This is a genomic window from Geobacillus sp. Manikaran-105 (assembly GCF_002809955.1).
Taxonomy (GTDB): Bacteria; Bacillota; Bacilli; order Bacillales; family Anoxybacillaceae; genus Geobacillus; species Geobacillus thermophilus.
In genome coordinates this window covers 1-42,966 of sequence record NZ_PIJG01000024.1, presented here as the reverse complement: position 1 = coordinate 42,966, position 42,966 = coordinate 1, and the positions used below count along the sequence as shown (strand labels likewise).

49 protein-coding genes, 1 pseudogene and 1 riboswitch are annotated in these 42,966 nt (G+C 54.8%); of the genes and pseudogenes, 45 read left to right on the top strand and 5 right to left on the bottom strand.

The window, feature by feature from the left end:
- Positions 1 to 94: 94 nt before the first annotated feature.
- Positions 95 to 1,015, bottom strand: coding sequence for an aldo/keto reductase (locus CV945_RS08920; RefSeq protein ID WP_100659598.1), 921 nt, complete (start codon positions 1,013 to 1,015; stop codon positions 95 to 97).
- Positions 1,016 to 1,132: 117 nt separating this feature from the next.
- Between CV945_RS08920 and CV945_RS08915 the strand changes: the two genes are divergently transcribed.
- The 22 genes from CV945_RS08915 (at position 1,133) to lysA (ending at position 18,918) form a co-directional block, all read left to right on the top strand.
- A complete protein-coding gene (locus tag CV945_RS08915) occupies positions 1,133 to 1,690 on the top strand; it encodes an NUDIX domain-containing protein (RefSeq protein ID WP_100659597.1) in 558 nt (185 codons plus the stop codon).
- Positions 1,683 to 2,873 carry an endonuclease Q family protein gene (locus tag CV945_RS08910; RefSeq protein ID WP_100659596.1) on the top strand — a complete coding sequence of 397 codons (1,191 nt, stop codon included), beginning with the start codon at positions 1,683 to 1,685 and terminating at the stop codon, positions 2,871 to 2,873. The genes CV945_RS08915 and CV945_RS08910 overlap by 8 nt, the downstream gene beginning before the upstream one ends.
- A 151-nt stretch (positions 2,874 to 3,024) precedes the next feature.
- Complete coding sequence (spoIIM, locus tag CV945_RS08905; RefSeq protein WP_033009057.1) at positions 3,025 to 3,687, top strand: stage II sporulation protein M; 663 nt, start codon at positions 3,025 to 3,027, stop codon at positions 3,685 to 3,687.
- A gap of 97 nt (positions 3,688 to 3,784) precedes the next feature.
- Positions 3,785 to 4,240 carry a ferric iron uptake transcriptional regulator gene (gene fur / locus CV945_RS08900; RefSeq protein WP_033009058.1) on the top strand — a complete coding sequence of 152 codons (456 nt, stop codon included), beginning with the start codon at positions 3,785 to 3,787 and terminating at the stop codon, positions 4,238 to 4,240.
- A 109-nt stretch (positions 4,241 to 4,349) separates the two neighbouring features.
- A complete protein-coding gene (locus CV945_RS08895; RefSeq protein ID WP_033009060.1) occupies positions 4,350 to 4,562 on the top strand; it encodes a YqzK family protein in 213 nt (70 codons plus the stop codon).
- 6 nt (positions 4,563 to 4,568) lie between these two features.
- Positions 4,569 to 5,465: a site-specific tyrosine recombinase XerD gene (gene xerD, locus CV945_RS08890; protein ID WP_100659595.1), complete on the top strand. Its 897-nt coding sequence runs from the start codon at positions 4,569 to 4,571 to the stop codon at positions 5,463 to 5,465.
- Positions 5,466 to 5,600: 135 nt separating this feature from the next.
- Positions 5,601 to 6,788 (top strand): phosphopentomutase, encoded by a 1,188-nt coding sequence (gene deoB / locus CV945_RS08885; protein ID WP_033009064.1) that lies wholly within the window; start codon positions 5,601 to 5,603, stop codon positions 6,786 to 6,788.
- 54 nt (positions 6,789 to 6,842) lie between these two features.
- The gene (locus CV945_RS08880; protein ID WP_044744978.1) at positions 6,843 to 7,670 is read left to right on the top strand and encodes a purine-nucleoside phosphorylase; all 828 of its coding nucleotides are present in this window, start codon (positions 6,843 to 6,845) and stop codon (positions 7,668 to 7,670) included.
- 14 nt (positions 7,671 to 7,684) lie between these two features.
- Positions 7,685 to 8,986: a pyrimidine-nucleoside phosphorylase gene (locus CV945_RS08875; protein ID WP_044744977.1), complete on the top strand. Its 1,302-nt coding sequence runs from the start codon at positions 7,685 to 7,687 to the stop codon at positions 8,984 to 8,986.
- Between the two features lie 141 nt (positions 8,987 to 9,127).
- Positions 9,128 to 10,303, top strand: a complete 1,176-nt coding sequence (locus tag CV945_RS08870; protein ID WP_033009067.1) for a D-alanyl-D-alanine carboxypeptidase family protein — start codon at positions 9,128 to 9,130, stop codon at positions 10,301 to 10,303.
- A 125-nt stretch (positions 10,304 to 10,428) separates the two neighbouring features.
- A complete protein-coding gene (gene spoIIAA / locus CV945_RS08865) occupies positions 10,429 to 10,779 on the top strand; it encodes an anti-sigma F factor antagonist (protein WP_033009068.1) in 351 nt (116 codons plus the stop codon).
- A complete protein-coding gene (gene spoIIAB / locus CV945_RS08860; protein WP_011231791.1) occupies positions 10,780 to 11,220 on the top strand; it encodes an anti-sigma F factor in 441 nt (146 codons plus the stop codon).
- A gap of 13 nt (positions 11,221 to 11,233) precedes the next feature.
- Positions 11,234 to 11,986, top strand: a complete 753-nt coding sequence (gene sigF, locus CV945_RS08855) for an RNA polymerase sporulation sigma factor SigF (protein WP_033009069.1) — start codon at positions 11,234 to 11,236, stop codon at positions 11,984 to 11,986.
- Positions 11,987 to 12,008: 22 nt separating this feature from the next.
- A complete protein-coding gene (locus tag CV945_RS08850; protein ID WP_100659594.1) occupies positions 12,009 to 12,263 on the top strand; it encodes a hypothetical protein in 255 nt (84 codons plus the stop codon).
- Positions 12,264 to 12,297: 34 nt separating this feature from the next.
- On the top strand, positions 12,298 to 12,921 hold the full coding sequence (locus CV945_RS08845; protein WP_033009072.1) for a stage V sporulation protein AA: 624 nt from the start codon (positions 12,298 to 12,300) through the stop codon (positions 12,919 to 12,921).
- Entirely contained in the window at positions 12,908 to 13,339 is a 432-nt protein-coding gene (locus CV945_RS08840) for a stage V sporulation protein AB (RefSeq protein ID WP_094238916.1), read from the top strand. The genes CV945_RS08845 and CV945_RS08840 overlap by 14 nt, the downstream gene beginning before the upstream one ends.
- 16 nt (positions 13,340 to 13,355) lie before the next feature.
- Entirely contained in the window at positions 13,356 to 13,790 is a 435-nt protein-coding gene (locus tag CV945_RS08835; protein ID WP_100659593.1) for a SpoVA/SpoVAEb family sporulation membrane protein, read from the top strand.
- Between the two features lie 15 nt (positions 13,791 to 13,805).
- Positions 13,806 to 14,834, top strand: a complete 1,029-nt coding sequence (spoVAD, locus tag CV945_RS08830; RefSeq protein ID WP_033009077.1) for a stage V sporulation protein AD — start codon at positions 13,806 to 13,808, stop codon at positions 14,832 to 14,834.
- 39 nt (positions 14,835 to 14,873) lie between these two features.
- Positions 14,874 to 15,224, top strand: a complete 351-nt coding sequence (locus tag CV945_RS08825; RefSeq protein WP_033009078.1) for a SpoVA/SpoVAEb family sporulation membrane protein — start codon at positions 14,874 to 14,876, stop codon at positions 15,222 to 15,224.
- 5 nt (positions 15,225 to 15,229) lie between these two features.
- The gene (gene spoVAEA, locus CV945_RS08820; protein WP_100659592.1) at positions 15,230 to 15,844 is read left to right on the top strand and encodes a stage V sporulation protein SpoVABEA; all 615 of its coding nucleotides are present in this window, start codon (positions 15,230 to 15,232) and stop codon (positions 15,842 to 15,844) included.
- Positions 15,789 to 17,270 carry a spore germination protein gene (locus CV945_RS08815; protein WP_100659591.1) on the top strand — a complete coding sequence of 494 codons (1,482 nt, stop codon included), beginning with the start codon at positions 15,789 to 15,791 and terminating at the stop codon, positions 17,268 to 17,270. The genes spoVAEA and CV945_RS08815 overlap by 56 nt, the downstream gene beginning before the upstream one ends.
- A 328-nt stretch (positions 17,271 to 17,598) precedes the next feature.
- Positions 17,599 to 18,918 (top strand): diaminopimelate decarboxylase, encoded by a 1,320-nt coding sequence (lysA, locus tag CV945_RS08810; RefSeq protein WP_100659590.1) that lies wholly within the window; start codon positions 17,599 to 17,601, stop codon positions 18,916 to 18,918.
- Positions 18,919 to 18,987: 69 nt separating this feature from the next.
- Here lysA and CV945_RS08805 read toward each other — a convergent pair whose 3' ends face one another.
- Both CV945_RS08805 and CV945_RS08800 read right to left on the bottom strand, forming a co-directional pair.
- Positions 18,988 to 19,866, bottom strand: coding sequence for a DUF1002 domain-containing protein (locus CV945_RS08805; RefSeq protein ID WP_033009085.1), 879 nt, complete (start codon positions 19,864 to 19,866; stop codon positions 18,988 to 18,990).
- A 168-nt stretch (positions 19,867 to 20,034) separates the two neighbouring features.
- The gene (locus tag CV945_RS08800; RefSeq protein WP_100659589.1) at positions 20,035 to 20,259 is read right to left on the bottom strand and encodes a hypothetical protein; all 225 of its coding nucleotides are present in this window, start codon (positions 20,257 to 20,259) and stop codon (positions 20,035 to 20,037) included.
- Positions 20,260 to 20,585: 326 nt separating this feature from the next.
- On the opposite strand from CV945_RS08800, the gene CV945_RS08795 reads away from it, so the two are divergent.
- The 7 genes from CV945_RS08795 to CV945_RS08770 all read left to right on the top strand — a co-directional run bounded on the left by CV945_RS08795 (position 20,586) and on the right by CV945_RS08770 (position 25,433).
- Positions 20,586 to 21,026, top strand: coding sequence for a peptidylprolyl isomerase (locus CV945_RS08795; RefSeq protein ID WP_033027805.1), 441 nt, complete (start codon positions 20,586 to 20,588; stop codon positions 21,024 to 21,026).
- Positions 21,013 to 21,141, top strand: coding sequence for a hypothetical protein (locus CV945_RS17770; protein ID WP_255350139.1), 129 nt, complete (start codon positions 21,013 to 21,015; stop codon positions 21,139 to 21,141). Before CV945_RS08795 ends, CV945_RS17770 begins: the two co-directional genes overlap by 14 nt.
- 47 nt (positions 21,142 to 21,188) lie before the next feature.
- Positions 21,189 to 21,322: riboswitch (FMN riboswitch) on the top strand.
- A 204-nt stretch (positions 21,323 to 21,526) separates the two neighbouring features.
- On the top strand, positions 21,527 to 22,624 hold the full coding sequence (gene ribD / locus CV945_RS08790; protein WP_100659588.1) for a bifunctional diaminohydroxyphosphoribosylaminopyrimidine deaminase/5-amino-6-(5-phosphoribosylamino)uracil reductase RibD: 1,098 nt from the start codon (positions 21,527 to 21,529) through the stop codon (positions 22,622 to 22,624).
- A gap of 2 nt (positions 22,625 to 22,626) precedes the next feature.
- The gene (gene ribE / locus CV945_RS08785) at positions 22,627 to 23,271 is read left to right on the top strand and encodes a riboflavin synthase (RefSeq protein ID WP_033008263.1); all 645 of its coding nucleotides are present in this window, start codon (positions 22,627 to 22,629) and stop codon (positions 23,269 to 23,271) included.
- A gap of 22 nt (positions 23,272 to 23,293) precedes the next feature.
- Positions 23,294 to 24,487, top strand: coding sequence for a bifunctional 3,4-dihydroxy-2-butanone-4-phosphate synthase/GTP cyclohydrolase II (locus CV945_RS08780; protein ID WP_100659587.1), 1,194 nt, complete (start codon positions 23,294 to 23,296; stop codon positions 24,485 to 24,487).
- A gap of 19 nt (positions 24,488 to 24,506) precedes the next feature.
- Complete coding sequence (gene ribH / locus CV945_RS08775) at positions 24,507 to 24,971, top strand: 6,7-dimethyl-8-ribityllumazine synthase (protein WP_033008265.1); 465 nt, start codon at positions 24,507 to 24,509, stop codon at positions 24,969 to 24,971.
- A 111-nt stretch (positions 24,972 to 25,082) separates the two neighbouring features.
- Positions 25,083 to 25,433: a GNAT family N-acetyltransferase gene (locus CV945_RS08770; protein ID WP_033008266.1), complete on the top strand. Its 351-nt coding sequence runs from the start codon at positions 25,083 to 25,085 to the stop codon at positions 25,431 to 25,433.
- A 51-nt stretch (positions 25,434 to 25,484) separates the two neighbouring features.
- Here the strand turns inward: CV945_RS08770 and CV945_RS08765 are convergent, their stop codons facing one another.
- Complete coding sequence (locus CV945_RS08765; protein ID WP_044744968.1) at positions 25,485 to 25,997, bottom strand: DUF309 domain-containing protein; 513 nt, start codon at positions 25,995 to 25,997, stop codon at positions 25,485 to 25,487.
- Between the two features lie 243 nt (positions 25,998 to 26,240).
- Here CV945_RS08765 and CV945_RS08760 point away from each other — a divergent pair, with 243 nt between their 5' ends.
- The 3 genes from CV945_RS08760 (at position 26,241) to CV945_RS08750 (ending at position 28,394) form a co-directional block, all read left to right on the top strand.
- A complete protein-coding gene (locus CV945_RS08760) occupies positions 26,241 to 27,002 on the top strand; it encodes a segregation/condensation protein A (protein WP_033008270.1) in 762 nt (253 codons plus the stop codon).
- Positions 27,003 to 27,313: 311 nt separating this feature from the next.
- On the top strand, positions 27,314 to 27,943 hold the full coding sequence (gene scpB / locus CV945_RS08755; protein ID WP_047818634.1) for an SMC-Scp complex subunit ScpB: 630 nt from the start codon (positions 27,314 to 27,316) through the stop codon (positions 27,941 to 27,943).
- A gap of 46 nt (positions 27,944 to 27,989) precedes the next feature.
- Entirely contained in the window at positions 27,990 to 28,394 is a 405-nt protein-coding gene (locus CV945_RS08750; RefSeq protein ID WP_033008272.1) for a hypothetical protein, read from the top strand.
- Positions 28,395 to 28,493: 99 nt separating this feature from the next.
- Here CV945_RS08750 and CV945_RS08745 read toward each other — a convergent pair.
- Positions 28,494 to 28,751, bottom strand: a pseudogene (locus CV945_RS08745) (DUF2935 domain-containing protein); the annotation flags it as partial.
- A gap of 296 nt (positions 28,752 to 29,047) precedes the next feature.
- Here CV945_RS08745 and CV945_RS08740 point away from each other — a divergent pair.
- From CV945_RS08740 to CV945_RS08680, 13 genes are all read left to right on the top strand, one after another.
- On the top strand, positions 29,048 to 30,352 hold the full coding sequence (locus CV945_RS08740) for a superoxide dismutase (RefSeq protein ID WP_100659586.1): 1,305 nt from the start codon (positions 29,048 to 29,050) through the stop codon (positions 30,350 to 30,352).
- A gap of 349 nt (positions 30,353 to 30,701) precedes the next feature.
- Positions 30,702 to 31,850 carry a D-alanyl-D-alanine carboxypeptidase family protein gene (locus tag CV945_RS08735; protein ID WP_100659585.1) on the top strand — a complete coding sequence of 383 codons (1,149 nt, stop codon included), beginning with the start codon at positions 30,702 to 30,704 and terminating at the stop codon, positions 31,848 to 31,850.
- Positions 31,843 to 32,439: a nucleoside recognition domain-containing protein gene (locus CV945_RS08730; RefSeq protein ID WP_011231767.1), complete on the top strand. Its 597-nt coding sequence runs from the start codon at positions 31,843 to 31,845 to the stop codon at positions 32,437 to 32,439. Before CV945_RS08735 ends, CV945_RS08730 begins: the two co-directional genes overlap by 8 nt.
- On the top strand, positions 32,439 to 32,972 hold the full coding sequence (locus tag CV945_RS08725; protein WP_011231766.1) for a spore maturation protein: 534 nt from the start codon (positions 32,439 to 32,441) through the stop codon (positions 32,970 to 32,972). The genes CV945_RS08730 and CV945_RS08725 overlap by 1 nt, the downstream gene beginning before the upstream one ends.
- 132 nt (positions 32,973 to 33,104) lie before the next feature.
- Complete coding sequence (locus tag CV945_RS08720) at positions 33,105 to 33,836, top strand: pseudouridine synthase (RefSeq protein WP_063330668.1); 732 nt, start codon at positions 33,105 to 33,107, stop codon at positions 33,834 to 33,836.
- 142 nt (positions 33,837 to 33,978) lie between these two features.
- Complete coding sequence (resA, locus tag CV945_RS08715) at positions 33,979 to 34,503, top strand: thiol-disulfide oxidoreductase ResA (protein WP_063330669.1); 525 nt, start codon at positions 33,979 to 33,981, stop codon at positions 34,501 to 34,503.
- 13 nt (positions 34,504 to 34,516) lie between these two features.
- Positions 34,517 to 36,175: a cytochrome c biogenesis ResB family protein gene (locus tag CV945_RS08710; RefSeq protein ID WP_063165408.1), complete on the top strand. Its 1,659-nt coding sequence runs from the start codon at positions 34,517 to 34,519 to the stop codon at positions 36,173 to 36,175.
- Positions 36,162 to 37,349, top strand: coding sequence for a c-type cytochrome biogenesis protein CcsB (gene ccsB, locus CV945_RS08705; RefSeq protein ID WP_063330670.1), 1,188 nt, complete (start codon positions 36,162 to 36,164; stop codon positions 37,347 to 37,349). The genes CV945_RS08710 and ccsB overlap by 14 nt, the downstream gene beginning before the upstream one ends.
- Before the next feature lie 96 nt (positions 37,350 to 37,445).
- Positions 37,446 to 38,171 (top strand): response regulator transcription factor, encoded by a 726-nt coding sequence (locus CV945_RS08700; protein ID WP_304441583.1) that lies wholly within the window; start codon positions 37,446 to 37,448, stop codon positions 38,169 to 38,171.
- The gene (locus tag CV945_RS08695; protein WP_100659583.1) at positions 38,171 to 39,964 is read left to right on the top strand and encodes an ATP-binding protein; all 1,794 of its coding nucleotides are present in this window, start codon (positions 38,171 to 38,173) and stop codon (positions 39,962 to 39,964) included. Before CV945_RS08700 ends, CV945_RS08695 begins: the two co-directional genes overlap by 1 nt.
- Before the next feature lie 123 nt (positions 39,965 to 40,087).
- Positions 40,088 to 41,290 (top strand): N-acetylglucosamine-6-phosphate deacetylase, encoded by a 1,203-nt coding sequence (gene nagA / locus CV945_RS08690; protein ID WP_100659582.1) that lies wholly within the window; start codon positions 40,088 to 40,090, stop codon positions 41,288 to 41,290.
- A complete protein-coding gene (nagB, locus tag CV945_RS08685) occupies positions 41,281 to 42,042 on the top strand; it encodes a glucosamine-6-phosphate deaminase (protein ID WP_100659581.1) in 762 nt (253 codons plus the stop codon). Before nagA ends, nagB begins: the two co-directional genes overlap by 10 nt.
- Positions 42,039 to 42,770: a GntR family transcriptional regulator gene (locus CV945_RS08680; RefSeq protein ID WP_100659580.1), complete on the top strand. Its 732-nt coding sequence runs from the start codon at positions 42,039 to 42,041 to the stop codon at positions 42,768 to 42,770. Before nagB ends, CV945_RS08680 begins: the two co-directional genes overlap by 4 nt.
- Positions 42,771 to 42,966: the final 196 nt, after the last annotated feature.

Below are 42,966 nucleotides of genomic sequence, written 5' to 3'. Positions count from 1 at the left end.
GACACGCCTCAAAGAATAAGGATTGCTTGAAGCAGTCAAACTTCTTTGGAAGCCCCCACTTCAAATTTTCGCTAGAAAATTAAGTGGGGGTAGTTCACCGATGCACGTCGTACACCGAGCGTTTCGTCGCTTGTTTCAGCCATTCGTATTCAGTGCGGTCAAGCGGCGGGGCTGACGCAGCGGCGACGTTTTCCTCAAGCTGTTCAAGGCGGCTGGCGCCCGGGATGACGGCGGCAACGACCGGGTCATACAAGCAAAATTGCAGCGCGGTCGCGGTCAAGGACCGGCGTCCGGCCGTTTTTTCCTTCAGCTTCGGGATGAGCGCCTGCAGTTCTTCATACGAATAATCGAGGTAGCCGTGTTGTTTCACCGCGCTGCCCGCCTGCTCAAGCGGGCGGCTCGTGAGCAAGCCTTTTGCGACCGGGCCGCGGGCGATCACGCTGATGTTGTGTTCGCGAAGAGGCGGGAACCATTCTTCCGGGCGGCGATCAAGCAAGCTGTATTGCATCATGACGCTGACGATGTTCGAGCGCTTCACATATTCGCGAATGACGTTTGGGCGGATCGAGGAGATGCCGTACCAACGGATGACGCCTTCTTGCTTCAACTCTTCGAACGCTTCAATCGTCTCATCGATCGGGTCGTCGATCGTGCCGCCGTGGAGCTGGTATAAGTCAATGTAGTCCGTTTGCAGACGGCGCAGGCTCTCTTTGACCGCTTGTTTGATATAGGCTTTTGACGGATCCCAGTCCCAGCCGCTGCCATCCGGCCGCCAACGGTTGCCGACTTTTGTCGCGATAATGACTTGGCCGCGTTTTCCTTTCACCGCTTTGCCGACAAACTCCTCATTTAAGCCGCGGTCGTATAAATCGGCTGTATCCAAGTAGTTGATGCCGCGCTCCAACGCTTCATGGATGAGATAGATGGCATGGCGCTCATCCGTGCCGAGCGACATGCAGCCGAGGCCGATTTCGCTCACATACAAATCCGATGTGCCGATGCGGCGTTTGTTCATTTTTTGCGCCTCCTTTCGCGATCAATGACACGTCCATTGTACAACGGAAGCGAAAAAATGGCCAAACATGTAGTACAATGGAAAAGAATCGATCCAATTTGATAGGGGAGAATGAACATGGAGCTGTATGAAAAAACGATCCGCAAAGAGAAGCTGTTCAGCGGCTGCATTATTGAGTTGTATGTGGAGGAAGTGGAGCTGCCAAACGGGCAGAAAAGCCGGCGCGAGGTGATCAAGCACCCGGGCGCGGTGGCGGTGCTGCCGCTGTTGCCGGATGGGAAAATCGTTCTTGTCCGCCAGTATCGAAAAGCGCTCGAGCGCGCATTAGTCGAGATTCCGGCGGGCAAGCTAGAACATGGGGAAGAGCCGCTCGCTTCCGCACACCGCGAGCTGGAAGAGGAAACGGGCTACCGCGCCCAATCGATGCGCCATCTGATTTCTTTTTATACGTCCCCGGGGTTTGCCGATGAGCTCATTCATTTGTATGTCGCCGAGGGGCTGGAAAAAGCGGAGGACGGCGCCGATTTGGATGAAGATGAGTTTGTCGAGCTGTTGGAAGTGACATTGGAGGAGGCGCTTCATATGCTGGAACGACGCGAAATTTATGACGCCAAAACGGCGTACGCTTTGCAATATTTGCAGTTGCGCCGCGCGTTGGGGGAGCAAAATGCCTGATCAAACACACGCGGGCGGCCTCGGCCGTTATTACGCTGATTTACATATTCACATCGGCCGCACCGCCTCGGGCCGCCCGGTGAAAATTACCGGGGCGCGGACGTTGACGCTTGAGAACATCTTGCATGAGGCGGCTGAGGTGAAAGGGATCGACCTCGTCGGTGTTATTGACAGCCATGTGCCCGAAGTGCTGGACGAGCTCGAGCGGGCAATGGAGAAGCACGGTTGGCGCGAACATGAGGGGGGCGGCGTCAGCGCCGGAAAGGTGACGCTTTTGCTAGGCAGTGAAATCGAAGTATATGACGACCATTGCCATGGACCGATCCATGTGCTCGCCTTTTTGCCGACCGTTTCCGCCATGCGCGCGTTTTCTGTCTGGCTTGGGGAGCGGGTGAAAAACGTATCGCTCAGCACGCAGCGCCTTCACGCCTCAGGGCGCGAATTGCAACAGACAGTGAAAGAGCGAGGCGGCTGGTTCATCCCTGCGCATGCATTCACCCCGTTTAAAAGTTTGTACGGAAGAGGCGTCGAACGCAGCTTGACGGAGGTGTTCGACCCGGATCTCATTGATGCTGTAGAACTTGGGCTGAGCGCCGACACGGCGATGGCCGACCAGATCGCCGAATTGCATCGCTACCCGTACTTGACGAATTCCGATGCCCATTCGCTGCGGAAAATCGCCCGCGAATATGAAGAAGTGCGGCTTTCCTCCCCGACGTTTGCCGAGTTTGAAAAAGCGCTGCGCGGTGAAGACGGGCGCGTGATTGTCGCCAACTACGGTTTAAATCCGAAACTAGGAAAATATCACCAGACAGTGTGCGAGCGTTGCCTTGCGCCGGCTGCACCGGACGTCGACAGCTGTGCGGCATGCGGCCATCATCGGGTCGTGAAAGGTGTGTTTGACCGGCTGGAGGAGCTGAAAACGGCAGAACGCGGGCCGAAACGGCCGCCGTACATTTATCAAGTGCCGCTTGAATTCATCCCCGGCCTTGGTCCAAAAGCGTATGAAAAACTGCTTGGCCGTTTTGGCACGGAAATACGTGTTCTTCATGAGGCGTCGGAGGAAGAGATCGCGGAGACGGTCGGAGAAAAATTGGCCCAACTGATCGTCCTTGCCCGCAGCGGCGCGCTCTATATCGAGGCCGGGGGCGGTGGGAGATACGGAAAAGTGCGGGAAGCGTGATGGACAAAAGCGGGAGGAAGCGGAACGCTGAGCGCCATGGCCCCATCCAGCAAGGGAACGGCCATGGCGGTGTTCTTTTGGCAAAAAGCAGTCATACATCAGGCGGATGGACATACAATCTACTAAGAGACAAATAGGAGGACGAAGCACGATGAGAACCCATCCGCTGAAATCGGCCGCCGCTATTCATTTGCGCGACCACGCTTCACTATACGTATTTGTCATCGTCCTGTTTTTAATGGGCGTCATTTTTGGCGCCATTGTCGTCAACAGCCTCGGCTTCAGCCAAAAGCAAGATTTGTATTATTACTTGGCGCAATTTTTTGGACAAGTATCAAAAGACAACGTGGCAAGCGCCCACGACATGTTCCGTCAAAGCTACATGCATAACGTCAAATATATGGCCCTCATGTGGGTGCTCGGCATTTCCGTCATCGGACTGCCGGTCATTTTGGTTTTACTGTTTTTAAAAGGCATTGTCGTCGGCTTCACCGTCGGCTTTTTAGTCAATCAAATGGGCTGGAAAGGGTTTTTATTGTCATTTGTTTCGGTGATGCCGCAAAATTTGCTTGTCATTCCGCTCATGATCGTGATGGGCGTGATGTCGATATCGTTTTCCTTGCGGATGGTGCGCAATCAGTTTATGAAACGGCCGCACGAGCCAGTGTTCCCGATGGTGATGCGCTATGCCGCGGCGATGGCCGCGGCCGCCTTCGGGCTGCTTGTCTCTTCGGCGGTGGAAGCGTACCTTTCGCCGGTCTTGATGAAACAGGTGGTGAAATGGGTCGTTAATTTAATAATAATTATTATGTAGTAATCATTGTTGTTTTTTTGTGATAGTAATTATACTTTGAACCTTCCCGCGCACATTTGTTATAATGGGAGGTGAATAGCGAGGGAGGAATGAAAACATGGAAGATCGTGTGGAACGAATTAAGAAGCAGCTGCACTCAGCCGGCTATAAACTGACGCCGCAGCGGGAAGCGACAGTAAGAGTCCTGCTTGAACATGAAGAAGACCATTTAAGCGCGGAAGACGTCTACCTCCTCGTGAAAGAAAAATCCCCAGAGATCGGACTGGCGACCGTATATCGGACGCTCGAGCTGCTCACCGAGTTGAAAATTGTCGATAAAATCAACTTCGGGGACGGGGTGTCGCGCTATGATCTCCGCAAGGAAGGGGCGGCCCATTTTCATCACCATCTCGTTTGCCTCGAATGCGGATCGGTAGCGGAAATTCAAGAGGATTTGCTTGAAGACGTCGAAGCCATTGTCGAGCGGGAATGGAAATTTAAAATTAAAGACCACCGCTTGACGTTCCACGGCATTTGCCATCGCTGCCAGCAAAAACACGAAGAAGAAAAATAAAAAACCTTTTCCGGCGGGAAAGGGTTTTTGCGTATATACGTATAAATCAGGAACCAAACGGCATATCCTCATACTAGCAAACAGACAAGCTGCCGATGGGGAGGATGCCATGAAAACCGTTTGGCAAATGGTGAAAGTATTTCTTTTGTTTACGGGATGCACCATTTTATTTTATTATAGTCTTGTATGGTTTAACCGCGAATATGAATTTTATCACCGGTACGATGAGCCGAAAGGATCGGCGGTCAAAGTATCGGCGGCAGAGAGTGCGCCGCCCAGCTGGCTTGACCGGCTATTATTTTTTTATCGCGACGGGGAGTAGAGAGCGTTGGAACACGAATTGAGCGATTTCCTGCATTATTTGACGGTGGAGCGAAACTTGGCGCATAACACCATTATTTCATACGAGCGCGATTTGAAAAAGTATGCCCATTATTTGCGCCAAGTTGAGCAGCTCGGGGCGTGGGGCGAAGTCGAGCGGCTGCACATTCTTCATTTCTTGAAATTTTTGAGCGAACAAGGACAGTCGGCGCGGACGATTGCCCGTCATTTGGCGTCGATTCGCTCGTTCCATCAGTTTTTGCTGCGGGAGAAAATCGTTTCCCAAGATCCGACCGTCCATATCGAAACGCCGCAGTTTGAGCGGACGCTGCCGAAAGTGCTGTCGGTCGAGGAAGTGGAAGCGCTCTTGTCAGCGCCGCAGACGAATACGCCATTTGGCTTGCGCGACAAGGCGATGCTCGAGCTGTTGTATGCGACCGGCATGCGCGTCAGCGAACTCGTGCAGCTGAATTTGGCTGACGTGCACTTGACGATGGGGTTTGTCCGCTGCTATGGAAAAGGTCGAAAAGAGCGGATCGTGCCGATCGGGCGAATGGCGATCGAGGCGCTTATCCGCTACTTGGAGCACGGGCGTCCGCAGCTTGTCAATCCGCGCAAACGGGCAACCGAGGCGCTGTTTTTGAACCATTACGGGCAGCGCCTGACGCGGCAAGGGTTTTGGAAAATTTTGAAACGACTGGCCAAAGAGGCGGGAATTGAAAAAGAGCTAACCCCCCATACGCTCCGGCACTCGTTTGCGACTCATCTGCTTGAGAACGGGGCTGACTTGCGCGCCGTTCAGGAACTGCTTGGGCATGCTGACATTTCAACGACGCAAATGTATACGCACGTGACGAAAACGCGCCTAAAAGACGTGTATAAACAGTACCATCCGCGCGCCTAGCTGCGCCCATTGCTGTGGCTGGGCGTTTGCTTGTTTGTAAAGTTGTCAGACTTCTGACCAATTCACCGCCAGCGTGTTTTGCGCTCAAATTAGGAACAATAGGAAGAGACACCATCTTCATTGCAGGCAGGAGGAATGAACGTGAAAGCCAGATACCGGCGCGTGTTTTTAATTGTCATGGATTCGGTCGGCATCGGCGAGGCGCCTGATGCTGAAAAGTATAACGACAAAGGAGCGGATACGCTTGGGCATATCGCTGAATACCGCGGCGGCTTGCGCATGCCGAATATGGCGAAGCTCGGTTTAAGCCATATTCGTGAAATTAAGGGAGTGCCGAAAGTCGCGGAGCCGCTCGCGTATCACACCAAAATGAAAGAGGCGTCCGCCGGCAAAGATACGATGACCGGCCATTGGGAGCTGATGGGCCTTCGCATCGACAAGCCGTTCCGCGTCTTTCCTGACGGATTTCCGGACGAGCTGATCGCCGAACTGGAGCGGCGCACCGGTCGGAAGGTGATCGGCAACAAACCGGCAAGCGGAACGGCGATCATTGAAGAGCTCGGTGAAGAGCATATGAAAACAGGGGCGATCATCGTCTACACATCAGCTGATTCTGTCTTGCAAATCGCTGCCCACGAGGACGTCGTGCCGCTTGAGGAGCTGTACCGCATTTGTGAAATCGCCCGTGAGCTGACGCGCGATGAGCCATACATGGTTGGGCGCGTCATCGCCCGCCCGTTCATCGGGACGCCCGGCCGGTTTGAGCGGACGCCGAACCGGCATGACTATGCGCTCAAACCGTTCGGCCGCACGGTGATGAACGAACTGAAAGACGCGGGCTATGATGTGATCGCCATTGGAAAAATCGCCGATATTTACGACAATGAAGGGGTGACGCAATCGCTGCGGACTACCTCGAACATGGATGGCATGGATAAGCTCATCGGTACGCTCAGCATCGACTTTACCGGGCTCAGTTTTGTGAACCTCGTCGATTTTGATGCCAAATATGGCCACCGCCGCGACCCAAAAGGCTACGGCGACGCGCTTGAGGAGTTTGACGCCCGGCTTGCCGAGGTGCTGCCGCGGCTGAAAAACGATGACCTTCTGATCATTACGGCCGATCATGGCAACGATCCGGTGCACCATGGAACGGACCATACGCGCGAATATGTGCCGCTTCTGGTGTACAACCCGCGTTTTCAGGGCGGAAAGCCGCTCCCGGTCCGCGAAACGTTCGCCGATGTCGGGGCGACGATCGCCGATAATTTTCAAGTTCATATGCCGCCGCACGGAACGAGCTTTTTGGCCGACTTAAAGTAACAGAGGCCGCTCTGCTTTTTTGGCGGTGAAATGATGAGACAAGGGGGAAGAGATATGGATCGACACATGATTGAAAAAGCAGCTGATGTTTTGCGTCAGCGTATGCCGGCACCGCCCGCCATCGGCTTGATTCTCGGTTCGGGACTCGGCGTGCTCGCCGAGGAAATCGAGGAGGCGGTTCGCATTCCATACGAGGAGATTCCCGGATTTCCGGTGTCAACGGTCGAAGGGCACGCCGGCCGGCTCGTGTGCGGTCGGCTTGAAGGGGCGGCGGTCGTCGCGATGCAAGGGCGGTTTCATTATTACGAGGGATATTCGCTCCGCGAAGTGACGTTTCCGGTCCGGGTGATGAAGGCGCTCGGCGTCCGTCAATTGATCGTGACGAACGCCGCCGGCGGCGTGAACGAACAGTTCCGGCCGGGCGATTTGATGATCATTTCCGACCATATTAACTTGCTTGGCACAAACCCACTCATCGGACCGAACGATCCGGAGCTGGGCCCGCGCTTCCCTGATTTAACAGAAGCATACAGCCGGCGCTTGCGCCAGCTCGCCAAAGAAGCGGCGGCGAAGCTTGGCCTTCGCGTGCAAGAAGGTGTGTATGTCGCCAACACGGGGCCGTCATATGAAACGCCGGCGGAAATTCGCATGATTCGTACGCTGGGCGGCGATGCGGTCGGCATGTCGACCGTCCCGGAAGTGATCGTCGCCCGCCACGGCGGCATGGAGGTGCTTGGCATTTCATGCATTTCAAATATGGCGGCAGGAATGTCGGATGCTCCGCTTCATCATGATGAAGTGGTGGAAACGGCTGAGCGGGTGAAGACGGATTTTTTGCGGTTCATAAAAGCGATTGTCGCCGAAATGGCGAAATCAAACTGAAAAAGGTGATCGCGATGCGAATGGTCGATTTGATTGCAAAAAAGCGTGATGGAGAGGCGCTGACGAACGAGGAGATCGAATGGATCATCCGCGGCTACACCGGCGGGGCTATTCCGGATTACCAAATGAGCGCGTTGGCGATGGCGATTTACTTCCGCGGCATGACTGAAGAAGAAACAGCGGCGCTGACGATGGCGATGGTCCATTCTGGCGAGGTCATCGACTTATCAGGCATCCGCGGCGTGAAAGTCGATAAACACTCGACTGGCGGCGTCGGCGATACGACGACACTCGTGTTAGGCCCGCTCGTCGCCGCCGTCGGCGTGCCGGTAGCGAAAATGTCCGGGCGCGGCCTTGGCCATACAGGGGGCACGATCGACAAACTTGAGTCGGTGCCCGGGTTTCATGTCGAAATAAGCAAAGAGGAGTTCATTCGGCTCGTCAACGAAAACAAGATCGCCATTATCGGCCAAACAAGCGATTTGACGCCTGCTGACAAAAAGCTGTACGCGCTCCGCGATGTGACCGCGACGGTCAACAGCATCCCGCTCATTGCCTCATCGATCATGAGCAAAAAAATCGCTGCTGGCGCTGATGCCATCGTGCTCGACGTCAAAACGGGCGCGGGGGCGTTTATGAAAGAACTCGACGGGGCGCGCCAGCTCGCCCAGGCGATGGTCGACATCGGCAAGCGCGTCGGCCGCCGAACGTTGGCCATTATTTCTGATATGAGCCAGCCGCTCGGTTATGCCGTCGGCAACGCCCTGGAAGTGAAAGAGGCGATTGACACTCTGAAAGGAAACGGGCCGCGCGATTTGACTGAACTTTGTTTGACGCTCGGCAGCCATATGGTATGCCTGGCGGAACGGGCATCGACACTTGGGGAGGCGCGGCGCCTGCTTGAACGGGCGCTCCGCGACGGTTCTGCCATCGCAGCGTTCAAAACATTTTTAGCCGCGCAAGGTGGTGATCCGTCGGTGGTCGACAACCCGGACAACTTGCCGAAAGCGGCGTACACCTTCCCGGTTGCCGCCAAGGAAGACGGCTATGTCGCCGAGATTGCCGCCGATGAAGTCGGCACAGCCGCCATGCGGCTTGGCGCCGGTCGGGCGAAAAAAGAGGACGCGATCGACTTGGCTGTCGGCGTCGTGCTTCATAAAAAAATCGGTGACCGTGTGCAAAAGGGAGAAACGTTGGCCACGATCCACAGCAACCGGCCGGACGTGCGCGAGGTGGAGGAAACGCTGTCCTCAGCCATTCGGCTTTCGCCTAAACCCGTCACTCCGCCGCCGCTCGTGTACGAGACGATCGTTTGAGCGCCGGCCGAGCCAACAGAACAAGGGGCGATGCAAGGAAGAAAACGCTCGAAACAAATGTTTCGGGCGTTTTTTTGTTTTTTTGTATAAAAATATCTTTGCTGGAAAAAATGGCATGTATAAAGAATGGAGGTTTGGGAGATGAAAACGACAGTCATCCGTCTGCTTGTATTGCCGATTCTTCTGTTCCTTCCTCTTTCCGTGCATGCCGAGTCACACGAAAAGAAGGCGGCAAAGGTGGAGCTGGCCGATGAAGCGAAGTCGGCGATCTTGATTGAGCGCGACACCGGCACCGTGCTTTATGAAAAAAACGCCCATGAAAAACTGCCGCCGGCGAGCATGACGAAAATTATGACGATGTTGTTGATTATGGAAGCGATCGACGAAGGCAAGCTCTCCTACGACGAAAAAGTGCGGGCAAGCGAATACGCAGCTTCGATGGGCGGGTCGCAAATTTTCCTTGAGCCGGGCGAGGAAATGACCGTTGATGAGCTGTTGCGCGCCATCGCCATCGGTTCGGCGAATGACGCTTCCGTTGCCATGGCTGAGCGGATCGCCGGATCAGAAAAGGCGTTTGTTGAGATGATGAATGAAAAAGCGAAACAGCTCGGCTTAAAAGACACCCATTTCGCCAACGCAACCGGCCTGCCGGCGGAAGATCACTACAGCAGCGCCCATGACATGGCCGCTATGGCGCGCGAACTGTTGAAATATGAAGACATTACGAAATATACAAGCAAATACGAAGACTATTTGCGCGAAAATACGGACAAGAAGTTTTGGCTTGTCAATACAAACCGTCTTGTCAAATTTTATCCGGGTGTTGACGGGTTAAAAACAGGATATACGGGCGAGGCGAAATATTGCTTGACCGCAACAGCGGAACGAAACGGCATGCGCGTCATTGCCGTCGTGTTCGGAGCGCCGACGCCGAAATCGCGCAACGCTCAAATTACAAAAATGCTTGATTACGCGTTTGCTCAATACCAAACCCATCCGGTATACGAGCGGAATGAAACCGTCGCCCATGTCAACGTCAGCAAAGGAAAGCAAAAATCGGTGGCGGCGGTGACGTCTGAGCCGGTGTCAGTGTTGACGAAAAAAGGACAATCAACCAAACAAATTGAAAAAGTGATCAAAGTGAAAGACGATGTGAAGGCCCCGGTTCGCAAAGGCGATGAGCTCGGCGTCCTCATTTTGAAGCAGGATGGAAAAGAAATTTTGCGCAGCCCGATCGTCGCGAAGCAAACGGTGGCGGAGGCCAGCTTTTGGGACTTGTTTAAACGGGTGTTCAGCCGTTTCGTCCAAGCGGGATAATGTCAATTTTTGCGGCCTTTTCCCTATCTTTGGCGAACAACCACTAGTTTTGTCGGGCGGCAGGATTTCCGGCGAGCGGCAGCGAAATGTCTCCGTATCCTGAAATGGACAAGGAGGAACACGCTGTGAGTCTCGCGATCGACTTGGAAGTGAAGCAAGACGTGCTCATCGTTCGCCTTTCCGGAGAGCTTGACCATCATACAGCGGAAGAATTGCGCGAGCAGGTGACGGATGTGCTCGAAAACCGGGGCATCCGCCATATCGTGCTCAATTTAAGACAGCTGACGTTTATGGACAGTTCCGGTCTCGGCGTCATTTTAGGGCGCTATAAGCAAATTAAAAACGTCGGCGGACAGATGGTCGTCTGCGCTGTGTCGCCGACGGTCAAGCGCTTGTTTGACATGTCGGGGCTGTTTAAAATCATTCGCTTTGAGGCGGATGAACAATTTGCGTTGCAGGCATTGGGGGTGGCATAAATGCGCAACGAGATGCACCTCCAATTTTCCGCCCGCAGTGAAAACGAGTCGTTCGCCCGCGTGACGGTGGCGGCGTTTGTCGCCCAGCTCGACCCGACGATGGATGAGCTGACAGAAATTAAAACGGTCGTCTCGGAGGCGGTGACGAACGCCATCATTCACGGTTACAACAACGATCCGAACGGCATCGTCTCCATTTCGGTCATCATTGAAGACGGTGTCGTCCATTTGACGGTGAGAGACGAAGGAGTCGGCATTCCTGACATCGAAGAAGCGCGCCAGCCGTTGTTTACGACAAAGCCCGAGCTTGAGCGGTCAGGGATGGGGTTTACGATTATGGAAAATTTCATGGATGAAGTCATCGTCGAATCGGAAGTGAACAAAGGGACGACTGTGTATTTGAAAAAGCATATTGCGAAAAGCAAAGCGTTATGTAACTGAGGGAGACATGCCTATGGATGTCGATGTCAAGCAAGATCAGTCGCCGATCAAAGACCAGGAGATGAAGGAGCTGATTCGCCGCAGCCAGGAGGGCGACCAGGAAGCGCGCGACGAAATTATTGAAAAAAATATGCGTCTCGTCTGGTCGGTCGTCCAGCGCTTTTTAAACCGCGGTTACGAGCCGGACGACTTGTTCCAAATCGGCTGCATCGGCTTGCTGAAGTCGGTCGATAAGTTTGACTTGTCGTATGACGTCAAGTTTTCCACGTACGCCGTGCCGATGATTATCGGAGAAATCCAACGGTTTCTCCGCGACGACGGCACGGTGAAAGTCAGCCGTTCTCTCAAAGAAATGGGCAATAAAATCCGCAAGGCGAAAGACGAGCTGTCGAAAACGCGCGGACGGGCGCCGACTGTCACCGAAATCGCCGACCATCTAGGCATTTCCCCGGAGGAAGTCGTTCTCGCCCAAGAGGCGGTTCGCTCGCCGGCGTCGATTCACGAAACAGTATACGAAAACGACGGCGACCCAATCACACTGCTCGATCAAATCGCCGATGACGACGAAGCGTCATGGTTTGACAAAATCGCCTTAAAAAAAGCAATCGAAGAACTCGACGAGCGCGAGAGGCTGATCGTTTACTTGCGCTACTACAAAGACCAAACCCAGTCTGAAGTGGCATCTAGACTCGGCATCTCTCAAGTGCAAGTATCCCGGCTGGAAAAGAAAATATTGCAGCACATAAAGGAAAAAATGGACGGGTGAGTCCGTTTTTTCCGCATAGGGCGTGAAAAAGCGGACGGGTGAGTCCATTTTTTCCGCATGGGGCGGGAAAAAGCGGACGGGTGAGTCCGTTTTTTTCGCATGGGGCGGAGTTCCGCCTTTTTTTTGCTCCTCGCGGCGGATGGAGGAAAAAAATCCTAATTTGATCATCATGTTCCAAAAAGAATGGGCGCTTTTCAGCCCATTCTTTTCTACTTTTATGAAATCGATGGCGAATGGCGGCAATCTGTATGATCCTTCTTTCCGCCAAACAAACTAAAGAAAAACAAAATGGGGATAAAGGTGTGAAGCAGATGGCAACCACTGTGTTTATTAAGCCACGCCATCGCGTGCAAGTGAAACCGGGAGCGGTCGTCACGCTCGGAGAAGTGGCCCAAATGACGGGAGGAGATGGCGGGCTGATTCGCCGGCTGAAGGCGATTCCGCTCTACCGCATCCAGCCGAGCGACAAGAACATCGTCATTATCGATATGATGCACATTGTTCGGGCTGTGCTTGATGCCGACCCGTCGCTCGATGTGCAGATGGTCGGCCCCTCACAGACGATCGTGGAAGTTGTGTACGAAAAACGGCGGTTTTCAATGGCTTCTTTTCTTCTCGTTTGGCTTCTTTTGTTTGTCGGTTCAGCCATGGCGATCATGAATTTCCACGAAGATGTGAGCATGCAGCAAGTGCATCGCCATCTTTACCAGATGATGACCGGCCAATCGGTCGACAAACCGCTGCTTTTACAAATTCCGTATTCGCTTGGGCTTGGCATCGGGATGGTGCTATTTTTCAACCATTGGTTCCGCAAACGAATCAATGAGGAGCCTAGCCCTCTCGAGGTCGAGATGTTCAACTACCAGCAGGCGATCGATCAATACGTCATTTTGCACGAAAACAAAGAAAGCATGAGGCATCTTGACGACGCTTAAGGTGTTGCTGGTAGTGTTCGTCGGCTTTGCTGGAGGGCTGGCGGTCGGAACCGGGTTTGTCGCCTTTTTGGTTGTGCTTGGCGTCATTCCGCGCTTGACGCAGCTGACGAAAACGACGAAGCGCATTCACGCCTATGAGTGGAGTGCTGTCGCGGGTGCCATTGTCGGCGGCTGGATGAGCCTGTGCCATTCGGTGTGGCATTTATCCAAATATTGGCTTGTGCCGATCGGGCTGTTGCATGGCGTCTTTATCGGCATGCTTGCCGCGGCGTTGACGGAAGTGTTGAACGTTTGGCCGATTTTGGCGAAGCGGATCGGAGTCGATGATAAAATCGTCGCCTTGTTGATGGCCATTGCCTTTGGCAAAGTAGCGGGGGCGTTGTTTCATTGGCTTTATTTTGTCGATTATTTTCGCTGAAAAGGGGGGAGAAAACGTGGGATTGAGAACCGATTATCTCCGCGAGGTGAAGGCGTTTCAGCCTTCTCCCCCATATGCGGCCAATGCGGCCAAGGCGTTTTTGGCCGGTGGAGCGCTTTGCGCCTTGGCGCAATGGTTGGCCGAATGGCACGGCCGATTGGTTGTTGCTTCGCCGCTGGCCGCCCAATTATGGGCGGCGGCCGTGATGGCCGGGCTGGCCATCGCGCTGACGGCTGTCGGAAAGTACGACGATTTCAGTCAGTTCGCCGGGGCGGGCGCGACGATGCTCATTACCGGGTTGGCAAACGCGCTTGCAAGCGCCGCCATCGAGCATAGGAGCGAAGGATGGACGGCGGGGGTGGCCGGACAGATGTTGAAAGCCGGCGGCGCGGCGATCATTTATGGCATCATTGCAGCCTATGCGCTCGGCCTCTGTTGGCTCTGGCTGTAGAAAAGAGGGGTGGCGATGAGGCGGACCGGGAAGCAGACGTGGGTGTTTGATGAAGGCGTCTATATTCAAGCTGCCGCTGCGGCTGTCGGGCCGCTTGAGGCTGACGGGCCGCTTGGCCGTTATTTCGACGTTTGCCATCGCGATTTGTATTGCGGGGAAAAAACGTGGGAGTTGGCGGAGCGTCGGCTGATGCGGGAGGCGGTGGCGCACTGTTTGCAAAAGGCGGGCGTGTCGGCCGAAGAAGTCGATCTGTTTTTGGCCGGCGATTTGTTAAACCAAAGTGCGACGTCCAACTATGTCGCCCGCGAGCTGCCGATTCCGTTTTTATGCCTGTTCGGCGCTTGCTCCACCTCGATGCAGACGCTGGCGGCGGCGGCGGCTCTCGTTGCTGGAGGGCTGGCCGATCGGGCGCTTGTCGCCACAAGCAGCCATAACGCGACGGCCGAGCGGCAATTTCGTTATCCGACTGAACTCGGGGTGCAAAAGCCAAAAACGGCGACGTTTACAGTCACAGGCGCCGGCGCTGCGCTCGTCGGCCGAACCCCGGGGCGCTGGCGCCTCCGGGCGGCGACGATCGGCAAAGTGATCGATGCCGGGCTGAAAAATCCGCTCGATATGGGGGCGGCGATGGCACCGGCGGCGGCGGATACGATCGAGCAGCATTTCCGCGACTTGGGGACGTCTCCTGACGATTATGACTTGATCGTCACCGGCGATCTGTCGCGCGTCGGCAGTGTCATTGCTCGCGAGCTGCTCGCTGAAGCAGGCTTTGACGTCAGTGACGTCTATAATGACTGCGGGCTCATGATTTACCGCCCTGACCAAGATGTGTTCGCCGGCGGCAGCGGCTGCGCCTGTTCGGCTGTTGTCACATACGGCTATTTGCTGAAGACGCTTTCCGAAGGAACATTTCGCCGCCTGTTGGTCGTCGCCACCGGGGCGCTTCTCAGCCAAACGATGGTGCAGCAAAAACAATCGATTCCGGCCATCGCCCACGGCGTCGTCATTGAAGCGGCTGAGCCGGAGCCTCATTCATCGCCGTAGAACATCTGCCATTTCGGAACCATGGAGGGGGAATGGGATATGGAGTATGTGCGTGCGTTTGTCGCCGGGGGGCTGCTGTGCGCGCTTGCCCAGCTCGCCGTTGACCGCGGCAAGTGGACGCCGGCTGGCGTCGCGGTCACGCTTGTTGTTCTCGGCGTGTTCCTCGGCTTCAGCGGCGCATACGACCGGTTCGCCGCCTGGGCCGGCGCTGGGGCGACGATGCCGCTGAGTGGGTTTGGCTACTTTTTGGCCAAAGGCGTGGTGAGCGAACCGCAGCCGAGAGGGCTGATGGAGACCGGTGCGGCGGTGTTCCGCTTGGTCGGCGCCTTGGTCGCTGTCATGGTGGCCGGGTCGTTCGTCGCTGCGCTCATTTGTAAACCGAAAGGGTAGGGATTATGAAAAAAAGACGGGTGATTTTAGTAACCGATGGGGACGAGTTCGCCTGCCGGGCGATTGAGCGGGTTGCCGCCGAGATCGGCGGCCGTTGCATCTCCCGTTCGCAAGGCAATCCGACAAAATTAAGCGGCGAGCAGCTTGTGGAACTGATTTTGCAAACGCCGCACGACCCAGTGTTCGTCATGTTTGACGATTGCGGCGCCGTCGGCGAAGGGGCCGGAGAACAGGCGCTTCGCTATGTGGTGGGCCATGAACAAATCGAAGTGCTCGGGGCGCTGGCGGTCGCTTCCAACACGCACCAACACGAATGGACAAAAGTCGATGTGAGCGTCGACCGCGACGGATGTCTGACAGAGTACGGAGTCGACAAAGAGGGGATTCGCGATCTCGAGATCGGGCGCATTAACGGCGACACCGTCTACTGCCTCGATCAGCTGAATATTCCGATCGTCGTTGGCATTGGCGACATCGGCAAAATGGGATGCCGCGACCACGCCAAAAACGGGGCGCCGATTACGCGCAAGGCGGTTGAGTTGATTTTGGAAAGGAGTGAAGGCCATGCCGGAAAAGGCGAAGAAAATGGAGAAAGTGCCGATCGCCAAGAAGCTCGTTGACAACGCCAAGTTTTTGCAAGAACGGATCGGCGTCGGCACGAGTTTTGATTTGGGCGTGCGGAAGGTTCATGTGCTAAACCGGGAAGTACATATTTACTACTGCAACGGTTTATGCGATACGCAATACATTATCGAACTGTTGAAGCAAATCGTGCGCGTCAACGACGATGAACGCCAGGCGGCGCAAGCGTGGCAAATTATCGAAAACAGGCTCGTCCACCAACAAGTCAGCCCAGTCACAAGCCTTGACGAGGCGGTCGACAAGCTGTTGTCCGGCTTAATCATCGTCTTGATTGAAGGGGAATCAACCGGGTTTGCCGTTGATGTCCGCAGCTATCCGGGCCGGCAGCCGCAGGAGCCGGATACAGAAAAAGTCGTGCGCGGCGCTCGCGACGGCTACGTCGAGAACATCATTGTCAACACGGCGCTCACCCGCCGCCGCATCCGCGACGAGCGGCTGCGCTTTGAAATTTTGCAAGTCGGCGAGCGGTCAAAAACGGACGTATGCATCGCCTATATTAAAGACGTCGCTGACCCGGGGCTTGTTGAACTCGTCAAGAAAGAGTTGCAGCAAATCAACGTCGATGGACTGACGATGGGCGACAAAACAGTCGAAGAGTTTTTAGTCAAGCAAGGATACAACCCGTACCCGCTTGTCCGGTATACTGAGAGGCCGGATGTAGCAGCGACGCACCTGCTTGAAGGGCACGTGCTCATTATGGTTGATACATCGCCAAGCGTCATCATCACGCCGACAACATTTTTCCACCACGTCCAGCATGCCGAGGAATACCGGCAGTCGCCAGGGGTCGGGACGTTCGTCCGTTGGGTGCGCTTTTTAGGCATTTTAACGTCGTTGTTTTTGCTGCCGCTTTGGGTGCTGTTCGTCCTTGAACCGTCGTTGCTGCCCGAATCATGGGCGTTTATTGGGCCGAACAAACAAACGAACATCCCGATCATTGTGCAAATTTTGCTCGCTGATTTTGGGATTGAGTTTTTGCGGATGGCAGCCATTCATACCCCGACGCCGCTATCAACCGCGATGGGTTTGATTGCCGCCGTCTTGATCGGACAAATCGCCATCGATGTCGGGCTGTTTGTGCCGGAAGTGATCTTGTACATTTCGGTGGCGGCGATCGGTTCCTTTGCGACGCCAAGCTATGAGTTGAGCGTGGCGAATAAGATTTCTCGATTGGCATTGGTCATTCTTGTCGCCTTGTTTAAAGTGCCCGGGCTCGTCATTGGCACGACCGTTTATTTGCTTTGGCTCGCTAGCATCCGTTCCCTCAACACGCCGTACTTATGGCCGTTCATCCCGTTCGATCCAGCGGCATTTATGCAAATTGTCGTCCGCCGCTCGGCGGCCGGGGCGAAAGTGCGTCCGAGCATCGTTCATCCGCAGGACGTGCGAAAGCAACCGACATGACGCAGATCGTCATCGCACAAGCGGCCGTTTCCATTGGCATATATGGACGGCCGCTTTCTCCCTTTTGGCGCTATTGAAACTTTTGTATAATTATGATACGTTATACTTGACGTTTCGCACCTTTGCAAGCGCCATTGGCGAGTCGTTCGCCTAAGGAGGGCGGGCGCTCGAGGCAGAGGGCGCACGCGGCTGTATGACAGCCTGCCATGCGGCGGGGCTGATTGCTCTGCGGCTTTGTTTTTTTCAAGGCAGGCGCCGGTTGCGAAACTGTCTTTTTTGCTTTTGGTATGCATGTTTGCGCCACTTTGATGAGGAATGAGGGATTTCAATGTTTTTTCATGGAACGAGCCGCGTCAATGAAAAAGGGCACTTGGAAATCGGCGGCGTCGATACGGTCGAGTTGGCGAAAACGTATGGAACGCCGCTTTATATTTATGACGTTGCCTTGATCCGCGCGCGGGCGCGCGCGTTTAAGGAAGCGTTCCGCCGCCATGGCGTGCGGGCGCAAGTCGCCTACGCCAGCAAGGCGTTTTCTTCAGTTGCCATGGTGCAGCTGGCCGCTGAGGAACAATTGTCGCTCGATGTCGTCTCAGGCGGGGAGCTGTATACGGCTTTGGCCGCCGGGTTCCCGCCGGAGCGCATCCATTTCCATGGCAACAACAAAAACCGGGATGAACTGGCGATGGCGCTTGAACACGGGGTCGGCTGCATCGTGGCCGACAACTTTTACGAGCTCGAGCTGATTGAACAATTGGCGGGGTCATCCGGCCGAGCGGTTCCGGTTTTGCTTCGCGTGACGCCAGGGGTTGAGGCGCATACGCACGATTACATTTTAACCGGACAGGAAGACTCGAAGTTCGGCTTTGATTTGAATAACGGTCAAGCGGATGAAGCATTCCGGCGCGTCATGGCGTCGGCTGCGTTTCAACTGCTCGGCGTCCATTGCCATATCGGATCGCAAATTTTTGAAACGACCGGCTTTGTGCTCGCCGCACGAAAAATGTTTGCCAAGCTGGCCGAATGGCACAAAACGTGTGGGTTCGTTCCTGCGGTCGTCAACCTTGGCGGCGGCTTTGGCATCCGCTATACGGATGAAGACGACCCGATTCCGGTGTCAGCGTATGTCGACTGCATCGTGGATGAGGTGAAAACACAGGCGGAAGTGCATCAACTTCCGTTGCCGGAAATTTGGATTGAGCCCGGCCGCTCGCTCGTGGGGGATGCCGGAACGACGATTTATACGATCGGCTCGCGCAAAGAGGTGCCGAACGTCCGCACCTATATCGCCGTTGACGGCGGCATGAGCGACAACATCCGCCCGGCGCTGTATGGAGCGAAATACGAAGCGGTGCTGGCCAACCGGGTGCTGGGCGATCGGATGGAAGTTGTGTCCATTGCAGGGAAGTGTTGTGAATCAGGCGACATGCTCATTTGGGACATCGCACTTCCGAAAGCGAAACCGGGCGATTATTTAGCCGTCTTTTGCACCGGTGCTTACGGCTATTCGATGGCGAACAACTACAACCGTCTGCCGCGTCCGGCGGTCGTATTCGTCGAAAACGGCGACGCCCAGCTCGTCGTCAAACGGGAAACGTATGAAGACTTGATCCAATATGACTTGCCGTTGAAGGCGAAAGTCAACCAATGAAGGCGGCCCTGGAAAAGAACGGCCGCCGCCAAGAAGAGAAGGCGCCCTAATGCAGCAGGGCGCCTTCTCTCATTGTTGGTTGGCGGAAAAGGCCGATTTGATGGCATTCCAAATTTCTTTGAGGATGTCGATCAAATTTTGGATGAACGTTTTCCCTTCTTCTGACTGCAAAAACGCAGACAGCTGCTCTTTCGCCTTGCTCAGCTGGTCGTTCACTTGGTCCCAATTGATGTCGGCGTTTTGCATTTTGTGAAAAAGGGAGACGAGAGCGTTGATTTCATCGGCGCTTAATGTGATGCCAAGATCATTGGCGATTTTTTCAATCAAGGCGCGCAAGTCAGCGTCCGTTTGCGGCGGGTTGTTGGCGATTTCCTCTTTGATTTTCGCCAGCAAGGCGACCGCTTTGTCCGCGCCGATCGAATCAGCGAGCTTGGCCGTTTGCACCATTTCCTCGTTGGCTACCTTTTTTACGTCATCTGGAATCGCCTTGTCGGACGAAATTTCATACGCCTTCATCAGCCCCGTCAGCGCTGCGGTGCCGGAAACCGGAAACGGAGCCGTGATATAAATATCGGCATCTTTCACCCCAGCGGTGATCAAGGCGTTTGTATACATCTCTTTCGTCACCCATGTGATGTTGTGCGTCTCAACGTGAAGCCCTGAGCCCGGTTCACCGATGGTGATCATGGACGATGAGATGGCGCGCGTGCCGATTTGTGCCTTCGGGATGAGTCCATCCAAATATTTATGCTCCTCGGCGTTCGAGACCGTGATTGTCTGCGCTCCGTCCGGCGCTTTCATTTCTTCCAGCACTTTTTGTTTTTGTTCAGCGGTCAAATTTTCACCAAGCGTGACGATGACATCACCCGGCGCGGCATCGGCGGCTGCGATGGCCGGAAACGCCAGCAGCATCGCCCAAAGCAGCGATGAAGCGATCGTTCGTTTCACATTGCTCGCCTCCTATCTACCAACCATGCACTACCATTATAACGTACGCCGGCGTGAATTTCTATTCGGAACGGCGCTTTGCCTTCGCGCCAAGCGGCGCACGAACAACAAATGCCAAAGCAAAATCAGAAACAGAAGCGGATATAAGGCGGCTGAATAGGAAAGCTTTCAGCCGTGGTAGTAAAAAATTTCTGTCCTCAGCGCCGCCATTTCATACAAAAGGGAAAAGAGCGACCATCCGCCGATATAGGCGGCCTGCACCCAAATCGGACGATGCATCGGGTATCCGTTTAAAAACAGGAGGTTGACGGTGACATAAATGAAAACAATAAATACATAGACCAGTCCGTCGACTCCAACATCAAAATACCCGTATAAAATGGTACTTGACATCGAGAAACAAATCCGTTGAAAGGCCGAAGAAAACCGCAAACAGCGAAGTTGTATACATTTCAAGGCCTGAAAGCCGTTTTGGCATGAGGAGAAACGAAACAGAAAAGACGATTACCGTCACCGCCATCAACAACACCGTCGGACGCCCCCTTGCCAGTTTTGCTACGTCTATCATTCATCACTAGTGTACCCATTCCGATTCCATATAAATATATTATATTAAAAAAACAATGGACAGTTCGACGAGGCGGCATTTTGGCTTTCTTTCCCTTTCGAATCATGATATGATAAAAGCGGTTGAAGCGCAAAAAAGGAGCTGAAGTACCATGGCGAAAAAAGGATATATTTTGATGGAAAACGGTGGGAAAATCGAATTTGAACTATTCCCGAACGAAGCGCCGGTGACGGTCGCTAATTTTGAGAAATTAGCTAATCAAGGGTTTTACAACGGCTTGACGTTCCATCGCGTCATTCCCGGTTTTGTCAGCCAGGGAGGATGTCCGCGCGGCAACGGGACGGGCGATGCCGGCTATACGATTCCGTGTGAGACGGACCACAATCCGCACCGGCATGTTGCTGGCGCGATGTCAATGGCGCACCGCGGCCGCGACACCGGCAGCTGCCAGTTTTTCATCGTCCATGAGCCGCAGCCGCATTTGGACGGAGTGCATACGGTCTTTGGCCAAGTGACGTCGGGAATGGAGATTGTCAAAGCTATGAAAAATGGCGATGTCATGAAGGAAGTGAAAGTGTTTGACGAACCGTAAGCAACGGACGGAAGACGAGGAGCGGACAAGCCGGAACAATTGGCTTTTGTTTTTCATTTTGTTGGGGATGAGCCTATTGTGGGGAGCGGCGTACTGGTTTTGGGTCGTACAATGATGATTTCCGGCCGCTTTTGTGGTATAATAAACCTAATAATATAGTGAAGCCTCCTTCGGGGCAGGGTGAAATTCCCGACCGGCGGTGATGAGGCGCTATGCCTCTCAGCCCGCGAGCCGTATCGGCACGATCCGGTGTGATTCCGGAGCCGACAGTATAGTCTGGATGGGAGAAGGATGGCGATGTGCGCACGGCTGTTTTCGGCCGGCCTGGACGGCCGGCGCCGGTTTGGTGTAGCGGCGGCCGCTTTGTGTCGGTCGGTATGACATAGTTAACGAACAAATGTTCTTGTTTATTTGGCTGCACATCATGGTTCATTCTCTCATCAACGAACCCCCGGGGAAGTTCCGGGGGTTTATTTTTTAGAAAAAAAGGGGGGAGTGTGGTGTATCGCGATGAACATTATATGCGGCTTGCACTCGATGTCGCGAAAGCCGGAATCGGGCAAACGTCCCCCAATCCTGTCGTCGGTGCTGTTGTGGTCAATGGCGGAGCGGTCGTCGGGCTTGGCGCCCATTTAAAAGCGGGAGACCCGCATGCGGAAGTGCATGCGATCCGCATGGCCGGCGAGAAGGCGCGCGGGGCAACGGTGTACGTGACGCTTGAGCCGTGCAGCCATTACGGCAAAACGCCTCCATGCGCGGATTTGCTCATTCAAGCCGGCGTCCGCCGCGTCGTCATCGCGACAACCGACCCGAATCCGCTCGTCGCCGGGAAAGGGATCGACAAGCTGCGACGGGCGGGCATTGAGGTCGATGTCGGGCTGCTGAAAGAAGAGGCGGATGAGCTCAACCGGGTGTTTTTTCACTATATCGCGGCAAAAACGCCGTTTGTGACGTTAAAATACGCGTGCAGCCTCGATGGGAAAATTGCGACGGCGACCGGGGAAAGCAAATGGATTACGTCCGAGGCGGCGCGCCAAGATGTGCACCGCCTTCGCGCCCAGCATGACGCCATTTTGGTCGGCGTCAACACCGTGTTGGCGGACAATCCGAAGTTGACGGTCCGCATCGGGGAGCAACGGAAAAATCCGCTCCGCATCATTTTGGATACAAACTTGCATACGCCGCTTGACGCCCATGTCGTCACCGACCGGGAGGCGGAAACGTGGATCATCACCGGGAGCGGCATCAGCTGGGAAAAGGCCGAGGCATACGAGCGCCTCGGGGTGCGCATCATCCCGATGGCGGCTGCGCACATTCATGTGCGCGACGTGCTCCGGCTGCTCGGTGAGCAGCGCATTACGTCGCTGTTTGTGGAAGGCGGCTCGCGCGTTCATGACAGCTTCCTCCGGGCAGGGGCGGTCAATGAAGTGGTCGCCTACATCGCCCCGAAGCTGATCGGCGGCCGCGAAGCGCCGACGCCGGTCGGCGGCCTCGGCTTCTCGCGCCTTGAAGAGGCGATGGAGCTTGACATCCGGCAGTTGGAGATGGTCGGCCCGGATATAAAAGTCGTTGCTGCGGTGAAAAGGAGGGGGGAGTAAGGATGTTTACCGGTATTATTGAAGAGGTCGGCACGGTTGAACAAATGAGGCAAACGGGCGACGCCATCGTGATGGCGATTGGCGCCCGCCGGGTGCTCGAAGACGTTCGCCTCGGCGACAGCATCGCCGTCAACGGCGTCTGCCTGACCGTCACGTCGTTTACTGACCGGCGGTTTACCGTCGATGTCATGCCGGAGACCGTCAAGGCGACGGCGCTCAAAACATTGAAGCCGGGATCGAAAGTGAACTTAGAGCGGGCGATGGCGGCTGGCGGGCGGTTTGGCGGCCATTTCGTCACCGGGCATGTGGACGGCGTCGGGCGCATCGTCCGCCGATGGCCGAAGGCGAACGCTGTCTACTATGAAATTGAAGCGCCTCCCCCGCTTCGCCCGTACATGATTTATAAAGGATCGGTCGCCGTCGATGGGACGAGCTTGACGATTTTCGGTCTGAGCGAGCGCACGTTCACCATTTCGCTCATTCCGCATACGCGTGAAGCGACGATTTTAGGCGAAAAGCAGCCGGGCGACCTCGTCAATATCGAGTGCGATATGATCGGCAAATACGTCGCTGCTTTTCTTGCCGCGAAAGAGGAGCTGCCTTCCGGATTGACGAGCGAATTTTTGGAGCGGCATGGCTATAAATAAACGGGATAGGGGGCAACTTCAGATGTTTGACACGATTGAAGCGGCACTGGACGCGCTGAAAAACGGCGAAGTGATCATCGTCTGCGACGACGAAGACCGGGAAAATGAGGGCGATTTTGTCGCATTGGCTGAAAAAGCGACGCCGGATGTCGTTAATTTTATGATCACCCATGGCCGCGGGCTTGTGTGCGTGCCGATTACGGAAGAGTTGGCGGCGCGGCTCGGGCTTGAGCCGATGGTCGCGCATAACACCGACGCTCATGGGACGGCGTTTACCGTCAGCATCGACTACAAGACAACGACGACCGGAATCAGCGCCTACGAGCGGGCGGCGACCATTCAGGCGCTGCTCGATCCAAATGTGAAAGCGAGCGATTTTAAACGGCCTGGCCATATTTTTCCATTGATTGCCAAACAAGGCGGCGTCCTGCGGCGCGCCGGCCATACGGAAGCGGCGGTCGATTTGGCCCGTTTGTGCGGGGCGAAGCCGGCTGGCGTCATTTGCGAAATCATGAAAGAAGACGGAACGATGGCGCGCGTTCCGGATTTGCGGCAAATCGCCGACCAATTCGGATTGAAAATGATCACGATCAAAGATTTGATCGCCTATCGGAGCCAGCGGGAAAAACTAGTGAAGCGCGAGGTCGACATTTGGCTGCCGACTGAGTTCGGCGAGTTTCGCGCCGTCGGCTACACGAACGTGCTTGATGGCAAGGAGCATGTGGCGCTCGTCAAGGGAGACATTATTCCCGATGAACCGATTCTTGTGCGCGTCCACTCCGAGTGTTTAACCGGTGATGTGTTCGGTTCGTATCGGTGCGACTGCGGTCCGCAGCTGCATGCGGCGCTGCGGCAAATCGAAGCCGAGGGGCGTGGGGTGTTGCTTTACATGCGTCAAGAGGGGCGCGGCATCGGCCTGATGAACAAACTGCGCGCCTATAAGCTGCAAGAGCAAGGCTACGATACGGTCGAGGCGAACGAAAAGCTCGGCTTCCCGGCCGATTTGCGCGACTACGGCATTGGCGCGCAAATTTTAAAAGACCTTGGCGTCACGAAAATGCGTCTGCTCACGAACAATCCGCGCAAAATCGCCGGCTTGAAAGGGCACGGGCTTGAAGTTGTCGAACGGGTGCCGCTTCAAATGCCAGCGAAAAAAGAAAATGAAAAATACTTGCGCACGAAATATGAAAAACTAGGGCATATGCTTCATTTTTGAAAACAGGAGGAGAAAAAACATGCGGGTTCTTGAGGGAAATTTAGTCGGCACCGGGTTGAAAATCGGCATCGTCGTTTCTCGTTTTAATGAATTCATTACGGGCAAGCTTTTGTCAGGGGCGATCGACGGTTTGACGCGCCATGGCGTCAGCGACAATGACATCACGGTCGCCTGGGTGCCGGGCGCATTTGAAATTCCGCTCCTCGCGAAAAAAATGGCGGAATCGAAGCAGTTTGATGCCGTCATTGCGCTCGGCGCCGTCATCCGCGGGGCGACGAGCCATTTTGACTACGTGTGCAGCGAGGCGGCCAAAGGCGTCTCCCACGCCGCGCTCTCAAGCGGCGTCCCGGTCATTTTCGGCGTATTGACGACCGATACGATCGAGCAAGCCATTGAACGGGCCGGCACAAAGGCGGGCAATAAAGGCTGGGAAGCGGCCGTTTCGGCCATTGAGATGGCGAACGTTTTGCGGACATTTGTGTAAAAAGACATGAAATGGTTCACAATATCGGTGAGAATGTTTATAATACGTATAGAGAAAATGACAACGTGTTTTCCTTTTCGGAAAAGCGCTTGTCGATAATGAGGGATTTTTATGTTGATCCGCTATCGAAAAAACTATGAGAAAATCGCCATGGGACTGTTGTCGTTTATGCCGACGGAAAAAGATTTGAAACGGCTCCAGCAGACGATCAAACAGTATGAAACGAACAGCGACTGGCAGCTGTTTTTATGGAAGGAAGGGGACGATATCGTCGGCATTATCGGCGTCCTGTTGTGCGCTCCTGATGTTGTGCAAATCCAGCACATCAGCGTCAATCCATCGCATCGCCACCAAGGGATCGGAAAACAGATGGTCAAGGCGTTGAAAGAGGCGTACCCCGACCGCCGGCTATGCGCGAACGAGTGGACCGCCTCGTTTTTCGATAAATGCCAAACGTGCTAGCCCAACGAGACAAATCGGCGCAACGCCGCGCTGTTGCGGGCGGCAGAGGGGTTATGTCCCTTCTGCTTTCGCCCGCTTTTTTTGTTCGCGGGCGGCGATGACGTCCGAACGGTCGCGCCGCCGGTGTTTGTCTACAAGGTCGATATCAGTGAGATCGCTCGCCTGCCCCCAAACAAGCTGCCGCTCGGCACAGGCGGCTTGGCACTGTTCGTACAGGGAGCGGTCGCGAATCGGCAGCTCAATGCTTTCATACGGTTCGCCGCGGGCAATCCGCTCGGCGGCCTTTTCAAGCAGCACGGCCAACTCCTTCTCGTCAAGGCCGAGCCGGCGGATCATCCCGCGCGCCTCCTCAAGCAGCGTCCGCGCCCGTTTGATAAGGCGGAGCGCGCCGGAACTGTTGCCGCGCCGGTAGTGGTAAAAGGCGACGGCAATTTGGATGAGAATGAGCCATTCCCGTTTCCGTCCGTCGCGCTTCCATTGTTCTTCTAAAATCTCATGACATTCGAAATAATCGCGGTCGCCATGGAAATGGACTAAATAGTCGATATATGCTTTTGGATACATGGGCCATCGTTCCTTTCGCCGAGGCGTGTTTCGCGGTAGGCGGCCTTGTTGCCAGGCAAAGCCGTGCAGCTGCCGGCGCTGCGGCAGGGCTCTCCTTGTATTATACGTTTTCATGGCGTTCGAGGCAAAAACCGTCTCATTTCCGTTCGCTTCGCCGCGGAATTATGATACAATAAGTATATTGCCAGCAAGGTTCTCCAATGTGCGCATCGGCGCGGGGAATGGCTGCGGAAAAATGGTGGGATGGATGTGCAAGTGCCGTATAACGTCAAAATTGAAGCGTTTGAAGGGCCGCTTGACTTGCTTTTGCATTTAATCAACCGCTATGAGATCGATATTTACAACATTCCGGTGGCGCAAATTACGGAACAGTATATGGCGTACATTCACGCCATGCAAGAGCTTGAGCTTGATATCGCCAGCGAATATTTGGTTATGGCGGCTACGCTGTTGGCGATGAAAAGCAAAATGCTGCTGCCGGTGTCCGACGAACACGCCGAAGACGACAGCTTGGAATTCGCCGAGGCGGACGATCCGCGCGAAGAGCTGATGCAGCGGCTTCTTGAGTACAAAAAGTTTAAGGAAGCTGCACGCGAGCTGAAGCGGCGCGAAGAAGAACGGGCGCTTCTGTTTACAAAACCCCCGAGTGACTTGAGCGCGTACGCCGATGAAAAAAAAGCGTCCGCGCCGCTTGATGTCAACGTCTACGATATGCTCGGCGCCCTGTCAAAACTGTTGCGCCGCAAAAAACTGCAAAAACCGATGCGGACGAAAATTGCCCGCCAAGATATTTCCGTTGAAAAGCGGATGGCGGAAATTTTGCATGAACTGCGGCAGGCGAAAGAACGGAAAAACTTTTATGAGTTATTTCCGTCCTGCGACCGTTCGTATATCGTTGTCACTTTTTTGGCTATTTTGGAATTAATGAAACAAAATAAAATCATCGTTGAGCAAGAGCGGAATTTCAGCGATTTGTTTCTCGCCGCCAATCATCTGGCCGGTTGAGGCGGTTCGCGATGGCGGACCGCTTTCCTTTTGCCTGCTGGGCCCATCGGCTGATGGCCGGTGCGAAGGCGAGACGGACAGCTGCTGATTCGGAAAAGGCTCATGAGCAAGTTTTGCTCTTCGCCCAGGCGTGAAAATGTCTGCTCAAGGCATGCGCATCTTCACGAAAAAGTCTCATGGGCAACGTTTTGCCCTTCACCCGGGGATGAAAATCACGCGCCAGTCCTGCATTTTCGCGGAAAATGCCGGGAAGCCGCAAGATGGCTGCAGTTGCGATCAAAACGGTGAAAAAGGAAAGGGGAGAAGGGAGAATGGACCAAAAGGAAATGAAAACAAACAGCGCTGCTGGTGCGCCGGCTCCATTCAAAGCGATCGTGGAAGCGCTGTTGTTTGCCGCTGGCGACGAGGGGCTGTCGCTTGCCCAAATTGCCGCTGTTTTGGATATTGGCGAGCCGGAGGCGAAAGCAGTGATGGCGGCGCTCCAGGAAGACTGCTGCCGCGAAGAACGCGGCATTCAGCTGGTCGAGCTGGGCGGCGTGTTTTTATTGGCGACGAAGAAAGAGTATGCTCCGTATTTGAAAAAGCTGGTCGAAGCGCCGGGAGCGTCGCCGCTGTCGCAGGCGGCGCTCGAGACGCTCGCCATTATCGCCTACCGCCAGCCGATTACGCGCGCTGAAATCGAGGAAATCCGCGGCGTGAAAAGCGACAAGCCACTGCAGACACTCATGGCGAGGGCGCTCATTAAAGAAGTCGGCCGCGCCGAAGGGACCGGGCGGCCGATTTTATACGGGACGACGGCCGAATTTCTCGACTATTTCGGCCTGAAAACGATTGAAGAACTGCCGCCGCTGCCAGAATGGACGGACGATGGCGAGGTTGAGCGGGAAGCTGACTTGTTTTTCGGAAAATTGGCGGAAAATTTGAGCGACGGACAGCCGTAATATGGTAAACTAAAGAAAAAACGGCTGACCGGGAAGGGGTGCGCTCATGAACATTTGCCGCCTGCACGGCGAAGAATTGCAAAAATCGCAGTCGAATACGTTTGAGGACTACTTCAACCGATCGGAAGTCACGTACCGCGACGGCGGCGAAGAGCGGACGCTGTCTGTTTTGTATTTGCGCCATTTTGAGACAGCATTGCTTGAGCTGCTGCCATATGAAGGCGATCCGCTGTTTGCTGTCAACGGGCGCGACATCTATTTGCGCGACATCGTCGCCCTCGTTTGCTTATGGAAAAATCCGGAATACCGACAGCGCCGGCGCGTCTATATTCATGACGAAGGCGAATTGCGCCGCTATTTTGCTGCTCTTGACACCGAGGCGCTGGAGGCGCTTGTCGGCGAATGGGCGGAAACCGGCGCATGCCGCTTGCCAGAGCGCGCGCCGCAGTGAAACAAAAGCCGTGTGTTCCGTGCTCGGCGGGGCCGGCAAAACGGCTATACGGGCAAGAAAAAGCGGTTCCTTCGGGCGAACCGCTTTTTCTCATGCCGGCTATTCCGTCCGCGGCTTGGTCGGGTCGCACGCCGGTGGCTTCACCTCGCCGGTAGTCTCGGCCAGCTTTTGCAAGTAGTAACATTCTTCGCGCGCCATATGGTCGGCCATCAGCGGCGACAGCACACCAAGCACTTCATTGTTTAATTCCATCTCCTCGAGTTCGTGCAAAAAGCTTTGGAAAATGGCCATTTCCAGCTCGATTTGACGGTGGAAGCGGGAAAGCGCCGGAAACTGATGAACGTTAGCCCGCAAGTAGCTTTCGGCGAGCGCTTCAACAATAAACCGGCAATGGTCGCCAAGAATTTGCATCCAAAAACGGAGTTCAAAAAGCGCTTCTTGCTCAATCGGTTGGCTCATTCGTTTTTTCGCAGAGCGCGTCGCACAGGGGAATGCGACGATTCTGCTTTTCCCTCCTTGCTATGTTTTGCCTATGTTGATCATCTCGCTCCTATATGTATGTGCGGTTAGGAATTTGGGTGAATGCGGACAAGAACGATTTTCCCAGGCCGGCATACGATATGGCGAAAAAAGCAGGAGGAGGTTTTTACCAAATGGACGACCAAACGTTATTCGCCCGGTATGCGGCTGAGGTGAACGAATGGGGAGAACAGGTCAAGCAGGTGCTGGCGCTGCGCGGAGCCAGCACGGATGGCGCTTCGGCGCTGCTGAAGTTTATCGCCGAACATGACGGAGCGTGGACGGAAGAGGCAATCCGCGAACTCACGCGCCTTGTGGATGACGTGTACGCCGCTGCGCTTCGCCATTATGCCATCGAAGCGGCTGAGTGGGGGAGACAAATGGAGCACGCCCTATCCGCGCGCGGAGCGGCGGATGACATCGGCCTTTCTTCTTTGTTGGCGCGCATTGAAGAACACGACGGCGAGTGGACGGAGGAGGAGATTGGTCAACTGCAACGCCTTGTTGACGATGTGTATGTTCGAGCCGTTCGCCTTGTCGAACCAGTAGCCGGCGGACAGGAGGAAAACTCGCCGCGGCGGGAAGAAGCAGCCGTTTTGCTTGAGCAGGAAGGCGGCGGAGAACCAAGCGTTGAGGAGATCGTCACACACGGGGGAGATACCGAACAAGAGCCGGCCGCGGCGGCGGAACGGGCGGAGCCGATTGCATCCTCATCGGCGGATTCCGCTGATGGCGGGCAGTTGCACAAGGAAAAGACGATTGACGAAGAGCAGCGGCAAGAGGAAGGCGAGGCCGATGGTGAACGGCAACAGCCGATCCCGCCCGGCAGGCATGTGCTGCCGCCTTTGCCGTACAGCTATGATGCGCTTGAACCCCATATTTCCGAAGAAATTATGCGCCTTCACCATACGAAGCATCATCAAAGCTACGTCGACGGTCTGAACAAGGCGGAGCGCATGATGGCCGAAGCGCGCCGGACGAACAATTTTGAACTGCTGAAGCATTGGGAGCGGGAAGCGGCGTTCCACGGTTCGGGGCATTATTTGCATACCATTTTTTGGTATAATATGCATCCGGAAGGCGGCGGCGAACCGCGCGGAGAGCTGCGGGCGCAACTGGAACGCGATTTTGGCAGTTTTGCTGCGTTCCGGCGCCATTTTACCGAAGCGGCCAAAAGCGCCGAAGGGGTCGGCTGGGCGCTGCTCGTTTGGGCGCCGCGAGCGCACCGTCTGGAAATTTTGCAGGCGGAAAAACACCAGCTCATGGCGCAATGGGATGTGATCCCGCTTCTCGTGCTTGATGTGTGGGAGCATGCCTACTATTTGCAATACAAAAATGATCGGGCGGCGTACATCGAACATTGGTGGAACGTCGTCAACTGGCGCAACGTTGAAGAACGCTTTCATGAGGCGCAGAAGCTTCGTTGGCAGCCGTTTTAAACGGGCGGGGGGGAACCCCCTGCCCGTTTTTTTGGGAGAGCAGGCGCTGCGATCCATCAGGACACCTGTCCGCCGTTTCAAGGAGCGGCTTTCTCTTTGCAGGGAAAATGTCATCAACGCGCCCAGCGCAAGCGCCGGAGCGGATCGTTCAGGCTGTCTCCCCTTGCAACAGCATTTTTTCATCATATTTGTCCCATCGAGGCATACACTTGTACAAAACGCGGCTTTGGGGTTCAGCCTGTTTCCGTCGCGACGTTTCTTCGGCTGCGGCCCGTTCAGCCTAATCGGAAAGGAGGAACAGGCGATTCCTCCCCGCTCCTTAAAGGAGGGGGATCCTCGCCGATATGAGATGAATAAGCAGAAGCGGCTCATTGCGCTCATTCTTGCACTCGCTGCGGGGATTATGGCATTTGTTCCAGAGCGGATGCGCGCTATGGATGGGGTGAGCGCAAAAAGCGCGATTTTGATAGAGCAGCATTCCGGGCGGGTTTTGTTTGCCAAGGATGCCTATACAAAACGGCGCATCGCCAGCATTACGAAAATTATGACCGCCATTTTGGCGATTGAATCGGGGAAGATGGACGACACGGTGACGGTCAGCGCCCGCGCTGTCCGGACCGAAGGGTCGTCAATTTACTTGCGCCAAGGGGAGAAAATCAAACTGCGCGATTTGGTATATGGGCTGATGCTTCGTTCCGGCAACGACGCGGCGGTGGCCATCGCTGAACATGTCGGCGGCAGCGTCGAAGGATTTGTTTTTTTAATGAACCAAAAAGCGGCTGAAATCGGGATGCGTGATACCGAGTTTGCCAATCCGCACGGGTTGGATGACGCGGAAAACCACTACTCAACCGCGTACGATATGGCGCTGCTCATGCAATATGCGATGAAAAACAAAGAGTTTCGGCGCATCTCGGGGACGAAGGTGTACCGCGCCCCCGCTCCGCCCGGCGAAGACGGCGCGCGTGTGTGGCGAAATAAAAACAAGTTGTTGACAAGTCTTTACGAATATTGCACCGGCGGCAAAACCGGCTATACGAAACGGGCCCATCGCACGCTCGTGACGACGGCATCCAAAGGCGGCATCGATTTGATCGCCGTGACGTTGGATGCACCGGACGATTGGAATGACCATATCGCTATGTACGAATATGGATTTTCTCATTATCACATCGCCAAAGTGAGCAGCGAGCGGGTGGTCGACAAAATTTCTGATCCGTTTTACCGCGGGCGGCTGCGTGCAGCCCGCGATTTGCAATATCCGGTGACCGAACAGGAGACGGGAGAGCTGCGGGTGAAAGTATATTTGTTGAAGCCGCGCAAGGGATGGGAAAAATACCCAGAACGGGCGCCGACAGAGGTCGGAAAGGCGGTGCTTTATTTGCATCAAAAGGCGGTTGATTCGGTGCCGCTGCTGTATGAACCGGGAAAGGAAGGAAGCGGCCGAGGGTTTTTATGGCAAGTATTTCGCTTTTTAGGTGTGAGAAGCGATGGTTAACCTCATTTGGGTGATGATGGCGGTCATTGGCATCGTCTTTGCGGCGGCCAACGGCACGATGGACGAAGTGAACAAAGCGGTGTTTGAAAGCGCCAAAGAAGCGGTGACGATCAGCATCGGCATGGTCAGCATTTTAGTGTTTTGGCTCGGGCTGATGGCGATCGCTGAACGCGCCGGCTTGCTTGACAAAGCGGCGCGCCTGTTTATGCCGCTCGTACGCCGCTTGTTTCCAGAGGTGCCGCCCGGCCATCCTGCGCTCGGCTATATCGTCTCGAATATGGTCGCCAACATGTTCGGCCTTGGCAATGCGGCGACGCCGATGGGCATAAAGGCGATGGAGCAGCTAAAAAAGCTCAACGGCGGCCGCGACGAGGCTAGCCGGTCGATGGTGACGTTTTTGGCCATGAACACATCAGGCATTACGCTCATTCCGGCGACCGTCATCTCGATCCGCATGACGTACGGTTCAGCGGCGCCGAGCGAGATCATTGGGACGACGATCGTCGCTTCGACGATTTCGACGATTGGGGCGGTATTGATTGACCGGTACTATTATTGGAAACGGATGCGGAAAGGCAGGAAGCCATAATGGCCATCGTCCAACTTCTTTCTGTTTGGCTGATCCCTGCGCTCATTGCTTTTATTTTGCTTTACGGTACAGCAAAGAAAGTGCCGACGTACGAAGCGTTTGTGGAAGGCGGCAAGGAAGGGATCGAGATCGCGTTTTCGCTCATCCCGTATTTGGTCGGCATGTTGGTGTCGGTCGCCATTTTCCGAGCCTCAGGGGCGCTTGATGCCATGATGGAAGTGATCAAACCACTGGCTGATGCCATTGGACTGCCGGCCGAAGTCGTTCCGCTTGCGGCTCTCCGCACGCTTTCCGGCACGGCGGCGCTCGGCATGACGACCGATTTGATCGCTACTTACGGCCCGGATTCGTTCATCGGGCGCCTTGCTTCTACGATCCAAGGCAGTACGGAGACGACGCTTTACGTGCTCACCGTCTATTTTGGCGCCGTCGGCGTCAAAAAAATGGGCGATGCGTTAAAAGTCGGCATTTTGGCCGACATTCTCAGCTTTATTGTTTCTGTTTTCATCGTTTTGTTTGTATTCGGGCGCTAGCGGCGCCTTTTTTCGTTCCCGCCGTTCGGCGGGTTTTTTGTTTGCAAAGGGAGCGGGAAAGGTGAAAAATAAAAGTGCCGCGCTTGTATCTGTTAGACGGAAAGGGTAAGATGATGAAAGAGGTGAGAGAGAATGGAACGGCTGCAAAAAGTGATTGCCCGCGCTGGTTTGGCATCAAGGCGCAAGGCGGAAGAAATGATTTTGCAAGGGCGGGTGAAAGTCAACGGCCGCGTTGTCACGGAGCTTGGCGTCAAGGTCGGACCGCGAGATGAGGTCGAAGTCGACGGCATTCCGGTCGAGCGCGAGGAGCCGGTGTATTATTTGCTGTACAAGCCGCGCGGCGTCATCTCGAGCGTCAAAGATGACAAAGGGCGCAAAGTGGTGACCGATTTTTTCAAGGATTTGGACAAACGCATTTACCCAGTCGGGCGGCTTGACTACGATACGTCCGGCCTGCTCTTGTTGACGAATGACGGCGATTTTGCCAATTTGCTGATGCATCCGCGCTATGAGATCGAGAAGGTGTACGTCGCTAAAGTGAAAGGCATCCCGACGCGCGAGCAGCTGAAGCAGCTCGAGCAAGGGGTGATGCTGGAAGACGGCATGACGGCGCCGGCGAAGGTGAAACTGCTCTCCGCTGACCGAAAAAAGCGGACGGCGATTGTCGAAATCCGCATCCATGAAGGGCGGAACCGGCAAGTGCGCCGCATGTTTGAGGCGATCGGCTGTGAAGTGATGAAACTGAAGCGCGAACGGTATGCGTTTCTTGATTTAAAAGGGCTTCGTCCCGGCGAATACCGCGAGCTGACACCGCACGAGGTGAAGCTGCTGCGCGTCCTTGCCCAATCCGGCGGGCGAAAATGACGAAGATTGTCACATAACGTTCATATCCTTGCACAGCAGGCTGAATAAAACTTTGCTATAATGGAAAATGAGAGATTGTGAACCGCTTGCCTCCCCTCTACCGTTGGCTGTGGGGGAGGAGAAACGTAAAGGGGTTTGAACGATGAAAAAGCAACATCGCCTAGTGATGAGAACGGTTATTTTGCTCGTGCTTTTGGCGGCGATCGGCTATACGATTTACACGAATTTTTTCACGGAGAAAACGGCTGTCGCTGTTGGTTCGACGGCGCCTGATTTTGTGCTGACCGATTTGAAAGGGCATGAACATCGTCTTTCAGACTATCGCGGCAAAGGCGTTTTTTTGAACTTTTGGGGAACGTGGTGCAAGCCGTGCGAGCGGGAGATGCCGTATATGAACGAGCTGTACCCGATTTACAAAAAACAAGGGGTTGAAATTTTGGCTGTCAATGTCGGTGAACCGAAGTTGAGCGTTGAAAAGTTCGCGGAACGGTTCGGCCTGACATTTCCGATTGTGATCGACCGTCAAGATCAAGTGTTGAACGCCTATAATGTCGGCCCGCTGCCAACCACGTTTTTGATTGACAAAAACGGCGAAGTGAAGAAAATCATCACCGGCGCGATGACAAAAGCAGACATTCAGCGCCATTTGGAAAGCATCAAACCGTAAGGAGTTTTGCGCCATGGAACACGTCAAATGCGAATGCGGCCATGTCAATCCGCACGGCACGGCGTTTTGTGAGTCGTGCGGCAAGCCGCTTGCCGATTTGGGAGAAAAACTGATTTTGGACATGCGCTACGAAGGAAGCGCGCGCCGGTCACAAACGTACAACCGAACGATCGTCGACCAAATTTGGGCGTTTTTCTCCTCGGTCAAAGTTGGGGTAGCGCTCATCGTCATCACGCTCATCGCTTCGGCCGTCGGTACGATTTTTCCGCAAGAAATGTATATCCCGCCGAACGTGAATCCGGCTGAATACTACGAAGAGCAGTACGGTTGGGCAGGGAAGCTGTATTATGAGCTCGGCTTTAACAACTTGTACGGCTCATGGTGGTACATTTTGCTCATCGCCTTAATCGGCGTTTCGCTTGTCATTTGCAGCTTGGACCGGGTCGTTCCGCTTTACCGCGCCTTGAAGCGGCAAGGGGTGAAGCGCCATCCGCGCTTTTTAGAGCGGCAGCGGCTGTTTGGCGTTTCGCGCGTCGGCGATATGGACAAGGCGGTCGCTCTGCTGAAAGAGCGGCTCGCCAAGCAACGATACCGCATCCGCGAAGAAGGCGGCCATCTGCTCGCCGAAAAAGGGCGCTTTTCCCGCTGGGGACCGTATGTGAACCATGTTGGCCTGATCATCTTCTTAATCGGGGCCATGCTTCGCTCGGTGCCGGGCATGTACATTGATGAGGTGATGTGGATTCGCGAAGGGGAAACGAAAGAAATCCCAGGGACTGACGGCCAGTACTTTTTAAAAAGTGAAAAGTTTATTTTTGACACGTACAAAAAAGGCGAAGACAATGAAGTGTTTAATGCCGCCATCGACCGTGTCGGCGATGGCATGATTGCGGAAAACTATCAGACAAATGTCGTCTTGTATAAGCGCGTCGACCCGACAGTCGCCGGCGCCAAACCGAAGCTCGAAAAGGTGAAAGAATATTCGATTCGCGTCAACGAACCGCTGAAATTCAACCATTACGCACTCTATCAAGTCGATTTCCGGCTGAACGAGCCGAAAACGATGTCGTTCCAACTGGCGGATAAACAGTCGGGAAAAACGTTCGGCACGGTAGCGATCGACTTGTACGATCCAAAAGAAACGTACGACCTCGGACGGGGGTATCGCGTCGAGCTATTAAGCTATTTTCCTGACTTTGAGTTTGACGAAGACGGCAACCCGTCGACAAAATCGCGCGTGCCGAACAATCCGGCGTTCGTCTTTAAAATGTATGCGCCGGATCGACCGGAAGGGGAAGTCAGTTTCGTCGCCATCCAACAAACGATCGAACCGTTTGGCGACAACAAATATAAAATGGCGTTTGCGGGGCTTGAGACGCGCAACGTCTCTGGCTTGACCGTCCGCCGCGATTTCACGCTTTGGATTTTAGGGGTGGGCGGCGCGATTTTCATGATCGGGCTCATCCAAGGAATGTATTGGAATCACCGCCGTATTTGGGTGCAGCGGGTGAACGGCGAATTATGGATCGCCGCACATACGAATAAAAACTGGTTCGGCTTGAAAAACGAGCTGCGCCGCCTGCTTGACGGCACCGGCTTAACGATGCCGGCCGATCGGCTCGAGGAAGAGAAAAAAGCCGGACAAGGAGGACAAGCGCATGGCACAGCTTAGCAGCACATTGCTATATATTTCGTTCGTTTTCTATTTGATTGGCACGTTTCTTTTCGGCGGCGCCATTCGCGACAAACGGAAGGAGCGGCAAGGAAAAGACCGCTGGTCGCAGCTTGGCATTGCTGTGACGATCATCGGCTTTCTTACTCAAGTCGGTTATTTTGTGACGCGCTGGATCGCTGCCGGGCATGCTCCGGTGAGCAATTTGTTCGAGTTTATAACGTTTTTCGGCATGATGCTTGTCGCTGCTTTTATCATTGTTTATTTCATTTACCGGTTGAGCGTGCTCGGCCTGTTTGCGCTGCCGGTCGCGTTGCTCCTTATCGCCTATGCGAGCATGTTTCCGCGGGAAATTTCGCCGCTCATTCCCGCCTTGCAAAGCGATTGGCTGTACATTCACGTCACGACTGCGGCGGCCGGGGAGGCGATTTTGGCCATCAGCTTTGTCGCCGGACTCATTTATTTGATCCGTGTCGTCGACCAGTCGAAACCGTCGAAGCGCACGTTTTGGCTCGAAGCCGTCATGTTTTGCTTAGTAACCACGCTCGGTTTCGTCATCGTTTCGACAGCGTTCGGGCTTTCTGGGTATGAGGCGAAATTTTCGTGGATTGACAAGAACGATCAACCAGCGGAAGTCGAGTACCATATGCCGGCGCTCGTTGGGCCGCACAAAGGGGAGCTTATGAAAGAAAGCGCCGGCCGCATGAAGCCGCTTGTTGAGATGCCGGCGATCATTAACGCGAAAAAGTTGAATACCGTCATTTGGTCGTTGATGGCGGGGGCGGTCTTGTACATCGCGCTTCGCCTCGCATTACGCAAACGCATCGCAGCGGCGCTGCAGCCGCTTGTGAAAAACGTCAATTTGGATTTAACCGATGAAATTTGCTATCGAGCTGTAGCGATCGGATTCCCGGTGTTTACGCTCGGGGCGCTCATTTTTGCCATGATTTGGGCGCAAATCGCCTGGACGCGTTTTTGGGGCTGGGACCCGAAAGAAGTATGGGCGCTGATCACTTGGCTGTTTTACGCTGCCTTTTTGCACCTTCGTTTGTCAAAAGGCTGGCATGGTGAAAAGTCGGCATGGCTCGCCGTCATCGGCTTTGCCATTATTATGTTTAACTTAGTGGCGGTCAACCTCGTCATTGCGGGATTGCACTCGTACGCCGGAACATAATGGAAAACAACCGGATGCTCTGTTGGCGAGCATCCGGTTTTTCGGTAAACTAGAAAATAGGGAGTGTTTCCATTGATGATGGGAGGGTGCAAAGCATTGGAAAAACAAGAAAAAACCATCCGTATTTTAGTGGTTGACGATGAAGAGCGCATCCGGCGGCTCTTGAAAATGTATTTGGAGCGGGAAAACTATGTGATCGATGAGGCCGGCGACGGCAATGAAGCGTTGGAGAAGGCGTTGACGAATGATTATGACGTCATTTTGCTCGATCTGATGCTGCCGGGCAAAGATGGAATTGAGGTGTGCAAAGAAATCCGCGCGCAAAAAACGACGCCGATCATCATGTTGACGGCAAAAGGCGAAGAATCCAACCGCGTGCAAGGGTTTGAAGTCGGCACGGATGATTACATCGTCAAGCCGTTCAGTCCGCGCGAAGTCGTACTGCGCGTAAAAGCGCTGTTGCGCCGCGCGGCGAACGCCGCCTACGCGCCGGTGGAGACGACGGCGAAAGACGTGCTTGTGTTTCCGCATTTGACGATTGACAACGATGCCCACCGGGTGACGGTCGACGGCAAGGAAGTCAGCTTAACGCCGAAAGAATATGAGCTGCTTCTCTTTCTGGCCCGCTCGCCCGACAAAGTGTTCGACCGCGAACAGCTGTTGAAGGAAGTATGGCATTACGAATTTTTCGGCGACTTGCGCACGGTCGACACCCACATTAAACGGTTGCGCGAAAAGTTGAATAAAGCGTCGCCGCAGGCGGGAAAAATGATCGTCACCGTCTGGGGCGTCGGCTACAAGTTTGAGGCAGTGAACGACTGATGTGGCTGTTTCGCAGCGTCGTCGGCAAGCTATGGTTTACGATTTTGTTGCTCGTTTCGTGCGTGCTGTTTATTTTAAGCATTTTGCTTATTAAATTTTTGGAAGATTATTATGTGCAGGAAGCGGAAAACGACTTGACCCGCCTGGCGACAAAAGTGGCTGAGGTGATGCACGATTACCGCGACGAGCAGCTTGCCCGCTCGATCGCTTGGACGCTTGTGGACAATCGAACGAAAGCCGTCATCGTCGCCGATGAGTCGCACTATTGGTATTCGCCTAGCGATGCTGGGTTGGACAATATGCCGCTGTCGTCGATTCGCCAAGATCGGGACTTGCGGCGTGTGCTGACAGATGGGAAAACGGTGAAAAAGCGTTTGTATATGCTGGAGCGGCATCCAAAAGAAAAGCTGCCCCGTGATATGATCATTGTCGGCGTGCCGATGTCGATGCCGGATGGCAGCCGAGGAGCTGTGTTTATCTATCAGTCGCTCGAGGCGATCGCCGACGCGACGGAGCGGACGAAAGAGTTAATTTTTCTCGCCGCGTTTATCGCCATTGTCATGACGACGTTTTTTGCCTTTTTCTTGTCGACGCGCATCACCGCCCCGCTTCGGAAAATGCGGCAAGCCGCGTTCGAAATGGCGCGGGGCCATTTTGACATGAAAGTGCCGATTTTAACCAATGACGAAATCGGTGGGCTGGCGATGGCGTTCAACCAAATGGGAAGGCGGCTCCAATTTAACATCAACGCGCTGAACCAGGAAAAAGAACAGCTCGCCAGCATTTTAAGCAGCATGGCCGATGGCGTCTTGACGTTTAACCGCGACGGGGAAATTTTAATTACGAACCCGCCGGCGGAGCGGTTTTTGCAGGCGTGGTATTTTGAGCAAGGAAACGACGCGGAAGCGATGGCGCCGTTGCCGCCGCAAGTGAAAGAACTGTTCGCGCGCGTCGTCCGCGAGGAGAAGGAGCAGTCGACCGAAGTGACGCTGCAAGGGCGGACGTGGGTCATTTTAATGACGCCGCTGTACGGCAAAACGATGGTGCGCGGCGCGGTGGCTGTTTTGCGCGACATGACCGAAGAGCGGCGGCTTGACAAGCTGCGCAAAGACTTTATCGCCAACGTTTCGCACGAATTGCGCACGCCGATTGCCATGCTTCAAGGCTACAGCGAGGCGATCATCGACGATATCGCGGCGAGCGAAGAAGAGAAGAAAGAGATGGCGAAAGTCATTTATGACGAGTCGCTGCGCATGGGCCGCCTAGTGAATGATTTGCTTGATTTGGCGCGCATGGAAGCCGGGCATATCGAGCTGCACTATGAACAGGTGAAGCTCGCTCCGTATATTGAGCGGGTGATCCGCAAGTTTCACGGGCTGGCGAAAGAAAAGCAGATTGAGCTGACAGCCGAGTTTCGCGATCGGGACATCGAAATCGCTCTCGATCCGGATCGGATCGAACAGGTGCTGACGAACTTAATTGACAACGCCATCCGCCATACGGAATCGGGCGGCACAGTTCGCCTCATCATCGAACCAAGCGGCGACGGCGTGACGATCCATGTCCAAGACTCTGGTTCCGGCATTCCCGAAGAGGATTTGCCGTTTGTGTTTGAACGGTTTTACAAAGCCGATAAAGCGCGCACGCGCGGCCGTTCCGGCACCGGGTTGGGCCTTGCCATCGCCAAAAACATCGTCGAAGCGCATAAAGGGCTCATCACCGTTCACAGCAAACTGAACGAAGGAACGACGTTTTCGTTTTATTTGCCGGCCCGCGGGCCGAAAGGAGCGTAGCGCCGTTTGGAAGAGCGGGGAAGCCACGGCTTCCCTGCTTCTTTCACGTTGAAGTTTTTTTATAGTGGTATAGACAACTAGAATATATAATATTATTATAAAAGCAGAAGGTGTGAAATCGCGATGAAACGATGGATATTGAAAAATGCTGCGGTGTATGCAGAAGCAGACAACATTCAACAAGGGTATGTGCTGATCGAAGGGGAAAAAGTGGCGTCCATTGGCCCGATGTCGTCGTGCCCGGCAGAAGCGGGGGCGGAAGTGATCGAGCTTTCTCCACGGTTTGCTGTCGTGCCTGGTTTCATTGACGTTCATATCCACGGGGCGGCTGGAGCGGATGTTATGGATGCGACCCCGGAGGCGCTTGACAAGATGGCCAACGCCTTGCCGGCGGAAGGGACGACCAGTTTCCTGGCGACGACGATGACGGCGCCAAGCGAACAAATCGAAGCGGCGCTTCGAAATGTCGCCCGTTATATGGCCGAGGAGAATCGCCCAGGGGTGGCGGAGGTGCTCGGTGTTCATCTGGAAGGACCGTTTTTGTCGCCGAAGCGCGCCGGGGCGCAGCACCCGCGCCATCTCGCCGATCCGGACATCTCACTGTTCCAGCACTGGCAAAAGGCGGCAGGCGGCCACATCCGCCTTGTCACGCTTGCCCCGGAGCGGAACGGGGGGCTGGAACTTGCCTCCTACTTGAAACAGACGGGTGTGATCGCTTCGATCGGCCATTCCGATGCCGTTTACGACGAAGTAAAAGCGGCGGTCCATGCAGGGGTGACGCATGCGACCCACCTGTTCAATGGGATGCGCGGCATCCATCACCGTGAACCGGGTGTCGCCGGTGCGGTGCTTATGTTTGAAGAAGTGATGTGCGAGCTGATCGCCGACGGGTTGCACGTTGCGCCGCCGATGGTTCGCTTCGCTTACCGGAATAAAGGAAGCGAGGGGCTTATCTTAATCACCGACGCCATGCGGGCGAAATGTCTCGGCGATGGGAAGTATGATCTCGGCGGCCAAGAGGTGGAAGTCTGCGGCGGGGAGGCGCGGCTTGCCGACGGAACGCTGGCGGGAAGCGTGCTCAAGCTTGGCGAGGCCATCCGCCGTGTGCTCGACTATACGGGTTGCACGTTGGAAGAGGTGATCCGCATGGCGAGCTGGAATCCGGCGAAACAGCTTGGCGTGCTTGATCGGAAAGGCAGCTTGCGGCCCGGCAAAGACGCCGATGTCGTCGTGTTGAATGAACGATATGAAGTCATGATGACGTTTTGCCGTGGCGCCCTTGCCTATCGCAAGCAGGATGAAAGGGGTGAAGAGCGATGGCTTTGAAGCTTTTGAAAGCTGCTGACTACGCAGAGATGAGTCGCCAAGCGGCGGACATCATCATCAAACAAGTCAAGGAAAAGCCGAACGCCGTTCTCGGCTTGGCGACCGGCTCGACGATGCTCGGCGTGTACCGCGAATTGGCCGCCGATCATCGGCAGCATGGGACATCGTATCGGCTCGTGCGCACGGTCAATTTGGATGAATACGTAGGCCTTGGCCCGGATCATCCGAACAGTTATCGCCATTATATGAATGAGCATTTGTTTTCAAAGCTTGACATCCCGCTTCACGAGACGCATGTGCCGAACGGCTTGGCCGCTGATCTTGACGAAGAATGCCGCCGCTACGAGCGGCTCATCGATGAAGTGGGCGGCATCGATTTGCAGCTCTTGGGCATCGGCCGCAACGGCCATATCGGCTTTAACGAACCAGGGACGCCGTTTTCATCGCCGACCCATGTCGTCGAGCTTGCCGAATCTACGCGCAAGGCAAACGCCCGCTTTTTTGGGTCGTTGGATGACGTGCCGCGCCGTGCCATTACGATGGGGATTGCGACCATTTTGCGCAGCCGCCGCCTCGTGCTGTTGGCGTCGGGACGAGAAAAAGCAGAGGCCATGGCTCGGCTTTTAGAGGGCGTTGTCACACCGGACTTGCCGGCTTCAGCGCTTCACCTTCATCCGGACGTGACGATCATCGCCGACCGAGAGGCGCTCTCGCTCATCCCAAAGGAAAAGCGGCGGGTGGATGCGCCGTGATCGATAAACAGTCGCCGATTCCGATTTACTATCAGCTCGAGCAATATATGAAAGAAAAGATCGAAAAAGGGGAGTGGCAGCCGGGCGAAATGATCCCGTCTGAGCGCGAGTTGGCGGAAATGTATGACATCAGCCGGATGACCGTTCGGCAGGCGGTCAACAATTTAGTGAACGATGGCTATCTCATCCGCCGGCGCGGGAAGGGGACGTTTGTCGCCGCCCAAAAAATCGAGCAGCCGCTGAAAGGGCTGACGAGCTTTTCCGAAGATATGCGGGCGCGCAGCATGGAGCCCGGCACGATCGTCCTCAGCTTTGAGATGGTTCCAGCTTCCAAGAAACTCGCTGAAGGGCTTGGCGTCACGGAAGGCGATGACCTTTACGAAGTCCGCCGCCTTCGGTTGGCCGACGGCTTGCCGATGGCGTTGGAGACGCTGTACATTCCGGTCAATCTCGTCCCCGGACTGACGCGTGATGTTGTAAGCGGTTCCGTCTATGAATTTATCGAAAAAGAAAAAGGGATGATCATCGGCTCCGCTGTTCAAACATTGGAAGCCTCGGTCGCCCGCAAGGTGGAGGCGGAGCATCTGAAGATGAAAGAAGGGGCTCCGGTGCTATTGCTTGAGCGCCGCACGCACCTTGTCGACGGTCGGCCGCTTGAAGTCGTCAAATCGGTGTACCGCGGCGACCGGTACAAATTTATGATTGAGATGAGAAGGGGAGGATCATGATGTTAGGGTTTTTACAGACCCGCGAGCGAGAAAGCCCACTCCTTTAGGGATGGGATGAAAGCGAGCCGTTTTTCCAATATTGAATGATTTTATAAAAACCCGTGGTGCTAGATAAACTTGATCAAGCATAAAAATAGCCCTTGCTGGCGGATCTCCAGTAGAATGAAAGTGTCACCCAACATTCGAAAGGAGAGAT

What these genes read in the sequence shown, in the direction of transcription:
- CV945_RS08735 (WP_100659585.1), top strand. Translation starts at nt 30,702, where the DNA reads ATGAATAAGCAGAAGCGGCTCATTGCGCTCATTCTTGCACTCGCTGCG.
- spoIIM (WP_033009057.1), top strand. Translation starts at nt 3,025, where the DNA reads ATGAGAACCCATCCGCTGAAATCGGCCGCCGCTATTCATTTGCGCGAC.
- CV945_RS08875 (WP_044744977.1), top strand. Translation starts at nt 7,685, where the DNA reads ATGCGAATGGTCGATTTGATTGCAAAAAAGCGTGATGGAGAGGCGCTG.
- scpB (WP_047818634.1), top strand. Translation starts at nt 27,314, where the DNA reads ATGGACCAAAAGGAAATGAAAACAAACAGCGCTGCTGGTGCGCCGGCT.
- nagB (WP_100659581.1), top strand. Translation starts at nt 41,281, where the DNA reads ATGGCTTTGAAGCTTTTGAAAGCTGCTGACTACGCAGAGATGAGTCGC.
- sigF (WP_033009069.1), top strand. Translation starts at nt 11,234, where the DNA reads ATGGATGTCGATGTCAAGCAAGATCAGTCGCCGATCAAAGACCAGGAG.
- CV945_RS08825 (WP_033009078.1), top strand. Translation starts at nt 14,874, where the DNA reads ATGGAGTATGTGCGTGCGTTTGTCGCCGGGGGGCTGCTGTGCGCGCTT.
- deoB (WP_033009064.1), top strand. Translation starts at nt 5,601, where the DNA reads ATGAACGTGAAAGCCAGATACCGGCGCGTGTTTTTAATTGTCATGGAT.
- CV945_RS08870 (WP_033009067.1), top strand. Translation starts at nt 9,128, where the DNA reads ATGAAAACGACAGTCATCCGTCTGCTTGTATTGCCGATTCTTCTGTTC.
- CV945_RS08795 (WP_033027805.1), top strand. Translation starts at nt 20,586, where the DNA reads ATGGCGAAAAAAGGATATATTTTGATGGAAAACGGTGGGAAAATCGAA.
- CV945_RS08780 (WP_100659587.1), top strand. Translation starts at nt 23,294, where the DNA reads ATGTTTGACACGATTGAAGCGGCACTGGACGCGCTGAAAAACGGCGAA.
- CV945_RS08915 (WP_100659597.1), top strand. Translation starts at nt 1,133, where the DNA reads ATGGAGCTGTATGAAAAAACGATCCGCAAAGAGAAGCTGTTCAGCGGC.
- resA (WP_063330669.1), top strand. Translation starts at nt 33,979, where the DNA reads ATGAAAAAGCAACATCGCCTAGTGATGAGAACGGTTATTTTGCTCGTG.
- ccsB (WP_063330670.1), top strand. Translation starts at nt 36,162, where the DNA reads ATGGCACAGCTTAGCAGCACATTGCTATATATTTCGTTCGTTTTCTAT.
- lysA (WP_100659590.1), top strand. Translation starts at nt 17,599, where the DNA reads ATGTTTTTTCATGGAACGAGCCGCGTCAATGAAAAAGGGCACTTGGAA.
- CV945_RS08920 (WP_100659598.1), bottom strand. Translation starts at nt 1,015, where the DNA reads ATGAACAAACGCCGCATCGGCACATCGGATTTGTATGTGAGCGAAATC.
- CV945_RS08815 (WP_100659591.1), top strand. Translation starts at nt 15,789, where the DNA reads ATGCCGGAAAAGGCGAAGAAAATGGAGAAAGTGCCGATCGCCAAGAAG.
- CV945_RS08880 (WP_044744978.1), top strand. Translation starts at nt 6,843, where the DNA reads ATGGATCGACACATGATTGAAAAAGCAGCTGATGTTTTGCGTCAGCGT.
- spoVAD (WP_033009077.1), top strand. Translation starts at nt 13,806, where the DNA reads ATGAGGCGGACCGGGAAGCAGACGTGGGTGTTTGATGAAGGCGTCTAT.
- nagA (WP_100659582.1), top strand. Translation starts at nt 40,088, where the DNA reads ATGAAACGATGGATATTGAAAAATGCTGCGGTGTATGCAGAAGCAGAC.
- CV945_RS08710 (WP_063165408.1), top strand. Translation starts at nt 34,517, where the DNA reads ATGGAACACGTCAAATGCGAATGCGGCCATGTCAATCCGCACGGCACG.
- CV945_RS08725 (WP_011231766.1), top strand. Translation starts at nt 32,439, where the DNA reads ATGGCCATCGTCCAACTTCTTTCTGTTTGGCTGATCCCTGCGCTCATT.
- CV945_RS08695 (WP_100659583.1), top strand. Translation starts at nt 38,171, where the DNA reads ATGTGGCTGTTTCGCAGCGTCGTCGGCAAGCTATGGTTTACGATTTTG.
- CV945_RS08895 (WP_033009060.1), top strand. Translation starts at nt 4,350, where the DNA reads ATGAAAACCGTTTGGCAAATGGTGAAAGTATTTCTTTTGTTTACGGGA.
- CV945_RS08800 (WP_100659589.1), bottom strand. Translation starts at nt 20,259, where the DNA reads ATGTCAAGTACCATTTTATACGGGTATTTTGATGTTGGAGTCGACGGA.
- ribE (WP_033008263.1), top strand. Translation starts at nt 22,627, where the DNA reads ATGTTTACCGGTATTATTGAAGAGGTCGGCACGGTTGAACAAATGAGG.
- CV945_RS08760 (WP_033008270.1), top strand. Translation starts at nt 26,241, where the DNA reads ATGGATGTGCAAGTGCCGTATAACGTCAAAATTGAAGCGTTTGAAGGG.
- ribH (WP_033008265.1), top strand. Translation starts at nt 24,507, where the DNA reads ATGCGGGTTCTTGAGGGAAATTTAGTCGGCACCGGGTTGAAAATCGGC.
- fur (WP_033009058.1), top strand. Translation starts at nt 3,785, where the DNA reads ATGGAAGATCGTGTGGAACGAATTAAGAAGCAGCTGCACTCAGCCGGC.
- CV945_RS08910 (WP_100659596.1), top strand. Translation starts at nt 1,683, where the DNA reads ATGCCTGATCAAACACACGCGGGCGGCCTCGGCCGTTATTACGCTGAT.
- spoIIAB (WP_011231791.1), top strand. Translation starts at nt 10,780, where the DNA reads ATGCGCAACGAGATGCACCTCCAATTTTCCGCCCGCAGTGAAAACGAG.
- CV945_RS08730 (WP_011231767.1), top strand. Translation starts at nt 31,843, where the DNA reads ATGGTTAACCTCATTTGGGTGATGATGGCGGTCATTGGCATCGTCTTT.
- CV945_RS08750 (WP_033008272.1), top strand. Translation starts at nt 27,990, where the DNA reads ATGAACATTTGCCGCCTGCACGGCGAAGAATTGCAAAAATCGCAGTCG.
- CV945_RS08765 (WP_044744968.1), bottom strand. Translation starts at nt 25,997, where the DNA reads ATGTATCCAAAAGCATATATCGACTATTTAGTCCATTTCCATGGCGAC.
- CV945_RS08845 (WP_033009072.1), top strand. Translation starts at nt 12,298, where the DNA reads ATGGCAACCACTGTGTTTATTAAGCCACGCCATCGCGTGCAAGTGAAA.
- CV945_RS08720 (WP_063330668.1), top strand. Translation starts at nt 33,105, where the DNA reads ATGGAACGGCTGCAAAAAGTGATTGCCCGCGCTGGTTTGGCATCAAGG.
- spoVAEA (WP_100659592.1), top strand. Translation starts at nt 15,230, where the DNA reads ATGAAAAAAAGACGGGTGATTTTAGTAACCGATGGGGACGAGTTCGCC.
- CV945_RS08740 (WP_100659586.1), top strand. Translation starts at nt 29,048, where the DNA reads ATGGACGACCAAACGTTATTCGCCCGGTATGCGGCTGAGGTGAACGAA.
- CV945_RS08770 (WP_033008266.1), top strand. Translation starts at nt 25,083, where the DNA reads ATGTTGATCCGCTATCGAAAAAACTATGAGAAAATCGCCATGGGACTG.